Origin of the sequence: Desulfopila aestuarii DSM 18488, assembly GCF_900143695.1 — a bacterium.
GTDB classification, from domain to species: Bacteria; Desulfobacterota; Desulfobulbia; order Desulfobulbales; family Desulfocapsaceae; genus Desulfopila; species Desulfopila aestuarii.
In genome coordinates this window covers 288358-346028 of record NZ_FRFE01000001.1, presented here as the reverse complement: position 1 = coordinate 346028, position 57671 = coordinate 288358, and the positions used below count along the sequence as shown (strand labels likewise).

Sequence of the window (57671 nt, the reverse complement as noted above, 5' to 3'; positions counted from 1 at the left end):
AGACCGGAGATCTGGTGGCAACCCTGTGTGACGCCGGAGCTGATTTCATAAAAGATGATGAAGTGTGCGCCAGCCCCGACCATGCGCCCCTTGCGGCACGGGTTAAGGCGGTTATGGCCAGGGTGAGGGATTTTCGAGAAAAAACCGGTCGCAATATTTTGATCGCTTTTAACATCAGCGATGAAACCGACGCCATGCGGCGCCATGCTGAGCTTGTTCAGGCCGAAGGAGGCAACTGTGTCATGGCCAGCCTCAACTGGTGCGGCCTTGCCGCCCTGCAAAGCCTCCGTGCTTCGACAGACCTGATTATCCACGGTCACCGCAACGGCTTTGGTTCAATGAGCAGGCATCCTCTACTCGGTTTTGGCTACCACGCCTATCAAACCCTCTACAGGCTTTGCGGCCTCGACCACCTGCATGTACATGGAATCGGGGGAAAATTCTGCAACCCGGCAGACGAGGTTGCGGCATCCGGCCTGCAATGCCTGAAGCCATTAACAACGAATGGACCTGAAACAGACAAGGTCATGCCGGTGTTTTCCTCCGGTCAGTGGGCAGGCAACATCGCCACGACTTACGAAGCCCTGCACCAGAGCTCAGACTTCCTCTTTCTCGCCGGAGGCGGCATCCTTGCCCATCCGGACGGACCCGCTGCCGGTGTTGCAAGCCTTCGTCAGGGCTGGGAAGCCTTATGCGCTGGCATGAGTGTGGAAGAGTACGGGGCGACACGCCCGGAGCTCGCCAAAGCCCTCTCGTTTTTTGGAGAGAAGAACTCGCCTTCGCCTGTGGCGCCTGGAGCCGGACCAGCATGAGCCCAAAGACGCCTTATCTTTTTTGTGGAGACGATTTTACCGGCGCGTCAGATACCCTGGCGACGCTAAGCCGTGCCGGTTTGAACTGCCGGCTTTTTCTCTCGCCGGACGCAGTGCTTAATTGTCCTGAACAGCATGAACTTGATGCAATCGGTATTGCCACAGCCACCCGCTCACTCCCGCCAGCTGCCATTACCTTAGAGCTGACAAAGATTGCTAAGGCTTTTGCCTCGCTGAGTCCTGACCTTATCCATTACAAAGTCTGCTCGACCTTTGACAGCAGTCCCGAAATCGGGAGTATCGGCACGGCCATCAACACCTTCAGGCAAATACTGCCGAACGGAAAGGTTATGATCATCGGAGGTCAGCCAAGCCTTCGTCGTTACTGTGTTTTCAGCAATTTGTTTGCTGCCGCAACAAATGGTGAAATACACCGGATCGATCGTCATCCGACCATGGCCAACCATCCCGTGACCCCCATGCATGAAGCCGATCTCAGAGATGTACTTACGGCCCAAGGGGTTACATCGATAAACGCCATCCATTTACCTGCGTACCAGGATGATTTTGCAACAGTGCGTGAAAAAGTCCGATCGCTCCTCGCCGCTCATACAGCACTGCTCTTTGACGTCCATGATCCGTCTGACCTCAAGTTGATTGGACGACTGATGCAGGAACAGTTGCCAAAACCCCTCCTCGTTGTCGGCTCGAGCAGTGTCGCCGAAGCGTATAGCAGCGCAATGACAGACCAGATCATGTTTCCAAGCACCCGTACTCCTTCAACACCCAAAAGACCTGTCTTCATTCTGGCTGGCAGCCGTTCCCAGGCAACTGCCATTCAGGTCGAGAATGCCAAAGACCTTTTTTTCAAGGTATCAATTGATCCTGCCAAAATCGAACAAAACAGGGAACATCTGCTCAGTCAACTTACCAGAACAAGTCTTCAGCAACTGAGTGACGGTAATCATGTTATGGCTGTTGTCGAAAGTTCCATGGAGCACCACCTGACCAGGACGGATGTGGCTTCCTTCACAGCAAAACTGGCAGCAAAAATAGCCTTATCAGGAGAGCTGGATCGACTTTGCATCGCAGGTGGTGATACCTCAAGTCTCGCCCTTCAATGGTTCGGTGTAGATAGCCTTTCCTTTCTGGCTGACATCGAACCAGGGCTATGTCTCTGTCAGCTTCACTGTAAAAATAATCCAGCAATTGACGACTTGCAGATTGTGCTGAAAGGTGGACAGATGGGCTCCCCGGATCTTTTCAGCAAAATTGCTGGAGCTCTCTAAGCCTTAAAATTTCCGCTTCCCATGCAATGGGCCAAACTTCCGTGTTGTCCTCATCCACGACATTACTATTTTGAATAATGAAAACATGAACTGACATTCATGTAAAATTCCTTGCGTAGACTGTAGGAAGACGATAGGTTTGACGCATGAATCATGTTCAGTTAACATATAAACAGATGTACGCATATTACCGTAGAATATTTCGTCTTCAGACGGTGTTCTCGATTATTTTATTGCTGATAGTCCTCCTCCCCGGCAAGGCATTCTCCTCCCCGGCAACCCCTCCCCCGACAATCACCCTTGCATTTAGTACTGAACCTATGCCGCCGTATTACACCATTTCAGGTGAGGCACAGGAAATCGGAGGACCATGGCGTAAGATGCTGGATGAACTCTTTATCGAAAAGCTGGGCTGGCAGGTACGCTACCTTATCAGACCATGGCAAAGGGCCCAGTATGAAGTCAAGATGGGCAATGCGGATGGCTTCATCTCAATTATAACCGAAGAAAGGCTGCAATACGCTTCCCCCATCCCCACCACATTCTGTTGTTTCCCTTTACATCTGTTTACCTGGAAGGGTCAGCCAAAATTGGAACAGATGAAAAGTATTCAGACCGTCGATGAGCTCGCGGTCATGGATCTCGCGCTGGTATCAAACATCGGCAACGGCTGGTATCAGAAAAATATTGAGAGCAAGGGGGTGAAGACCACCTGGCTGCCGACAGATGAACAGGTTCTTCACTTCGTCGCCATGCAGCGAGGTGATGGACTCATTGACCTCCCGAGCTCCATGGCGCACCTGGCAAATAAACTTGGACTGAGTGAGCAAATCATTGATACCGGTGTGTCATTTGGTAATGTGAAAGTACACTTGATGATCGGTAAGGCATCTCCTCTGGCCAATCGCCTTGCAGAGATTGATACCGCCATGAAGACGATACAGGAAAACGACACCTTCGCCGTACTAGCAGCAGGATCGAATGAGGAACATAATGCAGGTAATTCCGGTTACCTTTGCGAATGCAGGAAAGGCCAATAACTGATGACAATAACTACTGACTTCGTGAAAAACCGGAAAGACCAACGGTTATTCTCTCTCACCCATTGGCCGGAACTCCTTGTTCGGCCAGTATTACGCCATTTCCCCAGCATAACCTAAGAAACCAGATGCAATTGCCGTTATTTGCCAGATACAGACAATTCGTGATCATCTCCTTGGTTTTCGCGACGCTTTTCGCTGTATCGGCAGTGGCTTATTATAAATATCAGCAGACGCTCGATCGTAAAACACTTTCCAATCATGCCCGGATTATCGCCGATGATGTTTGGGCAATCAATCCAGCAGGCGTGGAAAACTATCTGCGACTGGCAATGGAGACCCAGCACTACAAAAGCATCAGCGTCTCGATACCCGGAAACGACCATTTTATCACCCTTCAAAGCCCCGAGATGACGGGACTTGCAGGCTTTTTGAGCAGGACTGGTTTGATCTGGACCAAAGAGCTGAGCAAAGATATCACCCACAAAGATCTGCATATAGGCAAAATGCAGGTGATTCAGTATGTGCAACTCATTTTTCCCCTCTTGAACTTGCTGGCCTTCTACCTTCTGCTGTTCCTGCTGACCTTGTTCATCCTCTTTCTTTCAAACAGAAAAAGAACCCTTGAAAGCCTGGTTCGGGAAAGAACCCACAGCCTGCTCGAGAGCCAGCGCAGGTTCCATGATCTGGTCAATCTGTTACCGGAGATGGTACTGGAGACCAATATCGACGGCAGTATCCGCTATGCCAACAGCGAAGCACGAAAGCGATTTGGGATCAGCCATGAAAACAGCGACGGCTGCAACCTGTTCGATTTCTTTCCAGCCGATACCCGCCAGAGCGCACAGGATCAGTTTAGAAGGAATCTTGAACAGGGAACCCTGTACCAGGACATTCTTCACGACAAGGATCATCACGCATTCCCTGTTCTGCTGCGATCTGCGCCAATCGTCGATGCAAGCGGATGCATCGGTGCCCGCTTACTGCTCATCGATATTACCGAGCGCCAACGGATGGAAGAGCAGCTCAACCGTGATCACAAAATGAAAGCCATCGGGCTTATGGCCGGTGGTGTTGCCCACGACCTGAACAACATCCTCTCCGGCATCGTCAGTTATCCTGAGCTGCTCATGCTCGACATGACCGAAGAGAACCCCTTGCGCCGCCCCCTTTCCATCATCCGCAAGGCGGGGCTGGACGCCTCCGAGGTTGTGGCCGATCTGTTGACCGTCGCCCGCGGCAGTCGTGGAGACTTGGAGATTATCGACCTGAACGTACTTATCCAGGATTATCTCGATTCCCCCGATTTTGAAGATATGCGCCGGAGATTTCCCCTCGTGGAACATAGCTTTATACCAGCTTCCGATCTCATGTTTCTTTCCTGCTCACCAATTCACGTCAGAAAATGTCTTATGAACCTGGTTATCAACGGGTTTGAGGCAATCGAAGGCAAGGGCAGCATCAGGATTGTCACGGAAAATGTCAACACCACAGATTTACAGACCACCCATCCCGGCTTACCGAATGATAAACGCTATATCCGGATCACGGTCAGCGACACCGGCAAGGGAATCGAGGAGAAGGAGCTTGAGCATATTTTCGAGCCATTTTACTCAAAAAAGGTGATGGGCCGATCCGGAACAGGATTAGGTCTGACTGTTGTCTATAATACCGTCCGCGATCATGACGGCGCCACCAGGGTCACCAGCTCTGAACTGGGCACCACCTTCGAACTCCTGTTTCCCGGCACCAGCAATGCTGTTCCCTTGAAGGGAAAAAACCACCTCCAGGTCCTTAAAGGAAACGGTGAGACGGTTCTGGTCATCGACGATGAGCCCCGTCAGCGCGAAATTGCCACAACCCTGCTCCGCTCGCTTGGTTACCAGGTAACGACAGCATCCACCGGCAAAGAGGCCTGGCGCTATCTTGAGAAAAACCCTGCCGACCTCGTGGTTCTGGATATGCTCATGGGCCCGAACCAGCCCAATGGCAAGGAAATTTATCAACAAATACTGACAATCAATCCTGGCCAAAAAGCGATAATTGCCAGCGGTTATGCAGAAGACGACGATGTTCGAGAGACATTGACAATGGGAGCGACGGCCTTTGTTCCCAAGCCCTACACCATGAACTCGATCAGCAGGGCAGTGTATGACACCCTCCGCGCCCCGGCGCGACAACATGATATGGCTTCCTAAAGAGAGGTATTCGCGATGAGTGGACAACGTCATTACGGCAATGCATTATTTCTTCTGCTTTTTACCTGCGGCCTACTATTACCATCGCAGGCAACGGCCAAGGAAAAACTCTATTGGCTCGAAGCGGTGGCCCCACCTTTCTTTATCCATGAAGGGCCTCTGGCCGGGCAGGGCTATGAAGATCTCATCACCGACATCCTGGAAGAAAAAATGCCCCAGTTTGAGCATGTACATATGCAGGCAACCATCTCCCGCCATTACCAGCAGTGGAAACAGGGGGAAAACGCCTGCAGCCTGGCCATGTACAAGACCCCTGAGCGGGATGAATTCGTCTATTTCAGTAAGGCATCGGTCTTCACCCTGCCGCCGGTCCTCATTATCCAAAAAGACCGATTCGAGGATTTTGGCGGACAAAAAGTGGTTCGTCTGGCAGATCTGTTGAAAGAGGGCAAAATGGTCATAGGCCGCTCGAAAAACCGTTCCTATGGCCCAGGCTTCGACAAAAGCTTAAACGACTACGGGAATGATAAAAACATCTATGCCTATGAAGGGCCGGAGCTCACCTTGAACCTGTTCAAGATGTTGCTTGCCGGACGCGTGGACGCTCTGCCGGGTCTTCCCGAAGAAGCTATGTACCTCGCTGAGACCATGGGATTTCGCGATAAGATAATGACCATCAGCGTTAGCGAGAATCTGGAAGACCGCGAGTCGATGCTCACCTATGTAGCCTGCTCTAAAACTGACTGGGGCAAAAACACCATCGAAACCATCAATACGATCCTGACCCAGGAACGGCCAACTGAGCGGTACCGGGCGGCATATGAGCGCTGGCTCGACCCGAGCTCAGTCGGCGAATATCGCAAGATGTATAAGGAAATTTTCCTACAGCAGGATTGACCGACACAGCCAGGGGAAGAGGTGTTGAAACATTCGTTCGGTTTACCGGATCACGGTGTATTCTGCACCTCTCCGGCCACCTTGGCCTGAGAGGACCGGACACAGTTTCGTCCTGCCCTCTTGGCCATGTAGACACCTTCGTCGGCTGCCTTGACCAGCTCATCAACAGAAGCAATGTCGGCTGTTTTCGCCGCCACTCCGACGCTGATGGAACCATGCCAGACCCCCTCTCCCGCCTGGACCTGTAACGCGGCAATATTTGCCCTGGTCAACTCGGCAATATGGAGTGCCCCCTCGAGCGGGGTAAAAGGACAAATGATCACAAATTCGTCCCCGCCCAAACGGCAGACGATGTCATCGCTACGTACAGAGTGGCAGAGTTCCCGCGCCAAACGCCACAACACGGCATCACCGGCATCATGACCGTATGTGTCATTAATCGCCTTAAAGCCGTCAGCATCAACCAGCATACAGGCAAGATGTCCGTTCTGCTGCTGCGCCTCTTTCCAGAGTTCCTGGAGCTGACGCAGGGCGTGACGACGGTTGGGTAGCTCGGTGAGGACATCTGTCATCGCCAGCATCTCTAAATTGGCATTGGCCTTGACCAGCTCCCGGGTACGCTCCTCCACGATTCTCTCAAGGTTCTGATTGAGGACCGCCAATTCCCGGTTACGTTGTGATACCTGCTGAAAGAGCCCTTTCAGCGCCGTCAGCAGCGGCTCGGTAGAAGCATCTGCTTCGCGCTCCTCTGCCAGCCAGGCATCGGCTGCCGTCATACCACCGGCAATCAGGCTCATCTGTCTCGCCATATTTTTGTCCATAACGAGAATATGATAGGCAAGCCAGTGGATCAGATATTCCAAAATTGAGCGGGCATCTTCTGCGTCACCTTTGCGACGATGATTTCGAAACAAGAGAACATCATCAAGAAAGGTGTTGTGCTCGACAATATGAAATTCGCAGTGCCTGGAATCGAGACCGCTGTCGGCCATCAATTCCTCCTCGTCCTCAAAATGGAACTGTGCGTAATCTATAAGTTCTTTGAGTAGTGACTCCACATGTTCTTCGGCGATGTCGTTCTCAGCCAAATGGCTGCCGAAGGTGTTAATGATGTCAACCAACCGGCGATGCTGATCGTCAACGTCTTGTAATCCCGTCTCAAAATTACTATTCCAGCAAAACGACTCCATCGCAATCTCCGGATGATGGATAACAAAAAAATCAGACTAGATAAACGCTAAACCAAGACATTAGTGGATATACCGATGGCTGTCAACGGGCCACAGGAACAGCCTCAGTCGTCAATATTTCCCTGCGAAATACCGTGTGATGCAAGATCCTTTGCCGCCATGACTGACTTACTCTCCTCACGAGCAACCTTTCTTGCCGCTTCATCAGCCTTCTCACGTGCCTGCAAAGCTGTTTTGAGCTGTTTCATCACCGACGAGTCAAACAACCCGCCGGAGAGTTCGATTTCCTTCATCTTCTTCTCAGCAACCCGAACAGCTTCCTCCGCCTCTTTACGGGCAAGGGCAGCCCGCCGTTCAGCCCGCTCAAGCGCATCAAGCGCAACAGCCAGCCCCCCTTCACTACCCTCTTCCGGCTCAGCATCCAAATCCACCTTCTGCCCAGCGAGTACCAAAGCGGTAACACCGAGGCGGGCCAATAGCCTGCCGGCGGGATCTCCGAACATATCTACAGGCTCGTCTTTTTTCAAACCAAAGGGCATGAAGGTGAGAGCCGTATCTTCTGCGAACTTCACGACCGTATCTGTATCGGCCGATGGCAACAACACAAATTCTGCGGGAATCCGGCTTTCGTCCAGCAACTCCTGCAGTTGCTGCCTGTTTTCTGCACTGTCTTCGGGATAATTGATAGCCAGCAGACGTATTTTCGCCTCACTCCATCCCTCCTGACGAGTGGTGAGATAGGCGAGCAGCAACATCAGCCGGCTGGCCGCATCACCTCGCCACCACACATCGATTCGTCGTTCCTCACTTATCGTATGTGCCATTTTTTCCCAGCATTCTTCGGCTGAACTGAGAACGACAAGATGGCAGCCCAACCGGTGCGCCCCACGCAGATACTTTCCGTAGAGTATGGCCCTGCGCTCTTCATCCCAGCCATCGCCTATCCAGTTAAGCAGAATAGTATTCGCCCTGAGGGGACCCATGCCAAAAGACTGCAGCAGGGTTTCAAGCGAGGTCCTGATATCGCCGCCGGCCACAACCCTGCAAAAGACATCCTTACGATAGGGCCTGATTTCCCGGCGGAGTTCCTCTTCCGCCTCCTGCCGTGCTTTACGCATAACGGCTCCCTCACCGGTGAGAAACCTGACGACCGTAGTCAGCCCACTTCCTCCCTCAATAAGTGAGGCAAATTCCAGCAGGGTGCGACGCCGTTCGGGATCATCGGAAAAGGCAAGGATATAAGGACGCCAGTCCCTCGGATGATCAGAGTCGGAACCGACTGCCAGCAGATCGGAGCGTATCCGCTGCAACAGGTGGGAACGTCTGCCATCGGCCCAACGGGCTGGAATATCTGTGCTTCGTAAATAGAGATACACAGCTGTCAGAATGGCAATAGCCACGATCCCACTCATACTGTCAATTGCCAGCATCGCTCCAAGGCAAAACAGAAAACCAACAAGGCTCACGTAGCGATGATAGTAACGAAACCGAGGCCGAAACGAAGGACTCGCGGCCTGGGCTTCATAGTACGTGGCGTAATTCAGCAACCCATAAGAAATGAGAAAGAACATGGAAACCAACCGGGCTATCAGGTCAAGCTGGCCGAGGGCAATGGTAATGCCGGCAATGACTGCCGATAGCAACACTCCACGGCGGGGATTGTCCGTCGGGCCGCTACCTTTGGCAAATGGACCGAGAAATGAGAATATTTTATCTTTTGCCAGTGACTGGAGAATACGCGGCGCACCCAGAAATGATGCCATAGCCGAGGAGAGGGTCGCGGCAATTACACCACCGGTAATAAGCCCCCCCCAATGGGAAATGTCTGCCATCACACTATAGTCGCTGGACAGTTTCGACAAGGGCTCACCGGCGGCAAAAAGTACGGCGACAGAGAAGTAGACAATTATGGAAAGCAGCACTGCGGAAAAGGTGCCAAGCGGGAGACTTTTCCCTGGATTTTTCAGATCCCCCGACATGCTCACCCCTTGGGTGAAACCAGTAACCGCCGGAAAGAAAATAGCGAAGAGCGTCCAGAACGGAGGTCCTTCTGCAGGAGGCCTTAGGTTTGCCAGCAATATTTGACTATCCCAGTGTTCGATTCCGCCCAGATAAAAAGAGACCAGAGCGAGAAAAAGAACGCCCATGACCCCAAACTGGAAACGAGTGGCAAGATCCGCCCCCAACCAAGCCAACACGAAAAGCAACCCGACCGCAACAGCCGCAATCAGCTGAGGCAGTATCACCGGAGCCCCACTGAAGAAAGAGGCAACAACCTCGCCGAAACCTATACAATAAAAGGCAATCGACACCGACTGAGCGAGAAAAAGTACCAAGCCAAGTGCACCACCGAACTCAAGGCCAAGAGTCCTGGATATAAGATAATAGTCCCCTCCACCCTTCACTTTCAAATTGGTGGCGATGGCCGCCAACGAAAAACTGGTCAGTACCGAAATGAGATTAGCGATGGCGATAATCAACAGAGCAGTAAGGAGTCCGGCACTGCCAACAACATACCCCAGACGGAGAAAAAGAATGATCCCCAGGATGGTGAGGATAGAGGGCGTAAAAACTCCAGCGAAGGTGCCGAGCGTACCGGCCGGGCGAGCAGATGGGTTCGCCATGATACATTTTTCCTTTGCTGCTGGAAAGCAGCGAATGAGGGGATATAAATAAAGGGTGTTACCACCACATTGCAATGGCTTAGGTGTCAAACACGATGCAGCCTTCGTGATACAATCATTGCACAATCTTCATTGGCCACAAAGAGAAAAGTTGCTCCTGTTCATTGCCGTGCCCGTATGAAGACATGTATCAGACGCAAGCCATAGCATCTTCAGCCTTATTCCCCCAAGCTACCAAATTAAAAGCAACAATAATTTTGATAATTATTTAACTTTTCACATATCCTATTAGTAAGGTTTTTTGACTTTAGTATTTGCTCTTTGCTAGACTCATATGGTCAGGCGTCTGACGCATTCAAAACCAATTACCGCAGCTTACTCATCAACGCAGTTAACAAGGAGAAGGGATTATGTTTTTGAAGCGTTTCTTTATGGCATGTTCAATCGTTTCGCTCTGTATTGTCGGCATCAATTCCCAGGCTGCAGATTCTGTCAAACTCAACACCCTGGACTGGGAACCATACATTGGTGAGAAAATGGACGGTAATGGCTTTGTGGCAACACTTGTCAGAGAAGCTTTTACTGCATCAGGGTATACGGTCGAGTTTGCCTTCCAGCCATGGGTGAGAGCAAAAGCCACAGCCAAGGACGGCAAAGCTGATGGTTGTCTTCCAGAATATTATCTTAAAGAAGATCAGGCTGATTTTCTCATTTCCGAGCCTTTTCCTGGAGGACCGCTAGGCTTTATGAAACGAAAATCGGACAACATTGCCTTTTCGAAACTGGAAGATCTCAAAGCTTTGAAAATAGGTGTCGTCCGTGGATATGTTAACACAGAAGATTTTGACAAAGCGGACTATCTGCAGAAAGAAGAGGCAAATGACGATATCACCAATCTTCGCAAACTCCTCGCTGGACGTCTCGACCTTGTTGTCATCGATAAATTTGTCGGACTCTACCTGATACAGCAGGAGATGCCGGACAAGGCTGGAGAGATCGAATTCGTATCGCCAGCTCTCGAAGAAAAGACTCTGCACGTCCTTATCTCCAAGAAGACGGCCAATGCAGACGCAAAAATGCAAGCATTTAATGATGGGTTAAAAAAGATCAAAGACAGTGGCAGGCTGGATGAGCTGATGAAGAACAGTGGATTCTAACACCTCAAAGAGATAAGCCCATAGCAAGACTGGTCCCGTCAAGCCTCACGGTCCTGACATGACCAGTCTTCTCATCCCTCTAACTACCGCACCGTTCCCACATCTGCACTAACCGTTACCACCCAACTGCTTACTTTCCCCGAAACGGAATCTGGCAATACGATATCCCACGCTCCGGCCTGATCCCGTTCTTGGCGAGATACATGGTAAGCGAATTCATGGAAATCGTCTTATTGGGCGTTGGCCCCAGGAACAGGTGCTGCAGTGCAATGGGGCTCAGGTCAAACATGATATACGGGACCAGCATCGATGTCCCCTCGCGAAACAATACCGGTGCATCGAGATAGTCTGTGATCACCGGCGAAACAATCCGCCATTCTTCCTCCTCTCGAAACGACGGGTGCTTCAACAGGGCGGCGATCCGGAGCAAGTCACTTTCGATCTGTTCAAAGATGACATGATACCCATCGCCGTTCCCCGCACCTGGCTCCGGGACAGCAACGGGGAGATGATCGGCAGCAAGTCTTTCCACCGCATCGACCACCTGACTGATCAGCAGAGCCTGCTGATCACAGCTGTACACACAGCGGCCGATCTCAAACGACTGTTGCTCGGCGCATCGCAGAATATATGCCGGATCAAAACCAAGACTCACCCCTTTCCCCAACCGGCTGTAGCCGCGCCACTGACTGAGCAGGTTGCCGTTGGCCCGGAAGGAGGCAGCAAAGAGCATATGGCCATTGGTGATGCGGTGGGTAACCCAATCGAGGAACTGGTTGAGCAGATTGGGTCTGGTATGGCCCTCGGCAATTCGCCGGCTCACTTCGGTGCGGATAAGATCGGCGGTATGTTTCAGCTCAGCAGAATCGTTCATATAACGGATATCGGATGCCCACAGAGCCCCGCTCTCGACAATCCCCATCAACCCGTTGAAGCTGGTGTAATGATAGAGCCTCTCCTGCGGCACATCGGCATAGAGTGTTGCGGTTATATCCCGTATCATCGTCTTGGTATCATAGTGTTGGAATGATTGACCCTCTAACAAAATGCTGATCTTCGTTCAAAATCAGGTACACGTAAATACGTACGCAGGCAAAATATTGTACCACAGGCTGATCGTTCCCCAAAGTAGTGGATATAAAGTTCAACCACACCTTGTCAGCTTTCCACATAATGTTCGAATTCCATCTGGGTTCGGTAACCTGCCGCAGAGTGACATCTCCTACAATTGTCACACATCTCTCTCATCGAACAATGCTGTACACAAATCTCGGCGATAGGAATTACCGATCGAAGCACTAAACGACATAGGCAATAAGTATTTGTGATACTTTAACAATGCCAGTATATGGTGTTCCATGAACATATGTCAGCCTTTTTTTACTGACAAACAACCTGACAATAGACAAAGAACCACTCACAAGGAGGTCAATTATGATTGGCAAAAAAACAGGATTGTTGATGGCGTTGCTGGCAGTATGTATGCTCAGCAGCACCGTACTGGCAAAAGATACCCTGCAGCAAAGCGGCAAGGGTATCAAAATCTGGTTTGATACAGGAGGCCCCGTAGGCGAAACCTATAACACCATCGTTCAGCATGGTGCCGAACAGGCGGCTGCCGATCTGGGCTGTGACATCGAATTCATGTACTCCGACTGGAGTCCCCAGAAGATGCTGGAAAATTTCCAGAAGGCTCTTGCCGCTGGTCCTGACGGAATCGTCGTCATGGGACATCCAGGCGACGACGCCTACGCCCCCTTTATCAAGGAAGCAGTCGATAAAGGTATCATTGTCAGCTCCTCTGATACTGAGCTGCCAAACCTCATGGAAAAATACCAGGCATCCGGATTTGGTTATGCGGGCGTCTCCAACTATGCCCGCGGCAAAGCTCTTGCCACCGAGGCGGTCAACCGTTTTGGCCTCAAAAAAGGCGACAGGGCCCTCGTCTGGGGGCTGAAAAGCCAGCCTACCCGCGGCCTCAGCTCCAAGGCGCTGATCGAAACCCTTGAAAACAGTGGTCTCACCGTCGATTACATGGAGATTTCTCCTGAAATTGACAAAGACGCCAGCCTTGGCACCCCGGTCATCACCGCCTACCTCTCATCCAATCCGGACTGTGACATTGTCATTATGGACCACGGTGCACTGACCGCCCAGCTCGAAAACTTCTTCCGGGCCGCAGGCATTGGACCAGATGAAATTATCGGTGCCGGCTTCAGCCTCTCACCCGCAACCGCTTCAGCCATCAAGGCGGGATATGTCGACCTGGTCGGTGACGGCCAGCCCTATCTCCAAGGCTATCTGCCGGTTCTGCAAATCGTTCTAACCAAGCGTTTCGGATTCTCGGGACTGGAGATCGAAACCGGCGGCGGTTTCATCCACACTGCCAATATTGATCTCATTGCACCGCTGGCAGAAAAAGCCATTCGCTGATTTTTTTACCGATCAGTACTCCTTACACGGGTGCAAGCGATCATTAATATCGCCTGCACCCATCTTTTTGCTGGACCGATGGATACAATTCTCACCGCCAAGTCCCTCTATAAATCGTTTGGGTCGATACAAGCCCTCACTGATATCAATCTCTCCATACCGAAAGGCCAGGTTGTTGCGCTCATCGGCGACAACGGTGCCGGTAAATCGACCATTATCAAGATCCTCTCCGGAGTCCACCGTCCAGATTCCGGCTCCTTGTGGATAAATGGCAACGAAGTCAACATGCGCAGCTATTCCGTGCGAATGGCCCGGTCACTGGGGGTGGAAACGGTCTACCAGGAGCGTTCTCTGGGAGAGAAACAGCCACTGTGGCGCAATGTGTTTGTTGGCAGGCATCTGCGTAATGCGCTCGGCTTCATTCGGGTCAAGGAGGAAAAAGACCTGACGCTTGCCATGCTGCGCAACTCCATCGGCCTAAAAGGAGTAGGCATCTCGGCTGATGCCCTGGTCTCGACACTTTCTGGTGGAGAACGCCAGGGGCTCGCCATTAGTCGCGCCATGCACTTCAACTCCGCCCTGACCATTCTCGACGAGCCGACAACCGCCCTTTCGGTCAAAGAAGTTGGTCGGGTGCTGGATTTTATCCGTTCGATCCCAGACCGGGGCAACTCAGCTCTCTTCATCTCACACAACCTCCACCATGTCCATGAAGTAGCCGATATGTTTCTCTTTGTCGCCAGAGGAACAATCGCTTATCAATGCCGACGAGAAGAAATGAGCGTTGCCGAACTCTTTGAACAGCTGGAAACCCTCTCCATGGCCCCCTACGATCACGAGCGGACGGTAGCATGAAAACCACACTGTACAACTACCGCCTTCAGCTTGGCCTTTTGCTGCTCCTTGCCGGTCTTCTGAGCCTTTTCATATACCTCAGCCCCCAGACCTTTCTCCACAGGCGCATCTATGTCGCCTTTATGTCGACCATCCCCTTCCCCACCCTGTTAGCTCTGGGACTGACCCTGCTCATTGTTGCCGGGGAAATGGACCTCTCCTTTCCCTCTATCATGGTCATCTCCGGGCTCAGTTTTTCAAACGTTGCTCAGGCCACCGGCAGCCCGCTGCTTGGCTTTTTTGCCGCTCTTGCCACCGGGGCATTCGCCGGATTATGCAACGGCCTGATCGTAGTGTGGATCGGGGTTCCGGCCATCATCGCCACCATCGGCACCCAGTTTTTTTGGCGAGGCGCCTCCACCCTGCTCGCAGATGGCCTGGCCCGGAATCTGACGAATCTGCGGGACACCACCTTTCACGACATCCTGGTGGGAAGGCTTTTTGACTGGATCCCAATGCAGACCATCTGGTGCCTGCTCGTCGCCCTGCTGTTCTGGCTACTGCTTAACCGGCATATCTTTGGCGATGATGTTCGCTTCATCGGTGACGATATCGGTACTGCTAAGATGATGGGTGTAAAAACTGACACTGTCCGTATCGCTCTGTTTGTCATCATGGGCCTCATCAGCGCCCTGGCCTCAGTCATGGTCTGCCTTGAGATGGCCAACTGGTGGCCAACGCAAGGCGAAGGGTATCTTTTGCTGGTGTTTGCCGCAATTTTCCTTGGCGGAACCTCTGTCTTTGGTGGACAGGGCACCATCTTCGGGACAGTTGTCGGTTCGATTATTATCGGCATCCTTGAGGCGGGTATCATCAGTGCAGGCCTCTCCGGATACTGGACCAGATTGGTCCATGGCCTGGTGATTGTCCTCTCCGTCTCCCTCTATGCCATGGCCTTTTCCACACGCCGCAAATAACAGGTTCAGGAACATAAAATGAAAAAAATCGCCATCATCGGTGCCGGAAGCACCATGTTCACCCGTCAGATCCTTTCTTCTCTTTATTGCTACCGTGAACTCGCCGAGCTACAGGTAACACTGGAAGATCTCGATCAAGCAGCACTATCACGAACACTGGCCCTCGCCCACAAAATGCTGACTCAAGAAGGTCTCCCAACCAAGCTGATCACCGCCACAACAAACCAGAAGGAAGCCCTGACTGGTGCTGACTGCGTGATCAACTGCATCCAGGTCGGTGGCCTTGCCCCCTGGAAGCTTGATATCGAAATACCGAGAAAATACAACGTTGATCAGGAAGTTGGCGACACCCTTGGCCCAGGTGGAATTTTCAGGGCCTTGCGCCAGATTCCGCCTATGCTGTCAATTTTGGACGATATGGAACGTCTCTGTCCGGACGCGCTCTTTATCAATTACGCCAATCCTCTCGCCCCACTCACTTGGGCTGCAACCCAATATTCTGATATCACCTCCATCGGTCTCTGCTACGGGGTGACCTACACCGTTGCCCAGCTTGCCGGTTATCTCGGTTTTGGCCCATGGGTCGAGCATCCGCACACCCCGGAAGCCTGGGATCAGTTGATGTATTCACCCATTCCCGACAATATCGATGTGCTCTTCGGCGGCATTAACCACATGACCTGGATTCTGCAGATGCTGGTGGATGGCGTGGACCGGACCGATGAAATCGCAGGCATCCTCGCGAAACCTAAAGTCCTGGCAGCGGACGGCGTCCGCTGTGAGATACTCAGACATTTTGGCTACTGGTCGACGGAAAATCACTGGCATTGTAGCGATTACGTACCGTATTTTCGTAAAAATGCGGCAATGATCGAGCGGTTTGTGCCCCACCGTTGGAATCTCTTACAGCTAGAGGAGCAGATCCACCGGCGGGATACGGAAATCATCGACCGGCAGTTGCGAGGGGAACAGAGTATACGGGTTGAAAAAACGGTACTCAACGCCCCGAAAATCATTCACGCAATGTGTACCGGTCAAACGGCAAAAATCAACGGTAACATCAGAAACAACGGGTTGATATCAAACCTTCCGCCGGAATGTATTGTCGAAGTACCCATCTTTGTGGACCGCTCAGGACTGCACCCCACAAGGGTAGGAACCCTGCCGCCGCAGTGCGCCGCCCTGAACCGGTCAATGATCAGTGTCCAGGAACTGATCGTCGAAGCTGCACTCAATTACAGGAAAGAGGCCGCGTTTCATGCCATCTGTCTTGATCCACTAACGGCGGCTGTCTGTACGCTTGATGAGATTGCAAAAATGTTTGATGAACTCTGGCAGGCTCAGCAGCCGTGGCTGCAGCCATACTGGGGCTAGGAAGGAAGAAAGCAGGAGGTCCCGGCAGCAGCACAACACGTTGCTGCCGGACCTTTACATGTTGAAATCAGCTCTGTTTGCCCTGGCCAACAAAGACTTCGTAAAGAACCCTTACCGTAGCCTCGTAATCATCATCACTCACCCCGATGATGATATTCATCTCGGAAGCCCCCTGATTGATTACCCGCACGTTAATACCGGCCTTTCCAAGAGCGCCGAAGATCTTGCCGGCTATACCGACGGTGCGTACCATACCTTCACCGACCACCGCCACCAGAGCGATATTTTTTTCGACCGCAACATTGTCCGGCTGCAGTTGACGACAGATCTGATCGATCAGCACATCATCAAGCCCGCGCAATTTCTCATCTTCGAAAATAACACTCACCGAATCGATGGAGGAGGGACACTGTTCAAAACTCACTCCTTGCTCGCTCAAAATGCCAAGCAGCCTGTAGACAAAACCCACCTCGCGGTTCATCAGCGATTTTTCAAGACTGATCATGGAAAAGCCCTTCTTGCCCGCAATACCGGCAATCTCGGTGCTGGAGATGGTTTTGTCGCTGAGTGTTGCGGTGATAAGGGTTCCAGGATCTTCCGGACTATTGGTGTTTTTGATTCTGATGGGAATGGAGGCTTCGCGTACCGGCAGAATCGCTTCGTCGTGAAACACCGAAGCGCCCATATAGGCCATCTCCCGGATCTCACGAAAGCTGATCTCGTCAATGGGCCTGGGATTGTCAATGATGCGGGGATCAGCCATGAGGATCCCCGAGGTATCGGTCCAATTCTCGTAGCATGCCGCCCCAGCCGCTCGAGCGGCGATGGCCCCGGAGATATCCGAGCCGCCACGGGAGAACGTTTTAACCTCGCCATTACGATCACGGCCATAGAATCCGGCCATAACATAGCGTGAATCGAGGTTGGCCAGGCGAGCACCGAGCAGATCGTAACTTTCCGGAGCGATGGTGCCGTTGGCGCGAATGACAATATATTCGGCGGGATCGATAAACTCCGCACCCAGGTACTCTGCGATGAGCCTGGCAGAAAAGTATTCACCGCGCGAGGCGGCATAATCAGGGGTACATCCGGCAGTCAACTCTTCTCCGAATCTGTCGATATCTGAAAGAATTGTCTGATCGAGATTCAGGTCAACAGCAATCTCCATATACCGCCCCCGGATAAGACCGAACGGTTCATCGATACTGGTGGCCATCGCCCCCATCTCCTGGCAGAGGTAGAGCAGATCTGTGAGTTTGCTCTCGCCACCATGCCGTTTACCAGGCGCAGAAACAACGACGATCCTGCGCCTAAGGTCATGGTCGACAATACTCCGCAGCTTTTTTATCTGGTTTGCATCTGCAACACTTGAGCCGCCGAACTTGGCAACGATTCTCTCCATTTCAACTCTCCATCCGGAACGTATGGTATTAATTTGTAAAATCCTGACTTCGTTTTTATACCATTATTTCCAGCTGGAAGCCATTGGCCTTTTCTTTATCATATCAGGCACGCCTGGACAAACAAAGAGACACGGTGAGAGGCTACTTCTCGTTGGCTGATTTTAACATACACTGCAGCAATACATTGGTCCCTTTCTCACAATCCTCCCAACTTGACTCCTCAACCTCGACATGGCTTCGTCCCCCTTTGGAGGGAATGAAAATCATGGCCGCCGGTGCGATCTGGTTAATATAGCTGCAGTCATGGCCTGCCCCACTCACCATGTAATGGGAAGAATAGCCGAGACTGTCTGCGGCTTCGAGGACGTTATCAACCAGTCCCGGGTTAAACGGAGCACGCTCGACCCGCCAGGTGGTCTCCATTCTGAGATGTGTACCATGGCGGTCGGCAATAACCTGAAATTCACGGGCCATCATCTCCCAGGCAGACAGTGCATGGGCGTCCTCCCAGGAACGGACATCCACGGTAAAATGGACACCATCGGGAATGATGTTTCGTGAGTTTGGAAAATTATGAATCTCACCCACCGTACCCACCATATCACCCTGAATATGTGCAACCTTGTTGACCGCCTGAATCATCTCGGCGGCCGCCAGAAGGCAATCGTTGCGCCCGGCCATGGGCGTCGGACCGACCTGATTTGCGGTTCCGGTCAAATAGATATCGTACCAGTGAAGACAGAGTACTCCTTTAGGAACCCCGATTGTTTTGCCATAACGTTCAAGCATCGGTCCCTGCTCAATATGCAACTCGTAATTGGCATGAAGGGGAAATGCCTTGGCCGGCACCGTTCCCTTATAGCCAATCCGTTCCAACTCCTCACCCTGTGTTTTCCCATTGATGTCGGTACGTGCATAGGCCCAGTCCCGTTCCAGTTTGCCCACCCAGACTCCAGACGACACCATAGCCGGAGCAAAACGCGAGCCCTCCTCATTTGTCCAGTCGACAATAACGATATCCCGCTCGGTCTGAACCCTATTTTCATGCAGGGTCCGCATCACCTCAAGGGCGCCCATCACACCGAAAATTCCATCAAACCTGCCGCCTTTCGGCTGGGAATCGATATGAGAGCCGCTCATTACCGCCGGAAGCGCCCTGTTACGACCGGGACGATGACCAAAGATATTACCCATTTCGTCAATCGTTACTTCACAGTCTATCTCTTTGAGCCAGCTGCAGAACAGGTCGCGCGCGGCTTTATCTTCATCTGAAAGAGCCAACCGCTGCACCCCGCCACTTGGGGTTGCCCCGATTTTCGCCATTGTCTCAAGAGATTCCTGCAGCCGACGGCCATTGACCCGCAAATTTTTCCAACTCATGCATTCACCTTTTTCTTCTCTTTCAGAGATCATTTACAATTATTCCGTCTGAAACGGCATAACCGCCGCGAGCAACGATATCCTGCCAGCTTTCCACCGTCTCGGTGTGCGACACATCCATCATTGAAATGCAATCGAGCGGACAGACAAGGGAGCAGAGATTACACCCCTTGCATTTCACCGTGTTAATTTCCGGAATCGGCTTTCCCTTGCGGGTCTTCTTGTCCGACCAATCGATGGCCTGATACGCTCCGTCATTACAGGCAGTATAGCATTTTCCACAACCGGAGCAGGTAGCCGCATCAATCGATGCCTCGACTTTATAATTCATGTCGAGTTCTCCCCACTCCTTGTAATTGCCGAGGGCCCGGCCCTGCAGTTCACCAATACTGGTCATACCTTTTTCATCCAGATAACCGGACAGTCCGTCAATCATTTCGGTAATAATACCGAAACCATGGTGCATAACCGCCGTGCAGACCTGGACCGAACCACAGCCAAGGGCAATAAATTCTGCCGCATCCTGCCAGGTGTTAATGCCACCGATTCCGGACATCGGCAGGGTAAACCACGTTTCCCGGCCAAGGGATGCCACCATATGTAAAGCTATGGGCTTAACCGCCGGGCCACAGTAACCCCCATTAGTCGATCCATTACGCAGTTTCGGAAAAGGGATAAAATCATCAAGATCCACCCCAATGATAGACTTGATGGTATTGATCAATGCAACCCCATCGGCAGCACCAGCCATTGCCGCACGACCTTGATCACGAATATCGGCCACATTCGGAGTGAATTTCACCAGCACTGGAATCGATGACGACTCTTTTGCCCAGCGGGTAATTTCTTCGGCAATGGCAGGCTCCTGGCCGATTGCCGAACCGAGACCGCGTTCGCACATACCATGGGGGCAGCTGAAATTTAGTTCCACACCATCGGCACCCGTATCTTCCACCCGCCGGATAAGTTCCTGCCATTCCGCTCTGGTGCCAGCCATAATCGAGGCAAGCAGGGCATGCTTGGGAAAGCGTTTCTTGACTTCCCCCATCTCGCGAAGGTTAATGCTTAACCCCCGATCAGTGATCAGCTCGATATTGTTAAGCCCCACAATCCGGTTACGCCCGTGACTGAGGGCCGCATAGCGGCTGTTGACATTCACCACCGGGTTGCCGAGCGTCTTCCAGACGGCTCCCCCCCAGCCGGTATCAAAAGCCCGCATGATCTGCTCCCCACTGTTGGTCGGGGGAGCAGAAGCCAACCAGAACGGGTTGGGGCTGGATATTCCACAAAAATCAATGGAAAGATCACTCATGGTACATCTCCTGTTGTATCGAGTTCGCTTTGCACCAAAGGCCGCGTCAGATTAAACGGTAAGCTTGCGGGGAATAAAACGGCCCGCCCCCGGCTCGACCATAAGCTTGCCATCTTCACATTGCACCCGACCGTTGGCTATTACCACTGCGGGAGCGCCCACGGTTCTGTATCCCTCAAAAATAGAGGTATCCACCCTATGGTAATGGGTCATGGCCGAGATAGTCCCTTCACCGTCCGGCTGCCAGATAACGAGATCGGCATCCGCTCCCACCGTAATGCTGCCTTTCTGCGGGTACATCCCAAAAATCTTCGCGGGATTGGTTGAAGTGATAGCCACCATTTGATTGATGGTGATACGGCCTTTCATAACGCCATAAGTGTAAAGGAGCTTCAGCCGGTCTTCGATTCCGGCGGCACCATTCGGGATCTTGCGAAAGTCGTCCCGACCAAGTTCTTTCTGCCCCTTGAGGTTGAACGGACAGTGATCGGTTCCAACCACCTGGATCTGCCCGGCCCGGATAGCTCCCCAGAGCGATTCAGCATGTCCTTTCGGCCTGATCGGCGGACTCATGACATAGGCGGCTCCAAGAAAGTCGGGCTTGTCGTATACCGAATCATCGAGCAGCAGGTATTGGGGGCATGTTTCACCGTAAATATCCATCCCCTGAGCCCGAGCTTCCACCAGAACCCTGGTCGATTCGGCACAGCTCATATGGACAAAATAGGCAGGGACCCCAATCGCTCTGGCCAGGCTGGCCAGCCTGAACGCCGATTCACCTTCGGCATAGGAAGGCCTGGACAAGGCGTGGTATTTCGGTTCGACCTTACCTTCGGCAAAGAGTTTCTCCTGCAGCTCGGCCACGATCTCGCCATTTTCACAATGGGCCATAATCAGTGCGTTCAGTTCACGGGAACACTTCAACAGACCGACCAACTCCTCGTCATTTACCATGATCGCATCTTTGTAGGCGAGAAAGGCCTTGAAGCTGGGAATACCCTCCTCGCGGACGCACACCGCCATCTCACGCGCCACCTGATCACTGTACCAGGTCACCGCCATATGGAAGCCATAGTCGGCAACAGCTGTCTTCGCCTTGCTCTTCCAGGTGGCCAGCGCCTCCAAGAGCGACTGCCCCTTGCCCGGCACGATATAGTCGATAATCGAGGTGGTACCGCCCGCCATTGCCGCAGCAGTTCCGGACTCAAAATCATCGGCGGACACTTCACCCATAAACGGCATATCCAGATGGGTATGCACATCAATACCCCCGGGCAGCACATATTGCCCGGCTGCATCGAGAACCCGGTCAGCACTGACATCCAGATCCTTGCCGAGTGCAGCTATTTTACCGTCTTCAATATAGATATCCTGGAAAGTGCAGTCGAGAGGGCTGACAATCTCCCCATTTTTGATAAGTAGTGATCCCATATTTTTCTCCGATCGTATTTACCTAAGAGTCGTTTGCAAGCTACGACATCCAGTTCGGATTCTTCGGCGATACCCACTTGGTGGTTATCTTCTTCTTTTTGGTCCAGAAATTGACACCATCCTGGCCTGTTATATCACCGCTGCCAAATTTTGAATCATTCCAACCGCCAAACGAAAACGGCTCGCGCGGCACGGGCACGCCGATATTGATACCGATCATACCGGCACTGGCATGCTCCAGCAGATAATCGGCCGGTGCACCCGATGAGGTAAAAATTGCCGCAGCATTGCCATAGGCGCTTTTGTTTTCAAGAGCCAGAGCTTCTTCCAGGGTGTTCACCCGAACAATAGACATTACAGGCCCAAATATTTCTTCACAGGCCGCTGGCATATCCGGCCGGACATGATCGAGGATTGTGGGGCCAATCCAGTATCCGTTCTCGCATCCGGCTAGCTCAGCCACTGGCTTCAGGCCGCGACCGTCAACCAGCACCTTTGCACCTCCACTCTCCGCGCCATCGATATAGGACGTAATACGATCAACACTTGGCGCGTTGATAATTGCCCCCATACTACGCCCCAAATCGAATCCTTTGGCGTAGCTGACCATTTTCTCAATCAGGCCATCACAATTACCGACAGCCACAATCGTCGACGCGGCCATGCATCGTTGGCCGGCACAGCCGGTCACCGAATTGACAATCTGCTCCGGTGCAAAATCCGGATCAGCATCATCCATGACAATCAGGTGATTTTTTGCCCCACCAAGTGCCAACACTGGCTTGCCGGCGGCAGCTGCTCTCGCATATACGATACGTGCCACTTTGCTTGAACCGACAAAACTGACCGCAGCAATACCAGGATGATCGCAGATCGCCTCCACCATCTCCACCCCACCGTTCACCACGTTCAAGACCCCCGCCGGAAGGCCCGCCTCATGAAACAACTCCGCCAGCCTAATTGCAGACAGCGGTACCTGCTCTGAAGGTTTCAATATCGCAACATTGCCGCAGACAAGGGCAATTGGCAGGGTCCACATGGGGACCATGTTGGGAAAGTTGAAAGGGGCGATACTGGCTATAACCCCAAGTGGTTCACGACTGAATCGACAGGTGATACCCCGGCTCACCTCCTGGAAATCGCCAGCGATCATATTAGGGACGGAACAGGCATATTCAAGAATTTCAATCCCCTTGAGAATACCGGCTTTCGCCTCATCCAGCAGTTTTCCACACTCCAGTGAAGCAAGGTTCGCCAGTTCGTCAATATCGTTTTCAAGTAGGGTTTTCAGACGAAACATCACCTGAACCCGATCTTTAATATGGGTGTTCTTCCAGCCCGGGAAAGCCGCTTCGGCTGCAGCCACCGCCCGGTCGAGGTCGCTTCGACCTCCCAGCGAAACCTCACCAATACTCTCCCCGGTGTAGGGGGTAAAGATGGGAAGAAATGCATCTGCCTGTGACTGTGAATGTTCACCGCCAATCCAATTACCGATTCTACCTTTTTTGCTAACACGTAATTTGTCGATCATAATAAGAAATGAGAATCACTCCGGTCGTTATAGGTTTATCCCCTGTTCTATGAATCTGGTTTTCATCAGAAAAAAAGAGTTCAAAAGCACAGCCAAAGACTCCCACTTTATCCGGTGATAGTCTGCCGGATAAACGGGATATACCGAGATTAGGAGACTGAGGCGGGCACTGTTGCCTCGGCCCCCTTCGCGGTCATCAGGCCAAAATAGAGCAGACCTCCCAGCGCAGAACCAGTGAACCAGCCATAGCTGTAGAACCAGGGCAAAAAACCGGTAGTTATGGAGAAGACTGTCAGGGCAACGGGCACCAGGAAAGCGATAATGCCAGCACCATTAAACGCCGGATAACACCCTTTAGGCAGATAGAGATCCGGAAGGCTCAGCTCCTGTTTTTTGATAAGGAAATAGTCGACAATCATGATCCCGGCTATCGGACCCAGTAATGATGAATAGCCGAGCAGCCAGTTGGAATACATAGATTCTACACTCACCTCGGAAACAACCCAGCCCATCTTCCGTAACAGTTCCCAGCTCATGAGCACGATACCCACCACACCGGTAAGCAGAGTCCCACGCTTAAAGTTGATCATTTTGGGAAAGATGTTTTGGAAATCATTGGTGGGTGAAACGATATTTGCAGCAGTATTGGTTGAAATGGTTGCGATTATGATCATGATCATTGACAGGACAACCCAGAACGGACTGTCAATTTTGCCGATCAAGGTGATGGGATCAGATATTGACTCCCCAACCAACACGGGAGAAGCTGCCGTCAACACTACACCAAGTGCAGCAAAAAGGAGCATCGTCAACGGCAGGCCAATGATCTGACCGACGATCTGGTCCTTCTGGGAACGCACATAACGGCTGAAATCAGGAATGTTCAGCGAGAGTGTCGCCCAGAAGCCAACCATCGCAGTTAACCCCCCAAAAAAATAGCTCCAGACCGAAGCCTCAGCTGGGCGGCTGGGGGCGACACTCAAAAGAGCTGTAGCATCAATTTTAGGCGAGGCCCACATCAAGAGGCCAACACCAACCAGCAAAAGCAATGGTGCGGCAAATGTTTCAAGTTTTTTTATAGATTCAGAGCCCTTAAGAACAACGTACATATTCATGCACCAGAAGATGAAAAAACCGATAACTGTGCCCTTCTCGCCCAGGGCTGCCCAGCTTGTCGACACTTCAGAAAGCAGCAAGTTGATAGCCATGCCGCCGAACATCGTCTGGATACCAAACCAGCCGCAGGCCACCAAGGCCCTGATAACTGCCGGGATATTCGAACCGTACGTACCAAATGACGAGCGCAGCAGCACAGGGAAGGGAATACCATACTTCGTTCCGGCGAAGGCATTCAGGAGAAGAGGGATAAGGACAATCACATTAGCCAGAAAAATAGTGATTAATGCTTCGGTCACATCAAGGCCAAAATATGCGGTCAGGACACCTCCCAGGGTATAGGTGGGCACACAGACAGCCATACCAACCCAGAGAGCGGCAACGTTCCATTTATGCCATGTCCGCTCGCCGGCTCTCGTCGGGGCAATGTCTTCGTTATACAACGGGCTCTCGCAGATATCTTTGCCCGGTTCCATTTCATACAACCCCCCAACTTTTTTCACCTGGGTTTTGGCTTGGTCAGTTGTGTAGCTCATGGTGTTTCTCCTTTCGCGTTCAGATAATAAATTCCACTTTAACAGAGCAAACTACTGGTTCTACTGCAGTTGTGTGAAGACCTCGTTAAGGATTGCTATGGCGGTATCCAGTTCCGTTTCCGTTGTATTCAAAGGCGGAGTCAGGCGAATGACATTGTTGAACATTCCACCCTTGCCTATCAGCAGACCTTTGGCCTTTGTTGCCTCGAATATTTCTACAACCAGCTCCGGTGCTGGAGTCTTCGATGTCTTGTCTGTAACGATCTCAATGCCTTGCATGAGGCCCATACCGCGAACCTCACCAATAATGGGCGAATTCTCCGCCATCCTTTCCAACGCCTTTCGCAGCAGCTCACCTTTTTCGGCAACAACAGACGGGGGGCATTCTTCGGTCATAACTTCAATGGTCGCTATTGATGCCATGGTCGAAACAGGATTGCCGCCGAAAGTGCAGATAAAATGTCCCTTGCCAACAAGAGAATCAGCAATTTCGGGAGTGGTGATAGTGTTACCCATAGGGAAACCGTTGGCGATCCCTTTGGCCATGGTCATGATCTCCGGCTCAACCTCCCAGTGTTCAATACCGAACCATCTATTACCGGTCCTGCCAAAACCTGTCTGCACCTCATCTGCAATCATCACCCCACCGTAATGACGAACAATTTCAGCAACCATGGAAAAATATCCGGGCGGAGGCGTAACAAAACCGCCGACGCCCTGGATAGGTTCCACCAGCATTCCCGCCACCCTACCGCAAGTAGTGGTCTTAATAACCTCTTCGACATCCTGGGCGCAGGCCAGATCACAGGATGGAAAGGACATTTTGAAAGGACAGCGGTAACAATAGGGGTTTATTGCGTGCTTGATTCCCGGAACAATGTTAGTCGCCAGTCGCCAGGCGGACTGGGCGGTAAGCGTTTTGCCCATCGCGGAGTTGCCACTGTAGCCGTGACGCAGGGCCAGGATATCGAAATTTCCCGTATACCCCCGGGCCGCCATGACTGCCAATTCATCCGCTTCTGTTCCGGAATTGGTAAAATAGGATTTCTCCAGACGTCCCGGTGCAATTTCAGCTATCTTTTCTGCCAATTGCACATGGTTTTCGTGAGGATAAAGGGTGGAACAGTGTATAATTTTCCCTATCTGGGCTGTAACCTTCTCAATTATCCGGGGATGATTGTGGCCCACACTGGTGGTTAAGATTCCGCCGAAGTAGTCAAGGTATTCCGTACCGTCAACAGCCGTTACATATGAACCTTTGCCGTGGTCCAAGGGTAAGGGATCCCGATAATACAGGATGTGACTCGGCCAGAGAAACTGCTCCTGTTTTTTGAGAATAGACATAGTGGACAACCCGTCTTCTCCTGATGAGATGGTTTTACTCATAGTCTTTCCTTTCGAGTCTAATCGTTATATGTTGCACGTATCCGTCCACGACAGACGGCTGAAACCGCCAATGCAACCATCAATACAAGATTAATGCCAAGCTGCGACACGAAATCCGACACCAAACTAAATACCTTATATCAAATACATTTCGATAATTTTCAAATGAGATAAGAGTATAAAATTGTTGCCTAGCAGGTGGAAACAGCACAATATTGTTATGAATCTATAAATGTGTTTTACATTTTTGAAATAAAAAGCCTGTCTGAGCGACGAATGTGGGCTGTTCGTGTTGCGCAGAATTCGATATTCGAATTTTATATGTACATTTTTGGCAGATATCGCACTCAATGTCGGATGAAAATCAGGCGAGGCCAGAATGCCCCTAAGGAAGAATGAAATGAGCAAAAAGAATACCATCGATCCCACTGACCGACATATCATTGAACTCTTGCAGGAAGACGGAAGGCTGTCCAACACGGTCATCGCCAGAAGGCTCGGCATCTCAGAAACTACGGTACGAAATCGTTTAAACAGGCTAATTGCAGAAGGAATTATCCAGATCGTTGCGGTAAGCAATCCGCTCAAGATTGGCTATGAAGCTGTGGGAATTTTGAAGATACGGACCGACATTAAGAAGCTTGATGCGGTTATTGAAGCTCTACATAAAATAAAGGCTGTCTGGTTTGCCGTACAGACAACGGGGGAGGCAGATATCCACGCTGAATTCGTTGCCCCCTCGATCGAGGCTCTAAACACCTTGCTCTACCAGCAGATTTATACAATCGACGGGGTACTCAGTGCCGAAGTTTCTCTTATATTGAATTATTTGAAACGGGAGTATAACTGGGGTGTTGCCGGAGAACCTGAATAGCTGCGAGATACGCGGTTTCAACCTCTGGACCTGCCAGCAAGATGCTTCAGATATTTCTCACCAGGAACTGAACGAGCGAAGCAGCGGTAATCGTCGCCGTCTCAGCTCGCAAAATCCGCCGACCAAGCGACACGGTCTGCCAGCCCTGCGCTTTTGCCATCTCAGCCTCCTCAACCGACAATCCACCTTCCGGACCAAGTAGAATCACCACCTCTTGCACTATCTCTGGTATCACCAGATCATGCAGGGTAAACTCTCGTTCCTCTTCCCAGAACAGCAGCCGCAATCGCCCCTCCTCGATAGGAAATGCCTGGAGCAGATCTGTAAAGGTGCATGGTGGATCAACCACCATCAGATCGGAACGATAGCACTGCTTACAGGCGGATTCGACAATGCGCTTATAGCGTTCCAGTTTTTTTTCCCCCTGTAACTCCTGCAGCTTGCCCTGGCAACGACTGGACCAGAAAGGCATCAACCTACTGACACCCAACTCCGTGCATTTCTGGACAACGGTATCCATTTTCTGCCCTTTCAGCTGCCCCTGCCCGATGAAGAGTGCCACCGCCTCTTTCTTCTTTTCAGAACGGACAGCGGTAATCCTGGCCAACACCTGTCGACCTACCTCCACCAACTCGGCAGAGTAGACCAGGCCGCTGCCGTCAAGCAACTCAACCACCGTACCGATCCCAAGGCGCAGGGCCCGGCTGATATGGCGGGATTCGCTCTCCGGCAACTGGAGAGTCTCACCCACAGCACCGCCGTTATCAACAAAAAAACGTCGCATCGTCCACCCTGTTTTCGTTCATGTCCATTGGCTTACAACCTGATTTGGCGGCTTTTCCGTGCCACCATGTGGTATTTTCTTAAAGAGAGCAGCACGGATTAACCGTTTGACAACATCGGTATATATTTCGTATCTATGTATCAGGTTACCCTTTTTTCCCGTTTTCGCAGTGGATTTTGACCGCGAGACATCCTCAGAGGAGCCCAGATGGCCAACGAAAAGCGCATCCAGCAACGTTTCACTCTGAATCTGCAGGCAAAAATGACCTACAGCTTCGATGATTCCAGCAATGGGGAATACATCTCCACAGTGGCAGCCAATATCAGTTGCGGTGGCGCCTTTCTGGAAACAGACCAGCAGTTGCCGCTCGCCAGCAGGGTCAACCTCGAGTTTTTACTGGCCATCGAGGATTTAAAAAAGCTAAAAGTCGTCGCCTCTGTCGATATCCTCCGTAAGCTGGCCAAAGGAAAGCAGGTCTGGGTTCAGGCTACCGGAGTGGTTATCCGTCAGGAGCCAAACGGTGTAGCGGTCATCTTTGACCAGAACTACCAGCTCAGCCCCATGCAGCCGGGGTCTGAATGATTCTCATACTTCAGGCTCACTTTTTTACCAGGTGCAAAGCCGCCCACTCGTCTTTTTCTTCTCGACCGGCCAAGACAAACCCTGCCTTTTCATACACCTGGATGATGTTGTCAGCTTGAATCTCCTTCAGGATTCCGGAAAGCACCAATGCCCCACCAACCTCCGTCAATCTGGTGAGGGCCGGGACCATCATCAACAACGCGTCATGAATAATATTTGCCACCACCAGTGAATAGGAACCTTCAAGCTCTTCAAGGGGAGTAATCTCCACCGCAACCCGGTCCTGCAAGCCATTATGAGCCACATTATCAAATGCGGCTGTAACTGCTTCCGGATCGTTGTCGATGGCCATAACCGACGGTGCCCCAAAGAGAGCGGCAGCCATGGCAAGGATACCGGTACCCGTGCCGACATCCAAAACTGTACCGGGCCGGGATTCAACAACCGAGCGGATAAAGCCAAGGCAGAGACTGGTGGTGGCATGGTGACCGGTGCCAAAGGCCATGCCCGGGTCCATCTCAATCACCACCTCCCCATTTTTTGGCTGATACTCCTCCCAGGTCGGTTTGATAATCAGTCCGGCCGAAACGGCAAAAGGGGTGAAATGCTTTTTCCAGTTGCTGGACCAGTCTTCATCCTCAAGCACTGACGTGGTCAACTTAGGGCTCTCCACCTGAAAGATATCTGCCAGTTCGGAGAGATAACCGCCAACCTGTCCGACGATTCCGGCAATAAACTCCTCAGTCGGGTTCTCCTGCTCCAGATACGCATGAATGGTGTGTTCCAGCAGATGATCATCGACACCGACCTCAACCCCGGCATCAAACACCCCTATGAGATAATCGGTGATCGCATCGGTGAGTTGTGTCGAACAGGTGATGGTCAGCTCCAGCCATCGTGTTGTCTTGGACATGATTTTTCCTTTCAATCGTGGGTTCCCGAAAACGGGACCAATGTTGTACGTGAAACATCGACAGACTCGAGATGTGCCGAAGGCTTATAAATGAGTGTAGCATTTCCTTCTATTACAAGACATTACAGACCACCAGGCATTCTCTGGTACAATCAGCGTATATCAAGGACAATGCTCCAGCAAAATCATCTATACTATGCGAGATCGTATTTTTTTCCAAGATGGAGAATTGCCGCGTTTGATATCTACCACCAACTTGCAAAACAACTGCAGAGAATTACAGTGTTGAAAACAACAAAACATATAGAAGACAAAAGTCTCCACCCGCAGGAGTACCATGTCGGCACACCCATCCCATCATCTGATTTACGGCGTATTGAACGATTACCTCACCGGCGAAGAGCTCACCGACACCGATGACGAACGGCTCCGCCAGGATATTTCCCGAATGATGGTGCTGGAAAAAGGCTTTGAAAAGGAAGAACTGCTGCCGCGCCTCTATATTGAAACCCTTTTTGCCCGCTGCTATGTCCGTTCCACCATTGAGCTTACCGTCAGGATCGGCGGTAAAGATATCATGATTCTCCGCTATGGCCCCGGCTCCCTGGTTAGCAGGGAACGCGCCGCAATCGCCGCCGCCCGGGTCCTCAATCCCGACTACCAGATTCCTCTTGCCGTCGTCACCAATGGAAAAGATGCGGAACTCCTTGATACTTCGACTGGAAAGATTCTTGGATATGGGTTACATTCCATTCCTGACAGAGTAACTGCGGGAAACATGCTGGACCATCTCGAATTCCTCCCTCCCCGCCAGGGTCAACCCCGGGAACGGGAAATGCGAATTCTTAATGCGTTTGACGTGGAACGGTGTTGCGTCTAGAACACCCCAGCTTGCCCTCCGTACGCATCCCAACACATATAATCCATTGCAACCTTCAAGGAATACGAATGACACAGCTCATCAATGAATGGACGAAGTCCAGCTGGCGAGAGTTCCAGGCACTTCAACAACCCAACTGGCCGGACGAAAAAGAGGTCAAGAAGGTCTTGCATGATCTCTCAAACCTGCCGCCGTTGGTTTTCGCCGGTGAGATTCGCGCCCTCAAACAGCAGCTGGCCAAGGCCGTCAAGGGCGATGCGTTCCTGTTGCAGGGTGGAGACTGCTCAGAAAATTTTTCCAAAGTGACAGCCCCTACAATCCGGGAGACATTGAAGGTTTTACTGCAGATGGCTGTCGTACTTACCTATGCCGGTGGCAAACCGGTGATCAAGGTCGGTCGTATTGCCGGTCAGTTCGCGAAACCCCGCTCGGCAGATACCGAGGTTGTAAATGGCGTCGAGTTGCCCTCCTACCGCGGCGACATGGTCAATCAGCCGGAATTTACCCAGGAGGCCCGAATCCCCGATCCCAATAACATGATGAAGGGCTACAACATGGCGGCCTGCACCCTGAACCTGCTGCGAGCCTTCACACGTGGCGGTTTCGGCTCACTCCAGCGGGTCCAGGCGTGGACCCATGAGTTTGTCGCCGCCTCCCCCATGGGCCGCTCATACGAACGGTTGGCCAAACAGATCACCCAAGCCCTGAATTTCATGGAGACCATCGGTATTTCTGCTGATTCTCCCCAGGTCATCCAAACTCAGCTCTTCACCTCCCACGAGGCACTGCTCCTCGGATACGAAGAGGCACTGACCAGGATGGACTCAACCACTGGCGGCTGGTACGACTGCTCGGCGCATATGCTCTGGATCGGCGAACGGACCCGGCAGCTTGACGGCGCCCATGTAGAGTTTCTGCGTGGTGTGTTGAACCCGATCGGCGTTAAAATCGGGCCCACCTACGATCTTGACAACGTCAAGGCTATGGTGGAAAAACTCAATCCCGAAAATGAGGCTGGCCGCATCACCCTCATCACCAGGCTTGGCCTGAAAAATGTCGAGAAAGTTCTGCCTCCACTGCTCCGCGAGATGAAGCGGGAAGGATTCAATATCGTCTGGAGCTGCGACCCGATGCACGCCAACACCTACACGGCAGAAACCGGTCATAAGACGAGGAATTTCAACGACATCCTCTCAGAAATTACCTGCTTTTTTGAGACCCACTGGTCAGAAGGTACTATACCCGGAGGTGTCCATTTCGAGATGACCGGAGAAAACGTCACCGAATGTACCGGCGGCGCCCGCAACATCATCGACCAGGAGTTGGCCAACAACTACCTCACCACCTGCGATCCCCGCTTGAATGCCGAGCAGAGTCTGGAAGTCGCCTTCCAGATCGCCGACATGATCCGCTCCTGATAAAAGATAGGAACCATTTCCTTCACTTCGGCCGCATACCCTGGGTGTGCGGCCTTTTTTCTCCTTATCCCCCCTGTATTCTTGAAAATTACATTTCAGTAATCTTTCTTGACCCTCACCTGTTCCCGCTTAGAGTTTCAGCATGCCACAGTTGCGGGATGTCACCTTGTCAGTGCGTCCACCATGCAGTAACCCCACATAACAGGAGATGTGCCATGTACAGAACGTTACCCCTTAAACACTCTTTCAGCCTGCTCGGTGTCCTGTTGCTGACGGTCACCCTGCTGACTACAGGTGCCTCAACCAGCAATGCCTTTTCGAGTGATAAAGGTTTTGCCGAGGTAGTGAAAAAAGCCAAACCAGCCGTTGTCCACATCAGAGTGGAAAAATCGGTTGCCGCCAATAGCTATGACCAGCAATATGAAGAGTTTTTCAACAACCCATTTTTCGAGCGATTTTTCGGACCGCAATTCCGGCAACAGCATCCACAACAAAATCCACAGCGAAGTCCCCGGCGCGAATATAAACAGCAGGGACAAGGTTCGGGATTTATTATCAGCAAAGACGGGTATATCTTGACCAACAACCATGTGGTCGAGGAGGCTGATACGATTACTGTTATCCTCTCGGACGAACAAGAGTTCAAGGCAGAGCTCATTGGTCGTGACCCCCAGTCCGATGTCGCTCTGATCAAGATAAAGGATAAAGCCCAACTTCCAGTCTTGGCACTCGGCGACTCCGACGCCCTTGAGGTTGGTGAGTGGGTTATCGCCATCGGCAACCCCTTTGGCCTCAGCCAGACCGTTACCGCCGGCGTGGTCAGCGCCACCGGCCGTTCCAGCGTCGGGATCAACGAATACGAAAACTTTATTCAGACCGATGCAGCCATCAATCCCGGAAACTCGGGTGGACCTCTATTGAATATCAATGGCGAAGTCGTCGGCATCAACTCAGCCCTCTACTCCCGGACAGGCGGCTATATGGGCATTGGTTTCGCTATCCCTATCAACATGGTGAAAAACATCGAGGAGCAGCTGAAAAACGCCGGTAAAGTGACCCGTGGCTGGCTCGGTGTCGTCATCCAGAATGTCGATGAGAATCTGGCACGATCCTTTGGTTTAGATAAAGCGGAAGGTATCCTGGTAAGCGAAGTTCAGCCCGGTTCTCCGGCTGATAAATCAGGCGTGAAACAGGGGGATGTAATAGTCCGGCTGAATGGAACAACGTTGAAAGATGTTGCCGATCTGCGCAACCGGGTAGCACTTATGTCGCCTGACAGCAGTGCCAAGCTTGATGTGATCCGGAACGGGAAAGATGTCTCGGTACAGGTAAATATCGGCGAGCGACCAAACGATATCTCCCAGTCTTCAACTGACACCCCTGAGGGTTCCGGCTCAGCACTCGAGCAGTTCGGTCTCACTTTCCAGAATCTGACCCCAGAGCTGGCCGAAAGGCTGGGTTACGACGATAAGCAGGGCGTGGTGATTTCCCAGGTTGAGCCCGGTAGCCCCGCCTCATCTGCAGGTCTCATGCCTGGCCAGCTGATCGAAGAGGTCAACAAGAAAGCTGTTCACAATGTGAAGGAATTGAAGCAGGCCATGGAAAAATCTGATGACCAGAAACGGCTGCTACTGCGAGTTCGTTCCGGTAACTTCAGTCAATATGTGGTGCTGATCGCGAAATAAGTGTAGAGAAAAAGATAATGCTGGGTATCTGCAAACCCTTGTGGATACTCAGCGGCGCGCCATGGCGATCCGCTCAAATATCTTCATTATAACGGGAAGTTTTTGAAAATCTTCACTTGTGATACGGCGAATGACCACATCGGTTTTGGCAACGACTGTGGCTGTTCGCCGTTTTTCTTCACTGAAATACGCCATCTCACCAAAGATTGTACCGGCGGAGAGAATGGCAATCTCCTCGCCGTCCTCATTCAAGGTAACCACCTCGCCCCGATCGATAAAATATACGCCGTCCGGCAAGTCATGGATGGTAATGATGTGCTCGCCTTTTTTGCGCCACTCCAGCTTGAAATGCTTCTCCCAACCGGTATCCACCACCAAAGCATGGTAGAACTCATGGTTCATGGCCTTCAACAGCTCGCTTGACAGATGAAATAACTTGGAGCCAAGGGTATCCCGCTTTTTCTCTGAAAGGGTCATACCGTTGGTAAAGAACTGTTCATCTGGTAGCGGAGTTTCGCGGATGTATTCGAGAATCCGGTCACTCGATTTATCCTCCCGGCCTGTCATCTCCACAAAAAGCTCTTGGGCCTCTGCCAGCATCTCCCGCACCTTGGGAAAGTTGGGCGTTATACCAAGAGGCGAATTGCCACAGAACAGGAGCATTGCCTCGTTGCGAAGCTGGACATACCTGTTCAGCAACTCTGTATCCACATCATGGGGCAGATTCTGCAGTCCCGGCTCATAGACGCTGTAGACATGGACAGGATGTGAAAAACTTTTCAGCATCACCTTGCCCACACTGACCAGGTAACGATCATCACCGCTCTGGTTTTCTGCCACCTCCCGGTCCATGAGCAGACAGGTGCCGAAATAATCGCATAACTCCTCAAGACGGGTTGCCACCGCAAAGCTCGAGCCAAACTTTACCTTTCGCGCCCCCAGACTGGCCTCGATAATATCTCCAAGATAGAGCCCCATTCGGGTCGCTTGCAGTTTTCCCTCGGCAACAGCATGTGCCACCCGTAATGCCGCTCTCAGGGCTCGGGTGCAGACTTCGGCACGTTCCTCTCCCGGCAGTCGCTCAAAGACCATAAGGGCGCCGTCACCGGCCAGCGGTTCAATCTCCACCGGCTCAGCCTCGGGCTGCCCGACAAGCTGATAAATAACCTGATGGTAATGGATAATGAAATCGCGCACCTCATCTGGGCGCATATGGGCTGTCACCTGGGAATAGCCCACCATGTCGCTCATGAGAATAACGACTTCCCGTTCAGGTCCGTCCTGTTCCTGGTCTCTGACCATCTACGCTCTTTTCTAGTATACTGCCTGTCATAGAACTCTCAGGCTGTTCATGTTATTCGCCAAGTCACCGATATTCAGCGTTTACAATTCAGCTTGTTGGTCAGTTGAAAACCCCGATTATGGCGATAACGGCGATCACCGCCACAAAAACAAGGGCAACCCGGTAACAGACAGTGGGGTCTTCATGATGCTCATGATGATGATTGTCGGACATACTTTTTCCCTCCATGTTGACCAGAAAATAGAATACAGCACCAAAAGGAAACTGCTCTCTTGTTATACCACTATTAAGGCACTATACGCCGCCAGTGCGGGTTTTGCAATACGACCGTGAAATCAGATGCATGGCTGCTTGCTCTATAACGGTCTCTTTTCACCGTTAGCCGAAAACGACCTCCAACAACTCTGACAGGCTTGCTACCCCTATACACTCAATCTCGCCCTGCCGGCTCAAACGCTCGCGGTTTGAACGCGGCATGATAAACCTTGTAAAACCAAGCCGCTCAGCCTCCCGAACCCGGATATCCACCTGCCCAACGGCCCGCACCTCACCCGCCAGCCCCACCTCGCCGCATACCACGGTAGTGGAGGGAATGGAGCGCTCAAGAAGGCTTGAGGCCAGGGCACAGATGACCCCCAGATCAAGGGCTGGTTCATCGATCCGCATTCCACCGGCGATGTTTAAAAAAATGTCATGCCCATAGAGATCCATACCACCTTTCTTTTCCAGCACCGCACAGAGCAGGGAGAGACGCTGCTGATCGGCACCGATGGCTGTTCGACGAGCGGTACCAAGATTGGTCGGGCTCACCAGCGCCTGTACCTCCACCAGGATTGGTCGAGAGCCCTCGACACTGGGCAGCACCACGGAGCCCGGTTCATCAAGGGGCCGTTCGGCCAGGAATATTTCAGAAGGATTGCTGACCTGAACCAGTCCCTCCTGCTTCATTTCAAAAACCCCGATCTCATTGGTCGAGCCGAACCGGTTCTTCACCGTGCGCAGGATGCGAAAAGCGTGGCTCCGGTCACCTTCGAAATAAAGAACAGTGTCCACCATGTGCTCCAGAACTTTCGGGCCGGCAATGGCCCCTTCCTTGGTGACATGGCCCACCATGACCACTGGCACATCATCGCTTTTTGCCATCTCCAGAAGCCGATAGGCCGATTCGCGCACCTGCGTTACAGAACCGGGAGCGGAGGCGATCTCGGCACAGGTAAGGGTCTGGATCGAGTCGACGGCCAGAAGATCCGGCCGCATTTCCCGGGTCATGGCAATAATCTTTTCCACCGCATTTTCTGTGGCAAGAAACTCCCCTGGCTGAATGGCCTCCAACCGTTTGGCCCTGAGTTTTATCTGTCGCGCCGACTCCTCACCCGAAACATAGAGCACAGTTTTGCCCTGCTCAGCAAACTCTGCCAACAAATGGAGCAGCAAGGTCGACTTACCTATACCCGGCTCACCACCAATCAGGGTAACCGAACCAGGCACAATGCCCCCGCCCAGCACTCTATCAAGTTCAGCCATGCCGGTACTGGTGCGCTCCTCGTCCCCGTCCGGCGCCAGATGCAACGGCACCGGCTTATTCACAGATGTGAGCGCCGTTCCAACCTTCATCTCAAGCTCTTCCACCAGGCTGTCCCACTCACCGCAATCGGTACAGCGCCCCAGCCATTTCCTGCTCTTGTAGCCGCATTGCTGGCAGACGTAAATGGTCTTGTTCTTTTGCTTGTTCATAACAGTTTGTTATTTGCGTCTTATGGGTACGTAAGGGGGAAAAATCCCCCGAACCTCTTTACAGAACGTCAAAACGCTCTATTATCAGTTATGTTTTACAGAGCTGTGATAGCTCATGAAATACAATAGACCTTCTTTATTCCTCTTTACCTCGTCTGAGCACGACAACAAATGACACCGAAGACTTCCCCACCGCCTCTTCAACCCGAATGGTTCTCACTTAGCTACTGCCTTGGTTTCATGTTTCGTAAAAAGCGGATTCTTGGCTGGTCTATTCTGCTTTTTCTTGCCACCATTGGTCTCACCACCGCCGGATATCAGCTGAGTATTGAACATGTCGACAAGATCGCCGGGAGTTTCCTGATGGATCCCCCATCAGCAGAAACAATCTGGGGCTGGATCAAATTTCAGGGTTGGAAGGCCGGCAAAATACTCTTTTTCATCATTACCAGAATCATGGCCTTTTATCTCGCCTTTCTGGTGGCCTACTGCCTCACCTCACCCGGTTATGTTTTTTTAAGTACTGCCGCTGAAAAGCTCCATGCGGGAAATGATTTCAACTCCGATGACAGCTTCAGCATCATGGGCATGCTCGTAGACGTTCTTGAAGGCGTCAAAATTGCCCTTTTCGGGGTTCTAGTAACCATTGTCGCCCTGATGGTCAATTTCATCCCTGGTCTTGGTCAGGGAGTCGTTTTTCTGCTTTACGCCTTCTATTCGGCCCTGATGTTCATCGACTATCCATCATCACGTCGACGCTGGTCGTTGGGCAGGAAAATAGGCTGGCTCCGCGAACATGGCGGCACAGCCCTGCGCATCGGACTCTTGCCGGCGTTTATCAGCATGATCCCTTTGTTGAACGTCTTTCTCATGTCGCTGCTCTTTCCGCTGCTCACCATCTACTCAACCTTGAATTTCAGCGCGATTGAACTGTTCAACGAGAGAAGCGTTGCCCGCAGAACCCGTTAATATCGATTGGAGGCACCACCATGGCACTTGAAATCGAACGAAAATTTCTGATGAAAAACGAGAGTTGGCGCGGCCTGGCCAAAGGGAAACATTACCGCCAGGGCTACCTCAATCAGAATAAGGACGCAACCGTGCGGGTACGCACCATCGGCGAAGAAGGATATCTCACAATCAAGGGGCCAAACGAAAACGGTTCACGGCTGGAGTATGAATATACGATACCCATTCGTGACGCCATCGAGATGCTGGAAAAACTTTCCGCCTCACCCATCGTGGAAAAGCTGCGTCACGTCATTCCATACGAGGGTTTTATCTGGGAAGTTGATGAATTTTTAGGAGAAAATGAAGGGTTAATTTTTGCAGAAATAGAACTCGAGCACCCGGGGCAGCAATTCTCCCTGCCCCCCTGGATCGGTCGAGAGGTGACCGATGATCCCCGCTTCTATAACTCCAACCTGGCACGCAACCCCTACAAATTGTGGAAGGAAGGGTTGTAATTCCCTTTTTTACACCAGTTCGGCAAGAATGATATTTGAATAGAGCCGGCCGGCTGGTGTTACTTTCAAATGTGTTGGTGTCAGCTCCACTAATTGCTGTGCCACCAGTTTTTCGAGCACTTCACCATAGTACCGTTCAGGATCCAGGCCGAAACGCGCCACAAGGCACTCTCTTTCAACGCCATCCATCATTCTGAGCCCCATGACAACCGTTTCCCGAAATGACGCCTCAAGGGTCAATTCCTCGCGTTCTGTAATAACAGTATCGCCAGCCTCTACCCTCCGGCAGTATTCTCGTGGGTCATCAAAACGTTTCTCCCGGACTCCGCTTGAAAAACTGACCGCCCCCGCTCCTGCCGCATGATACTCATTGTTTTGCCAGTAATTGATATTATGGCGGCATCGGTAGCCGGGACGAGAGAAATTTGAGATCTCGTACATTTCCAAGCCTGCCTCACCGCAAAGCTCAAGATTGAGCTCATCCATAGCCACGACAGTGTCTTCATCCGGCAGTTCCAACTTCCCGCTGGCCAAGAGATCACCAAAAGGAGTGCCCTCCTCCACCGTCAGCTGGTACATCGACAGATGCTCCGGTTCAAGGGTGAGTGCTGTGATAAGGGTTGTACGCCAGCTCTCAATCGTCTGGCCTGGTAACCCGTACATCAGATCAAGACTGATGTTGGTAAAACCGGCTGATCTCGCCGCCTTGAAAGCTGCGTCAGCTTCCATGGGAGAATGGCATCGCCCCAACATAGCCAGTTCATCGGCGGAAAAAGACTGGACGCCAAGAGACAGTCGATCAAAACCACCCTGCCGCAAAAGCTCTAATGCACGGCCATCCACCGTACCAGGATTCGCCTCAACGGAAATTTCAGCATCAAAAGCGAACCCAAAGAGTTTTTCCGCATGATCAAGCAGGTTGACCAACCGTTCTGGATCGAGAACGGTCGGGGTGCCACCACCTAAAAACACAGTCTGGAGCTCCATCTTTTTGCAGCATCCGGCCGAAATCTGATCCATTTCCTTCTTAACATTCAACAGATAACGGTCGTACAATCCATTCAGACCGGCAAAAGATGAAAAGGAACAATAACGACACTTACTGACGCAAAACGGAATATGGATATAGAGTGCAGAAACCATCAGCGGCGATTTAACGTCTCGCGTAGACTCAGACATTCAGAGGCAACAGCGTCGATCAGACCATCATCGGCAAAACTGTAGACCCCATCGCCGATAATAAAATGATCAAGCAGCTGGATCTGGAGAAAAGAACAGATGAAATAGATATTTTTGGTCAGGCTGATATCCTGCGGTGAGGGTTGAAGTGACCCCGAGGGGTGATTGTGAGCCATGATGATAGCCGCCGCATGGTTGTTGATAGCGCGCTGGACCAGCTCTCGCGGATAAACGGTGTTGACGTTGATCGTGCCCTCAGCCACCACCTCTGAACCGAGAATGGCGTGGGCCGAGTCAAGATAGATAACGGTCAGCACCTCGCGCTTAAGTCCTCGCATAGAGTGCTCGAGATACTCCCGCACATCTTTTGAACTGTGGAGATAGCGGCGACCGGTGAGACGCTGCTGTAAGTACCTGCCTGCCACCGCCTGCACAAAACTGATGGCAAAACTGTTTTTGGGGCCGACGCCTTTCACCTCCTGTAGTCCGGCCGGTGAAGCCTCCAGCACCGCGGCAAGTGTACCATAGCGGTTCAGCAGGTCCCGTGCCGGTTCCTTGGTGTCAGACCGAGGGGTACCAAACGAGAGCAAGAGTTCCAGGACTTCGGCATCGGAAAAACCATCAATACCGCGCTCAAGATAGCGGTCACGCAAGCGTCCCCGATGCCCCTCCCCTTTCTGCTGCCAATGCTCCTTATCCATTGCCAGGGGCCAATCTCAGCCGTTCAAAGCCTTATTGAAGAGATCGTTAGCCAGCTTTGGATTGGCCTTGCCTTTGGTCCGCTGCATCAGCTGACCAACAAAGTACCCCATGAGCTTGGTCTTGCCGTTTCTAAAATCCTCTGCCTGCTCAGGGTTTGCCGCCACAATCTCCTCGACAATAGCCATCAACTCGCCTTCATCGGAAACCTGAACCAGGTTCTTCTCCTTGACGATGACTTCCGGATCCTTGCCGCTTGCCATCATCTCGAAAAAGACGGTCTTGGCGATCTTGCCGCTGATTGTACCTTTGTCAATCATGGCGATCAAACCACCAAGCTGCGTGGGCGCCACCTTGCAGGTCTCGATGGATTCACCCTTCAGCTCTCGCAAAAGCTCGGTCATGATCCAGTTGGACACCTTCTTGGGGGTAGCACCAGGGATAAGCGACGATTCGAAGTAATCGGCCAATTCACGGTCTGAGGTGAGAATAACTGCATCGTAGTCGGGCAATTCATACTGACTGATAAACCTGGCTTTTCGATCATCCGGCAATTCAGGAAGAGTCTTCTTGATCTCTTCCACCCATGCATCGCTGATCTCTATCGGTACCAGATCTGGACAGGGAAAATACCGGTAATCATGGGCATCTTCTTTACCGCGCATCGACTCCGTTCGATTGGTGTCGGGGTTCCACAGCAAGGTTTCCTGCACAACCTTCTCGCCATCCAGGAGCAGATCACGCTGGCGCCGCACCTCATACTCTAGTGCGTTCTGAACATTTCTAAACGAATTCATGTTCTTCAGCTCAGTGCGGGTGCCAAACTCCTTCTGCCCCCACGGTCGGAGCGATATATTGGCGTCGCAACGAAAGCTCCCCTCCTGCATGTTGCCGTCACATATATCGAGATAGCGGAGGATAGCGTGGATTTTCTTCAGATATGCGTAGGCCTCCTCGGGAGAGCGCATATCCGGCTCTGAAACGATCTCAAGGAGCGGTGTACCGGTGCGATTGAGGTCGACATAGGATACCGGGTCCCGTTCGTCATGCATCAGCTTACCTGCATCCTCTTCCATATGCATACGTGTAATACCGATTCGCTTGGTCGTACCATCCACCTCGATCTCCACTTCACCATGCTCCACTATCGGCAAGTCAAACTGCGAGGTCTGATAACCTTTTGGCAAATCGGGATAGAAATAGTTTTTTCGGGCAAACTGGTTGAAGCGGTTAATCGTCGAGTTGGTGGCAAGCCCCATCTTTATCGAATACTCTACAACCTTTTTGTTCAAAACTGGTAGCACACCCGGCAGACCAAGACATACCGGACAGGTATTGGTATTGGGTGGAGAACCGAATTTCGTTGAACATCCACAGAATATCTTCGACTCGGTTTTGAGCTGGGCGTGTATTTCCAGTCCTATAACTATTTCAAATTCCATTCTTCTTTATTTCCTTATTGGTTTACTCTTCACCGATCAGGTGAGACGGTGCATGAATCCAGTCTCGAACTCTGGCCAGTTCATCACGCCATGCCTCGCCGACGCGAATCTCAAGAAACATTCGAAAGAGCTCGTTTACGGTACGCACCAGCTCATCAAAGAGAAAAATGCGTTCGAGAATCATGCCTTCTACCGCCTCAGGGTTATCCCTTTCTTCCTGTTCTGTCCCAGCTGTTTTCGGGAGTTTGACATTTCTGAACTCCATCATCGCGCCGGCAAGCGTGAAATTATATTCGTAATCGCCGAGGACGAGTTGGATACGTGCCTGCTCCAACTTCTTTCCCATCTTAAGGCCGGTTCTAGCCTCTTGCAGCTCAGTTTGCAAGCCGCTGCAGATGCATTTTTCGTTAGATTCGCCTTCACCGTATTCGAGCAACATATGCTTTTCAAAAACAACGATTATATCGCCCTTGCCAGGTAACTCAACACTTCCACCTCGCTCGTCACTTTTAAACCAGAGCCATGTCAGAAACTCCTGACCAACGAACCGCTTTTCCGCTATAAGATCTACTAAATCCATTACCATCCCTCAACGGCCTGACGCCGTTTGCTCATGCTGTTGTTTTAGACCAGGACATCCGGATTGATTCTCGCAAGGCGATCAAGGCCATCTTCATCAAGAAGTTGCTCACCGACCACATAAGGGATCTGCTGACGAAGCAGCAGTCCGAAGCTCTCCTTAAAGAAGTCCTCAAGCACAGCGTGAGCTTTCTTATTTGTAGAAAAAAAATAGAGCGTTGATTCTGAAAGACTCCAGCAAAGGTCATAAATAACTGGAATCGGGATTGCCTTTCGCATGAGTTCAGTGCGGATACGCTCCTTTATCTCAACCTTCTGGGCACGACCGAGCTTTGGTACCTGTTTTTCTAACTTTACCCGCTCCTCCTCCTTCTGGACGAACTTTTTCAAGATGGCAGGAGAAACCTTTCTCTCATCAACCCTGAGTGTGATGGTGATGTAATCGCCGGCAGCATAGGATGCATATTGAAACTGAGAATCAAACATATTGAGAACAGAAACCCAGCCTATTGAATATTCATCATAGGTGTCATCTATATCCCTGAAGGAGAAAGCTATTACCCTGTCAGCTATAAAATCCAGAGGGTTTTCCGGAAGCTCACCTTCGACACTGAAACGGACGAAGCTGGCAGACCCGTTTATAAATCCCATTGTTCACCTTAAAACGATCCATCTGATTCTCTTCTCACGGCAGGACCGGACACCGAGAGAAAAAACGCAACAAAGAGCCTGCCAGACGATGAAATATTAGAAAACACCTACAACAGGCGCAGGCCTTTGATATCAATTCAACATGTTGCAGAGGGCAACTGTAGGCTATCGCGACATTTTGCGAAGCAAACATACTCTAAAATCAACTTTTTTGCTCCACTCTATATCATCAGTATCTCATCATAAGAAAAATATTCTCGTACCTATTAATCTACTTGCCTTAAACCTTTTATAACACCGCGTGAAAGCACTCCTTTTGCCTTGACCCCGAAAAATTGCGATGATAAAAATATAAATAGCATGCTTTTTTCTGTTGACATATACCCCGCTGTTTTGTAAATAACGGGGCCTCAGCGGGTCGTTAACTCAGTCGGTAGAGTATCTGCCTTTTAAGCAGAGAGTCGTTGGTTCGAGTCCAACACGACCCACCAGAAAACGAGGTCCCCATCGTCTAGTCAGGTCCAGGACACCGGCCTTTCACGCCGGCAACACCGGTTCAAATCCGGTTGGGGACGCCACATAAAAAAGGGCACTTAACTCAAACAGTTAAGTGCCCTTTTTCTGTTTACCCATCTTTGTTTTCACTACGACAATCATTTGGTTTTATAACACGACGCTGCGTTGAGCTACTTTTAGTCAACAACAGGGATACTCTCTTCACACGGCATTTCCTTGTAGCCTGAAGAGATTCCCCCTGATACATACAACCGTTAGATCAGCACGCACCCTTGTTCAGTTTATCAAACAATTACAATTACTTGTAGTTAATTTTATAGGTTGAATATAAAAAAAGGGTTGTGTTTCACGTGAAACACAACCCTTACTATGACAAATATTCAATAATGTAATAATAATCAAATAACTAATTTCACCTCATCCATCTCCGCCTCCCAAGGTGTAACACTTTCACCACTCTTTCGATGAAAGATATTCCAGTATGGTTGGTATTTATCGTCAATCTCGGTACAATCAAGTGTATAGTGTAATCCGATCGACTCAGGACGCTGGAGGGCTGCCTTTATTATCAGGTGACCAATGATCGCAATATTTCGAAGCTCTATCATATTTGGCGTCACACGAAAATCAAGATAGTGTTGTTTAATCTCTTGCAACATTCCGGCAACCCGTTCATCCGCTAATTTGAGTCTTCGCTCATTTCGGACAATTCCGACATAGTTCCACATTGTCCGTCTCAGAACGTCCCAGTTGTGATTTATAAGAATTTCCTCCTCAATATCGATAGCCTTGTCACTCTGCCAAGGGTCAACCGGCTGAATGGGAATATGTCGCCAATTTTCGATATTATTTCGGCAAAACTTAAACGCCCGCTCTGCGAAGACGATGGCTTCAAGCAGGGAGTTCGAAGCCAGACGGTTTCCACCATGAAGTCCTGTGCAAGACGTTTCGCCTAAGGCCAACAAGCCTTCTATGCTCGTACAGCCGTTCGAATCGGTAAGTACGCCACCGCAGAGATAATGTGCAGCCGGTACTACGGGTATCGGCATTTTTGTTATATCTATGCCTAGCTCAAGGCAGCGTGCAAAAATGGTTGGAAATCTTTTTTTAAGAAAAGAACCATCTTTATGTGAGATATCGAGATAGACGCAGTCAGAGCCCGATTCCTTCATTTCCTGATCGATAGCGCGTGCGACAGTATCTCGAGTGGCCAACTCCATACGATCAGGATCATACTTCTGCATAAACCGTTGACCGTCACTGTTGAGAAGAAATGCACCTTCTCCTCGAACAGCTTCTGAGATCAGGAAATTTTTCGCCTGGTGATGGTATAGGCAGGTAGGGTGGAATTGAACAAACTCCATATTTGCAATTTTAGCTCCAGCTCGGTAAGCCATTGCAACACCATCGCCAGTAGCTATATCTGGATTCGTTGTGTAAAGGTAAACTTTGCCAATCCCACCTGTGCATAGAATGGTTGATTTTGCAAGGTATGTATGGACTGTATCTTTATCTAAGACGTACGCACCGGCACACCTTTTACTTCCTTGATAATCTCCATTCTGCTGAAGAATCAAATCAATACAATTACGATTCTCAAGAATTTTGATGTTTGGGTGGGCTTTAGCTGTTTCGAGTAGGGCACGTTCAATTTCTCGTCCGGTGAGATCATAGGCGTGCGCAACTCTGCGTCGCGAATGACCACCTTCCTTACCTAAATTTAATTCGTTTTGATCTTCTTCATCTCGGATAAAGCCAACACCTATATCAATGAGTTCCTTAATCCGGTCCGGACCTTCTTCTACAACAATTTTTACGACACTCTTATCGCAAAGTCCTGCTCCAGCTTTGAGTGTATCTTGGACATGAAGGTCAAAACTATCATCTTTTGAAAGGACCGCAGCTATGCCGCCTTGTGCAAGATTTGTCGCGCAATCGACTTCTTTTTTTTTGGTTACGATAACAACTGTACCAATTTCCGCTGCTCGGATTGCAAAGGACAAACCGGCTATGCCGCTGCCAACAACCAGAAAATCGCAATTCATTGCGTACCTCTATAGAGTGTTTCACGTGAAACATGGAATTGAGAAAAAATTAAATTGGTCAAATTTCTTCTTCAAGCTTTACCGCTTTTGAAGATAAATTGCACAATTTTTCTCCTTTTCTCCGTCTTTTAGGCGAAAATGATTGTTCTTCGGTCAACTATCGAGTATTTGTTTGAAGCAGTATCCATTTTTTTCAACTCTGGAGGTTGATATTCTCATGAACACAGGATGCAAAACGGTGGCGATTGCCAACCAGAAAGGCGGGGTAGGGAAGACGACTTCCTCTATCAATCTTGCAGCGGCTCTCTCAAAAAAAAGAAAAAAGGTTTTGCTTATCGATTCGGATCCTCAAGGAAATGCATCGAGTGGTGTAGGGGTGAATTCACGCAATCTGGAGCGTCATCTCTACAATAGCTACATTGGCTCATGCCCTCTTGCGGAGACAGTTATCCAGACAGGAGTCAAAAACCTTGATGTTGTCCCGTCGAATATCAATCTCGTCGCTGCTGAAATAGAGCTCATTAACAAACCTGAGCGAGAAACTACCCTTAAGAACTTGCTTGCTTCGGTTGCGGATGAATATGATTATATTCTTATCGACTGCCCTCCTTCACTTGGGTTGTTAACCATAAATGCTCTTACAGCTGCGGATTCTGTACTCATACCAATGCAGTGTGAATATTTTGCTATGGAAGGTTTGGCCCAACTGGTATCGACGATTCGCTCCGTAAAGAAATCATTTAACAGTAACCTTTTTATTGAGGGGCTGTTGCTGACCATGTTTGATAAGCGAAATAAGCTGACTCATCAGGTCGCAGAAGAATTGTCTAAACATTTTTCGAAACAACTCTTTAAGACGGTCATACCGAGAAACGTACGATTGAGCGAATGTCCAAGTCATGGTCAGACGGTTATAGACTATGATATTCGCTCAACTGGCGCGAAGGCATATATTCAGCTTGCCAATGAATTCCTTAAAAACCAGAGGTAAATCACTGTGGCAAAAACAACAGGACTAGGACAGGGTGTTGGACTTCTTTTCGGTGACGACGCAGAAGAGAAATATTTTCAATGTGACATTGATAAAATCTCGCCGAACAAATTTCAACCACGACTCCATTTCAACGAAGTAGACCTCCAGGAATTGGCTGATTCTATAAAGGAAAATGGGGTAATACAACCACTCATTGTTACCCAGTCAGAGGGTAAGGGGGGCTATGAACTGATTGCTGGTGAACGACGCCTTCGTGCATCAAAAATGGCTGGACTTGACAAGGTCCCAGTCGTTGTGATGGATGTCACCGGTGAGGATACGCTCCTTGAATTGGCGTTGATTGAAAATGTTCAGCGAACCGATCTAAACCCAATAGAAGAGGCTGAAGCCTATCAAAAGCTCATTCAACGTTTTGGATATACACAGGAAGATACAGCAAAAAGGGTGGGGAAAAAACGCTCTACAGTATCTAACATGTTGAGATTATTAAATCTTCCTGACTTTGTAAAGCAAGATGTAATTGATGGAATACTCTCTGAGGGTCACGCTCGGGCACTTCTACGCCTTTCAGATGATATTGTTGCAATGAAGGAGATTCGCGATCTCATCGTTAAGAAAGCCCTATCTGTTCGCCAGACAGAAAAGATTGTCCGTAAAGCGACCGCAGCCTCACCAGGTGCGACGACACCATCAGCAACAAAAGAGGGTGGTGGCTTGCCCTCGACCTATTGCAAAGCTCTGGTTAATCAATTGACCAACCGTCTCTCTGCCAAAGTCTTAATCCATCAGAATGGAAATCGCGGCAAACTCGAGATAGAGTATTACTCAACCGATGATCTTGAACGGCTTATTTCGGTTATTATGAACGAAGCTGAAAAATGATGAGGACGAGACTCAACAATATCTCAAGGGCGCCACGCCAACAGTATATGGAGCCCTCGTACTCGCGTCACAATATTACCTGTAGAGTAAGTACATGATTTTTAGAGTTATTTCTTCTGTCTTGGCTTTGTTTCTGCTCCTTCTATTTTCGTTGCCTGTCATGGCTGAAGTCCTAAGCGTTAAAGGAACTCGCGTGAACTTGCGGACGGAGCCGAATACGAATTCGACTATTAAGTGGCAGTATGGTTCAGGTTTTCCTTTAAAGATAATTGAAAAGAAGGGCGACTGGGTCAAAGTATCGGATTTTGAACAGGATTCCGGTTGGATCAACCGATCGTTGCTTTCGAGTACTCCCCACGCAATAGTTAAGGTCAACAAAAACACAAATAAGAAGATAAATATCCGCAAAGGTCCTTCAACAAAAACTGATATCGTCGGTAAAGCCTTTTACGGCGTTGTCTTTGAAGTGATAGAACGAAAGGAGGACTGGGTTCGGGTTCGTCACGAATCGGGTCTTGAGGGCTGGATAAGCTCGAATTTACTGTGGGGCTTGTAGCTTCCACTCGTAAAGAATGAAAAAGAAAAAGCCTGGTGTCGTATAATAGACACCAGGCTTTTTTATTGGCGGAGAGAGAGGGATTTGAACCCTCGGTGGAGTTTTACCCCCACACTCGCTTAGCAGGCGAGCACCATCGGCCTCTCGGTCATCTCTCCAAATGGATTAGTTGTTGTGGCGGAGGGAGTAGGATTCGAACCCACGGTACTTTCGTACAACGGTTTTCAAGACCGCCGCCTTAAACCACTCGGCCATCCCTCCGTGCAGCATCCTTGTACCATTGAAGAATCCTGTTGTCAACAATCTGAAAAGAATATAGAGAAAAGTGTTTAAATTTTGATCACATTTTTGTAATATTATTTTTGAAATATTTCCAATTTGGAAATTTCTGGCCGGGTTTTTGAGATCTGTTGTACCGTGAGGTTGCCAAGTAGGGGATAATGAGCAATTTACATCGAGTCACACTTCTCTCAACTCGTACGACAACCAGCAACAGGTGAAAAACCCGCTTTTAACTCGCGCATACTATCTAGTTATATATAATGATTACCGAGCACAATAGTAGAATTGAAGAGAGACTTCAAGACTTGTCATGTCTTTATGAGATATCTAAACGCCTTGCTTCTGCCATGGATCTCAGAGACTGCCTCGAGAGAACCATGGGGCTACTCTCTGAGATGAAGCAGATGGAGAATGGCACTGTTACCATTATCAATCCGTTGACAGGAAAACTTGAAATTGAAGTCGCGTATGGTATCACCGCCGAGGGGAGGAAAAGAGGGAAATACAAGATAGGTGAGGGCATTACCGGCAGAGTTGTTGCAACCGGCGAACCTATTATAGTTCCACACATTTCCGAAGAACCGCTCTTTTTAAACAGAACCCGCTCACGGGGCGATATCAAGGAACAAAACCGTTCCTTTCTTTGTGTTCCGATCAAGCATAGTAACAATGTAATCGGCGCTCTTTCCATTGACCGGGTATATGAAGATGGTATCAGCGAACAGGCCAATACCGATCTCCAGTTTTTGACAGTACTGAGTGGCCTCATTGCACAGACGACCATGCGTATCCAGGCGGTCAACCAGGAAAAAGAAGAGTTGCACACCGAAAATCTTAAACTGAAACGTGAGCTCTCGCAAAAAAACAGAATCAACGACATTGTCGGTAATTCCAGCAGAATGCAGGATGTATTCGAAATGGTGCATCGTGTTGTTGATTCTAATGCAACAGTATTATTGCGCGGAGAGTCGGGTACAGGCAAGACTCTGGTCGCAAAAGCTTTACATTATAACGGCAGACGAAAGGATTCACCTTTTGTGGTTGTGAATTGTTCTGCACTCCCAGAGACTCTTCTTGAAAGTGAGCTTTTTGGTCATGAGAAGGGTGCCTTTACAGGCGCCAATGAGAGAAAGATAGGCCGATTCGAACAGGCAGAAGGTGGTACCCTTTTTCTCGACGAGATTGGAGAGATAAGTAACTCTGTCCAGGTAAAACTTTTAAACGTTGTCCAGGAAAGGAGTTTTCAACGACTTGGATCAACAAAATTCATCGAATGCGATGTCCGCCTGGTTGCTGCCACTAATCGCGATCTGGAAAGTGCCGTCAGGGAAGGGGCTTTCAGAGAGGATCTTTACTACCGATTAAATGTGTTTCCGGTTTATATGCCTCCTCTTCGCGAGCGTCGAACAGATATTCTTCTTTTAGCTGAATTTTTCCTTGAGAAGTTTGCCACAGAAAACAAAAAGAAGATTCGCCGTATTTCCACTTCCGCTATCGATATGCTCATCCAGTATCATTGGCCCGGAAATGTTCGCGAACTGCAGAACTGCATCGAACGAGCTGTTTTGATCTGTGATACTGATACAATCAAAGCTATTCATCTTCCGCCGACCCTCCAGATATCCGAGACCAGAACTGAAGATAATCCGCTTTCGCTGACAGCGTCAGTTGAAAATTTCGAAAAGGAACTTATCATTGACGGGTTGAAAAAAAATAACGGAAACCAGACAAAGACAGCCAAATACCTTGACACCAGTCTTCGGATCATCAACTACAAGATTCACCAGTATAACATTGACCCGAAAAAGTATAAGATCTGATAGTGAGAATACTCCTTCATACCTGCTGCGGCCCCTGTTCCATATATCCTTTGGAGCAACTGCGGCAGGACTACGAAATTTCCGCTTTTTTCTTTAATCCCAACATTCACCCCTTTCTGGAATTCAAACGTCGTCAGGAAACGCTTCTGGCCTTTTGTAAGAGTGAAAATATCCCTGTCGTGGATGAGGGAGTCTACGGTCTTGAAGAATATCTTAGAAAAGTGACATTCAACGAGGATAAACGGTGTCAGATCTGTTACCAATGGCGTATGGAAGAAACTGCCAGGCGAGCTGCAGAAGATGGTTTTGACGGTTTTTCAACAACGCTTCTCTACAGCCGCTATCAGGACCATGAAGAATTGAAAAAATGCGGATTCGATCTTGCCGAAAAATATGGTATCACCTATGTCTATCAGGATTTACGGGTCGGATGGCAGTACGGTATCGACAAATCTCGGGAATACGGCATGTATCGCCAGTCCTATTGCGGATGCATCTATAGTGAGCAGGACCGTTACGACCCCGCAAAACGAAAACCAAAATCAAAGAAAATATAAGGAAGGGTAACTCATGGGTTCCATGATTGTGCTTGCGACGCGAAATAAACACAAAGTGAGTGAATTTAGGGAGATGTTAAAAGGCTTTGATGTCGATCTTCGCTCACTCGACGATTTTGGCCCCATCCCGGAGGCTGTGGAAGATGGGGAAACCTTTGACGACAATGCATATAAGAAGGCATTGCATACGGCAAAGATATTAGGTATTCCAGCCATCGCCGATGACTCAGGATTGGCTGTTGATGCGTTAGAAGGAAGGCCTGGCGTCTATTCAGCAAGATATGCCGGACCGGACGCCACTGACGAGAAGAATTGCGAGAAACTGTTACAGGAAATGGAGGGTGTGCAAAACAGAAAAGCAAGCTTTCATTGCGTTATATCTATCGCCGTTCCTTCAGGTCCGGCCCTCACCTATGAGGGAAGTTGTGAAGGTGTTCTTCTTACAGAAAAACGGGGAACAAGCGGTTTTGGTTATGATCCGCTCTTCTTTTTTGAGGAGTATGGCAAAACCTTTGCCGAACTGTCCATGGCAGAGAAAAACGCTGTCAGTCACCGAGGCAAAGCATTGGCCGAATTTCGCGAAGAGTTACCAAAGGTATTGAAATGGCTTGATCAGCGAATTTCTGAAGCAAAGCCACCAAAACCTGATCATGACCATTTTATGGATAACGATTGGTCAAAATAAAACGCTATTGAAGAGCTGAAGGGTCGTTTACTCAACCTTCAGCTCTCTTTTCAACAGATCTCTCACGGCATCAGAACAGTTTTTACCCTGATAGAGAATAGCGTATATCTGTTCAAGAATGGGCATTTCAATACCTATTTTTCTGGAAAGTTCGTAGCCGGAACGGGTGGTTTTCACACCTTCGGCCACCATCTTCATCTCACTCACTATATCATCGAGTTGTAAACCCTGCCCAAGTTTCAACCCCACCGTCCGGTTACGACTGAGACTGCCGGTACAGGTAAGCACCAGATCCCCTAATCCGCTCAAACCGGAAAATGTAGCAGGTTCTGCTCCCATAGCGACCCCAAGCCTGGTTATCTCAGCAAGTCCACGAGTGATAAGCGCCGCCCTCGTGTTCAAACCATAGCCAAGCCCGTCACAGATACCCGCCGCTACCGCAACGATATTCTTTAAGGCTGCACTTATTTCAAGCCCAATGACATCAGTGGATGCATAAACCCGGAAGGTCTCGGTTACAAATAGCTGTTGCAGCATTACTGCAATGTCAAGACGCTTACAGCCCATGGTTATGGCTGTTGGAATCTTTTCCGCAACTTCTTTGGCAAAGGAAGGGCCGGACAGCACTGCCGTATGGATTGTTTTTTCAGGTGTCAGCCGATTTCGCACATCTTCCATGACTTGTGTCATGGTCATGAGCGTATCATTTTCAATACCTTTGACAGCTGAAACGACGCTTGCCCCATCTTTTAATGACAGGATGACCTTTTCATAGACCTTTCGAAAACCGTGGGAGGGGACAACCATACAGATAACGTCATAGCCACGTACAGCCTTATCGATATCTTCGGTTGGAATAATATTTTTCGAAAGAGACAATCCGGGAAGATACCTGGTATTTTCACCTTTCTTCCGGATTGATTCAATATGTGACGTATCATGACCCCAAAGGGGCACTGTGTACCCTTTTGAGGCCAGTACCATGGCAAGGGCCGTCCCCCAGGATCCGGCCCCTATTACCGCTATTCTGGTATTATTCTTCGCCATCTACTTCTTCGTCATCGTCGTCGCTGGATGTATCTTTTGCAACAGAATCCATGCTGACAACCTTTTCCGCATCATCAAGATTGATAAGGCGTACACCCTGAGTAGAGCGACCGATAACACGGACAGTACTCAGATCCATACGGATCATCTTACCTGAATCTGCTATAAGGATAATTTCTTCGTCATCATCCACCTGCTTGGCAGCAATGACATCACCATTTCTTTCACTGGATTTGATGCCGAAAATACCTTTTCCACCGCGTTTCTGTATACGATATTCACTTATCGGACTACGTTTGCCGTAACCATTCTCAGTAATAATCAAGATAGAATTATCGGTGGAAACAACATTAGCGCTCACCACATAATCATCTTCATCAAGCCGCATACCGGTTACACCGGCAGCAGTACGACCCATGGTACGAACGTCGCCCTCGTGAAAGTGAATACTCATACCCTTACGGGTCACCATCAGAATGGTGTCGTCGCCACCCAGGATGTTGGCGGCTATAATTTCGTCTCCTTCATTGATGGTCAGGGCGCGTTTTCCTTTTTTCAACGGCCTGTTGAATTCCTGAAGACTGGTCTTTTTAACCCTTCCCTGTCTGGTAACCATCATGATGGTTTTCTCCATTCCCTCATCTTCAAATGAGGAAACCGGCAGGATAGCGGCAACTTTTTCACCTTCGGCCAGGTGCAGCAGATTAACAATGGCCTTTCCTCGTGCAGTTCTGCCAGCCAGAGGTAACTGATAAACTTTTCGCCAGAAAACTTTGCCATGGTTGGTAAAGAAGAGGAAAGTGTCAAGCGTAGAAGCGACGTAGAGGTCGGAAACAAAATCCTCCTCTATATTCTTCACGCCGGTAACACCTTTACCGCCACGGTTCTGTGAACGATAGAGCGTTACAGGATTGCGTTTTATGTAGCCTGAGTGAGTAACGGTTACGACCATATCCTCAGGCGCTATCAGGTCTTCTGGTAGAATTTCATCGACTGCATCGATAATCTCTGTTCTTCGTTCATCACCATAGGTTTCCTTGATCTCAAGAAATTCTGTTTTGATGATATCCATTACGAGAATTTCGCTAGCAAGAATACCTCGAAGCTTTTCAATTTCCAGCAGAACTTCCTGGTAGTCGCTGGCAATCTTGTCGCGCTCAAGACCTGTCAATCGCTGCAAACGCATATCGAGAATGGTCTGGGCCTGGATATCACTTAAAGCGAAACGGCTTATAAGACCTTCTTTTGCTTCCTGCGGATTTTTTGATCCCCGTATAAGCTTCACAACCTCATCGAGATTGTTGATTGCAATATTGAGACCTTCGAGTATATGGGCTTTTTCTTCGGCCTTACGAAGCTCAAATGCGGTTCTGCGGTAAATAACAACTTTACGATGCAGTATGAAATGCTCAAGAATCTGTTTGATATTCAAAACTTCCGGCCTGTTATTGACGATGGCCAGGAAGATGATACCAAACGATTTCTGCATCGGGGTCATTGTATAGAGCTGATTGATGACTACATCGGCAATTTCATCTTTTTTCAACTCAAGTACGATCCTGAGACCATGTCGATCCGACTCGTCACGAACCTCAGATATAGCCTCGATTCTCTTATCCTTTACCAGTTCGGCAATTTTTTCAACCAGATGAGCCTTATTCTGCTGGTAAGGTATTTCGGTGACTATAATCGATTCCCGTTTTCCACCTTTTGATTTCTCCACATGGGTCAATGCCCGCATGGTGATGACGCCTCGACCTGTTTCATACGCTTCACGAATGCCGGCACGACCGCAGATCTGTGCCCCAGTGGGAAAATCCGGCCCGGTTATGATGGACATCAGTTCATGAACAGTAATATTGGGATCGTCGATCATGGCGATCAAACCATCTATTACCTCAGTCAGGTTGTGGGGCGGAATATTCGTGGCCATACCGACAGCGATACCGGAAGAACCGTTGACCAGCAGGGTCGGTATCTTGCTCGGCATAACCGAAGGTTCACTTAGCGAGTTATCGTAGTTGGGAACAAAATCAACGGTTTCTTTTTCGAGATCGGCAACAATTTCACGATCTATACGGGTCATGCGCGCTTCGGTATAACGCATGGCGGCCGCGGAATCACCGTCAAGGGAACCAAAGTTACCCTGGCCATCCACCAGCGGATACCGCATGGCGAAATTCTGGGCCATACGGACGATGGTGTCATAGGCGGCAGAATCGCCATGTGGATGATACTTACCGATGACGTCACCGACGATTCTCGCGGATTTGACATAAGGCCTATTATAAAAAACACCCAATTCACGCATGGCAAACAGAGCACGCCGATGAACGGGTTTAAGCCCATCCCGGACATCGGGCAGGGCTCGACCCACTATGACGCTCATAGCGTAATCGAGATACGATTTCTGCAGTTCTTTCTCTATAGAAATCGTCGGGAACAGTTCTTGTGGTACATCGTTTTCAATAGTCATAAATAGTCTAAAGCAAGTTAGTATTCAACTTCTGCCGGGCAGCATCCACCCACGAATCAGATATCGAGTTCGGTCACTTCGAGTGCGTGGTTCTGGATAAATTCCCGTCTCGGTTCGACCTTATCGCCCATGAGTGTCGTAAAAATATCGTCTGCCTGTTCGGCATCATTGATATTGACCTGAACCAGGGTTCGGTTCTCGGGGTTCATGGTTGTTTCCCACAACTGCTCGGGATTCATCTCACCAAGACCTTTATAACGCTGGAGGTGACTGCCTTTAAAAGATTCATCCCGCACGCCCTGAACCATTTCATTCCAGTCCTTGGCAGACTTTATTGCATCCTGCCCTGATTTCCCCTCAACCTTGATGGAAAAGCTGCTTTTAAGATACGGCTGAATATCCTTGAACATGGAATAGGCGGTACGGTACTCGTTAATAAGCGGTATCTGCGGCCCAAGTGTCATCATTATCTGGACCTTGCCGCGTACAGCGATATCCGCCTCATAACAATCGGGACGCCAGCGGCAGGAACGAACATGACCTATAATCAGTTTTTCGGCAGGCAGTTTGGCGATGAGATCAGCAACAAAGGACTCGTCGGTGAATTGATCAGCAGATCTAATCTGATTTTCCAGAAGAAAATAGAGCATTTCTTCCCAGATATTCATCCTATTCATGTAGCTGACGATGCGCTGGTAAACGGAGAGCTTCTCCATAATGCTCACCATTTCCTCGCCTTTCAGTTCATACTCATCTTCACCATGAATAATAACGCTCATCTTCTCGCTGGCCTGGGAGAAGAGGAAGCTATTCAAATGGCCTTCTTCGAGGAAATACTTTTCTTTCTTACCTCGTCCCAACCTATAGAGCGGCGGCTTACCAATATAGACGAAGCCACCCTGGATAAGCGGTAGCATCTGCCGGTAAAAGAAGGTAAGCAACAGGGTACGAATATGGGCTCCATCAACGTCGGCATCGGTCATGATGATGATCTTGTGATAACGGAGCTTTTCAATATCGAACTCATCTTTGCCTATACCACAGCCGAGACTCGCTATAAGTTGTTTAATCTCTTCACTGTTCAGAATACGATCAAAACGCGCTTTCTCCACATTCATGATCTTACCACGCAGTGGCAGAATAGCCTGAATGGATCGATCGCGTCCCTGCTTTGCGGAACCACCAGCCGAATCACCCTCGACGATAAATATTTCGCGCTTGGCCGGATCTTTTTCCTGACATTCGGCCAATTTTCCGGCCATAAGCAGACTGGTAGAACCCTTCTTCCTGGAAAGATCACGGGCCCGCTTAGCCGCTTCCCGGGCTCTGGCCGCATCAACAACCTTTGAAAGAATTTTTTTGGCAACGCCCGGATTCTGCTCAAGATAAATAGTCAGTTTTTCTGTACAGACAGATTCAACTATTGATTTTACTTCCGAGTTGCCCAGTTTGGTCTTCGTCTGGCCCTCGAACTGTGGATCCGGCACCCTTACAGATATAACGCAGGTTAACCCCTCACGCACATCCTCGCCGCCCATCTTTTCCCTGAGACTTTTGGGGATGATATCATCACTGGCGTAACGGTTGATACATTTGGTCAAAGCCGCACGAAAACCAGCAACGTGACTACCACCTTCTCGAGTATTGATGTTATTGACAAAGCTGAATAGCCGCTCTGAATAGCCGTCAAAATACTGAAAGGCAATTTCAACCTCAACTTGATCCCTCTCGCCAACAATAAAGATCGGTTCAGAATAGATAGGTGTTCGGTTTCTGTTCAAATATTCGACGTAGGAGATAAGTCCGCCATCTGCATGAAATTTGTCTTCTTCACCGCTTCGCTCATCTTTTAGATGGATGCGAACTTCCTTATTGAGATACGACAGCTCCCTTATTCGGGTTTTGACAGTTTCATAGTTATAAACTGTTGTTTCCTGGAAGATATCCGGATCAGGCAGAAAGTTGATGGTAGAACCAGTTTTTTCGCTGGTACCGATCTCTTCCAGTTCTGAAGTCTTTGCACCATAGCTGTAGGTCTGGCGATATACCTTACCGTTACGCCTGATGGTCGCCGTCGCACGAGACGACAGGGCGTTGACGACCGAAACACCGACACCATGCAGACCACCGGAAACCTTATAGGTCGAATGGTCGAACTTGCCACCGGCATGAAGAGTAGTCATAACCAGTTCAAGAGCGGAGATATTCTCTGTAGGATGCATATCGACAGGAATACCCCGGCCATTATCCTCAACGGTTACCGAATTGTCTTCATGAATGGTAATTCGTATTCTTGAACAGTATCCGGCTAACGCCTCATCAATACTGTTATCAACAACTTCCCAGATAAGGTGATGTAACCCCGTCTCCGAGGTGGAACCAATATACATGGCTGGACGTTTACGAACCGCCTCCAGCCCATCAAGCACCTTTATCTGTTCGGCACCATAACTGTTTTTTTCTTCTGTCACGCTCATTCCTTAAAAATCTAAATAATCAACTGCATCAGACAACAGCAGCCAGTGAGGTTAACTTTCCGTTACACTTCCTAGAGCTGCATCGGCATGATGATACTGATAAATCCCTTGTCGACATCGGATTGAATGAGACAAGGACTATTATTGGAATTTATATATGCTTCGACTGTTTCACACTCCATAACCTGCAGTGTTTCCAGAAAATATCTGCAATTAAAACCAAGT

General features: G+C 50.0%; 47 protein-coding genes and 4 tRNA genes (2 of these 51 only partly in view). 25 read left to right on the top strand and 26 right to left on the bottom strand.

All coding sequences use genetic code 11. The features are described from left to right. The 5 genes from BUF15_RS01430 to BUF15_RS01410 all read left to right on the top strand — a co-directional run. Positions 1-812, top strand: partial view of a RuBisCO large subunit C-terminal-like domain-containing protein gene (locus tag BUF15_RS01430; RefSeq protein ID WP_073611641.1) — the 3' portion only. 505 nt of this gene lie to the left of the window's left edge; the window shows 812 of its 1317 coding nt (coding positions 506-1317); the start codon falls outside the window, past its left edge; it ends in the stop codon at positions 810-812. After that, the gene (locus tag BUF15_RS01425) at positions 809-2101 is read left to right on the top strand and encodes a four-carbon acid sugar kinase family protein (protein WP_073611640.1); all 1293 of its coding nucleotides are present in this window, start codon (positions 809-811) and stop codon (positions 2099-2101) included. Before BUF15_RS01430 ends, BUF15_RS01425 begins: the two co-directional genes overlap by 4 nt. Before the next feature lie 146 nt (positions 2102-2247). Then, entirely contained in the window at positions 2248-3141 is an 894-nt protein-coding gene (locus tag BUF15_RS01420) for a type 2 periplasmic-binding domain-containing protein (RefSeq protein WP_143170595.1), read from the top strand. A 128-nt stretch (positions 3142-3269) separates the two neighbouring features. Next, complete coding sequence (locus BUF15_RS01415) at positions 3270-5339, top strand: hybrid sensor histidine kinase/response regulator (protein ID WP_073611638.1); 2070 nt, start codon at positions 3270-3272, stop codon at positions 5337-5339. Between the two features lie 15 nt (positions 5340-5354). Continuing rightward, complete coding sequence (locus BUF15_RS01410; protein WP_073611637.1) at positions 5355-6236, top strand: TIGR02285 family protein; 882 nt, start codon at positions 5355-5357, stop codon at positions 6234-6236. Between the two features lie 50 nt (positions 6237-6286). Here the strand turns inward: BUF15_RS01410 and BUF15_RS01405 are convergent, their stop codons facing one another. Continuing rightward, positions 6287-7426, bottom strand: a complete 1140-nt coding sequence (locus BUF15_RS01405; RefSeq protein WP_073611636.1) for a GGDEF domain-containing protein — start codon at positions 7424-7426, stop codon at positions 6287-6289. 104 nt (positions 7427-7530) lie between these two features. Further along, positions 7531-10050 carry an amino acid permease gene (locus BUF15_RS01400; protein ID WP_073611635.1) on the bottom strand — a complete coding sequence of 840 codons (2520 nt, stop codon included), beginning with the start codon at positions 10048-10050 and terminating at the stop codon, positions 7531-7533. A 410-nt stretch (positions 10051-10460) separates the two neighbouring features. Between BUF15_RS01400 and BUF15_RS01395 the strand changes: the two genes are divergently transcribed. Next, entirely contained in the window at positions 10461-11207 is a 747-nt protein-coding gene (locus BUF15_RS01395; RefSeq protein WP_073611634.1) for a substrate-binding periplasmic protein, read from the top strand. A gap of 130 nt (positions 11208-11337) precedes the next feature. Here the strand turns inward: BUF15_RS01395 and BUF15_RS01390 are convergent, their stop codons facing one another. Then, the gene (locus tag BUF15_RS01390; RefSeq protein ID WP_073611633.1) at positions 11338-12210 is read right to left on the bottom strand and encodes a DUF2971 domain-containing protein; all 873 of its coding nucleotides are present in this window, start codon (positions 12208-12210) and stop codon (positions 11338-11340) included. A 431-nt stretch (positions 12211-12641) separates the two neighbouring features. On the opposite strand from BUF15_RS01390, the gene BUF15_RS01385 reads away from it, so the two are divergent. The 4 genes from BUF15_RS01385 (at position 12642) to melA (ending at position 16825) form a co-directional block, all read left to right on the top strand. Continuing rightward, on the top strand, positions 12642-13640 hold the full coding sequence (locus BUF15_RS01385; protein WP_073611632.1) for a sugar ABC transporter substrate-binding protein: 999 nt from the start codon (positions 12642-12644) through the stop codon (positions 13638-13640). Positions 13641-13718: 78 nt separating this feature from the next. After that, positions 13719-14495, top strand: coding sequence for an ATP-binding cassette domain-containing protein (locus BUF15_RS01380; RefSeq protein ID WP_073611741.1), 777 nt, complete (start codon positions 13719-13721; stop codon positions 14493-14495). After that, entirely contained in the window at positions 14492-15451 is a 960-nt protein-coding gene (locus BUF15_RS01375) for an ABC transporter permease (protein WP_073611631.1), read from the top strand. Before BUF15_RS01380 ends, BUF15_RS01375 begins: the two co-directional genes overlap by 4 nt. Positions 15452-15469: 18 nt before the next feature. Beyond that, a complete protein-coding gene (gene melA, locus BUF15_RS01370; RefSeq protein ID WP_073611630.1) occupies positions 15470-16825 on the top strand; it encodes an alpha-galactosidase in 1356 nt (451 codons plus the stop codon). A gap of 67 nt (positions 16826-16892) precedes the next feature. Here melA and BUF15_RS01365 read toward each other — a convergent pair whose 3' ends face one another. From BUF15_RS01365 to BUF15_RS01335, 7 genes are all read right to left on the bottom strand, one after another. After that, complete coding sequence (locus BUF15_RS01365; RefSeq protein ID WP_073611629.1) at positions 16893-18227, bottom strand: aspartate kinase; 1335 nt, start codon at positions 18225-18227, stop codon at positions 16893-16895. A 142-nt stretch (positions 18228-18369) separates the two neighbouring features. Continuing rightward, complete coding sequence (locus tag BUF15_RS01360) at positions 18370-19608, bottom strand: Zn-dependent hydrolase (protein WP_200802303.1); 1239 nt, start codon at positions 19606-19608, stop codon at positions 18370-18372. Positions 19609-19630: 22 nt separating this feature from the next. Continuing rightward, positions 19631-20920, bottom strand: a complete 1290-nt coding sequence (preA, locus tag BUF15_RS01355; RefSeq protein ID WP_073611627.1) for an NAD-dependent dihydropyrimidine dehydrogenase subunit PreA — start codon at positions 20918-20920, stop codon at positions 19631-19633. Between the two features lie 51 nt (positions 20921-20971). Continuing rightward, a complete protein-coding gene (hydA, locus tag BUF15_RS01350) occupies positions 20972-22351 on the bottom strand; it encodes a dihydropyrimidinase (RefSeq protein ID WP_073611626.1) in 1380 nt (459 codons plus the stop codon). A gap of 40 nt (positions 22352-22391) precedes the next feature. Further along, positions 22392-23882: a CoA-acylating methylmalonate-semialdehyde dehydrogenase gene (locus BUF15_RS01345; RefSeq protein ID WP_073611625.1), complete on the bottom strand. Its 1491-nt coding sequence runs from the start codon at positions 23880-23882 to the stop codon at positions 22392-22394. A gap of 149 nt (positions 23883-24031) precedes the next feature. Continuing rightward, positions 24032-25534: an NCS1 family nucleobase:cation symporter-1 gene (locus BUF15_RS01340; RefSeq protein ID WP_073611624.1), complete on the bottom strand. Its 1503-nt coding sequence runs from the start codon at positions 25532-25534 to the stop codon at positions 24032-24034. 60 nt (positions 25535-25594) lie between these two features. Continuing rightward, the gene (locus BUF15_RS01335) at positions 25595-26920 is read right to left on the bottom strand and encodes an aspartate aminotransferase family protein (protein ID WP_073611623.1); all 1326 of its coding nucleotides are present in this window, start codon (positions 26918-26920) and stop codon (positions 25595-25597) included. 400 nt (positions 26921-27320) lie between these two features. Between BUF15_RS01335 and BUF15_RS01330 the strand changes: the two genes are divergently transcribed. Then, entirely contained in the window at positions 27321-27794 is a 474-nt protein-coding gene (locus BUF15_RS01330; RefSeq protein ID WP_073611622.1) for an Lrp/AsnC family transcriptional regulator, read from the top strand. A 46-nt stretch (positions 27795-27840) separates the two neighbouring features. Here BUF15_RS01330 and BUF15_RS01325 read toward each other — a convergent pair whose 3' ends face one another. Beyond that, positions 27841-28578 carry a 16S rRNA (uracil(1498)-N(3))-methyltransferase gene (locus tag BUF15_RS01325; RefSeq protein WP_073611621.1) on the bottom strand — a complete coding sequence of 246 codons (738 nt, stop codon included), beginning with the start codon at positions 28576-28578 and terminating at the stop codon, positions 27841-27843. A gap of 207 nt (positions 28579-28785) precedes the next feature. On the opposite strand from BUF15_RS01325, the gene BUF15_RS01320 reads away from it, so the two are divergent. Next, entirely contained in the window at positions 28786-29160 is a 375-nt protein-coding gene (locus BUF15_RS01320) for a PilZ domain-containing protein (protein ID WP_073611620.1), read from the top strand. 16 nt (positions 29161-29176) lie between these two features. On the opposite strand, the gene prmA is transcribed toward BUF15_RS01320, so the two are convergent. Further along, positions 29177-30073 carry a 50S ribosomal protein L11 methyltransferase gene (prmA, locus tag BUF15_RS01315; RefSeq protein WP_073611619.1) on the bottom strand — a complete coding sequence of 299 codons (897 nt, stop codon included), beginning with the start codon at positions 30071-30073 and terminating at the stop codon, positions 29177-29179. Between the two features lie 337 nt (positions 30074-30410). Between prmA and BUF15_RS01310 the strand changes: the two genes are divergently transcribed. From BUF15_RS01310 to BUF15_RS01300, 3 genes are all read left to right on the top strand, one after another. Beyond that, on the top strand, positions 30411-30953 hold the full coding sequence (locus tag BUF15_RS01310) for a type I restriction enzyme HsdR N-terminal domain-containing protein (protein ID WP_073611618.1): 543 nt from the start codon (positions 30411-30413) through the stop codon (positions 30951-30953). A 68-nt stretch (positions 30954-31021) separates the two neighbouring features. Next, complete coding sequence (locus tag BUF15_RS01305) at positions 31022-32371, top strand: class II 3-deoxy-7-phosphoheptulonate synthase (RefSeq protein WP_073611617.1); 1350 nt, start codon at positions 31022-31024, stop codon at positions 32369-32371. Positions 32372-32586: 215 nt separating this feature from the next. Next, complete coding sequence (locus BUF15_RS01300; protein WP_073611616.1) at positions 32587-34056, top strand: DegQ family serine endoprotease; 1470 nt, start codon at positions 32587-32589, stop codon at positions 34054-34056. Between the two features lie 48 nt (positions 34057-34104). Here the strand turns inward: BUF15_RS01300 and BUF15_RS01295 are convergent, their stop codons facing one another. Next, entirely contained in the window at positions 34105-35358 is a 1254-nt protein-coding gene (locus BUF15_RS01295; RefSeq protein WP_073611615.1) for a cyclic nucleotide-binding domain-containing protein, read from the bottom strand. A 379-nt stretch (positions 35359-35737) separates the two neighbouring features. Continuing rightward, complete coding sequence (gene radA, locus BUF15_RS01290) at positions 35738-37093, bottom strand: DNA repair protein RadA (protein WP_073611614.1); 1356 nt, start codon at positions 37091-37093, stop codon at positions 35738-35740. 171 nt (positions 37094-37264) lie between these two features. Between radA and BUF15_RS01285 the strand changes: the two genes are divergently transcribed. Both BUF15_RS01285 and BUF15_RS01280 read left to right on the top strand, forming a co-directional pair. After that, positions 37265-38062 (top strand): EI24 domain-containing protein, encoded by a 798-nt coding sequence (locus BUF15_RS01285; RefSeq protein ID WP_073611613.1) that lies wholly within the window; start codon positions 37265-37267, stop codon positions 38060-38062. 20 nt (positions 38063-38082) lie between these two features. Beyond that, positions 38083-38559 (top strand): CYTH domain-containing protein, encoded by a 477-nt coding sequence (locus BUF15_RS01280; protein WP_073611612.1) that lies wholly within the window; start codon positions 38083-38085, stop codon positions 38557-38559. A 9-nt stretch (positions 38560-38568) separates the two neighbouring features. On the opposite strand, the gene hemW is transcribed toward BUF15_RS01280, so the two are convergent. From hemW to rdgC, 5 genes are read right to left on the bottom strand one after another with little or no spacing between them, the layout of a single operon-like run. Further along, entirely contained in the window at positions 38569-39702 is a 1134-nt protein-coding gene (gene hemW, locus BUF15_RS01275; RefSeq protein WP_073611611.1) for a radical SAM family heme chaperone HemW, read from the bottom strand. Beyond that, positions 39702-40439 (bottom strand): RadC family protein, encoded by a 738-nt coding sequence (gene radC / locus BUF15_RS01270; RefSeq protein ID WP_073611610.1) that lies wholly within the window; start codon positions 40437-40439, stop codon positions 39702-39704. Before radC ends, hemW begins: the two co-directional genes overlap by 1 nt. A gap of 15 nt (positions 40440-40454) precedes the next feature. Beyond that, a complete protein-coding gene (gatB, locus tag BUF15_RS01265; protein WP_073611609.1) occupies positions 40455-41879 on the bottom strand; it encodes an Asp-tRNA(Asn)/Glu-tRNA(Gln) amidotransferase subunit GatB in 1425 nt (474 codons plus the stop codon). 22 nt (positions 41880-41901) lie between these two features. Then, entirely contained in the window at positions 41902-42459 is a 558-nt protein-coding gene (locus BUF15_RS01260) for a hypothetical protein (RefSeq protein WP_073611608.1), read from the bottom strand. A gap of 44 nt (positions 42460-42503) precedes the next feature. Next, the gene (gene rdgC, locus BUF15_RS01255) at positions 42504-43109 is read right to left on the bottom strand and encodes a recombination-associated protein RdgC (RefSeq protein ID WP_073611607.1); all 606 of its coding nucleotides are present in this window, start codon (positions 43107-43109) and stop codon (positions 42504-42506) included. Positions 43110-43524: 415 nt separating this feature from the next. Here rdgC and BUF15_RS01250 point away from each other — a divergent pair. Continuing rightward, a tRNA-Lys gene (locus tag BUF15_RS01250) sits at positions 43525-43600 on the top strand. A gap of 9 nt (positions 43601-43609) precedes the next feature. Further along, positions 43610-43687: transfer RNA gene (locus tag BUF15_RS01245), tRNA-Glu, on the top strand. A 336-nt stretch (positions 43688-44023) separates the two neighbouring features. On the opposite strand, the gene nadB is transcribed toward BUF15_RS01245, so the two are convergent. After that, a complete protein-coding gene (nadB, locus tag BUF15_RS01240) occupies positions 44024-45670 on the bottom strand; it encodes an L-aspartate oxidase (protein WP_073611606.1) in 1647 nt (548 codons plus the stop codon). Positions 45671-45887: 217 nt separating this feature from the next. Between nadB and BUF15_RS01235 the strand changes: the two genes are divergently transcribed. From BUF15_RS01235 to BUF15_RS01225, 3 genes are all read left to right on the top strand, one after another. Beyond that, entirely contained in the window at positions 45888-46661 is a 774-nt protein-coding gene (locus BUF15_RS01235; protein WP_073611740.1) for a ParA family protein, read from the top strand. A 6-nt stretch (positions 46662-46667) separates the two neighbouring features. Continuing rightward, positions 46668-47546 (top strand): ParB/RepB/Spo0J family partition protein, encoded by an 879-nt coding sequence (locus BUF15_RS01230; RefSeq protein WP_073611605.1) that lies wholly within the window; start codon positions 46668-46670, stop codon positions 47544-47546. A gap of 94 nt (positions 47547-47640) precedes the next feature. After that, the gene (locus BUF15_RS01225; RefSeq protein WP_073611604.1) at positions 47641-48102 is read left to right on the top strand and encodes an SH3 domain-containing protein; all 462 of its coding nucleotides are present in this window, start codon (positions 47641-47643) and stop codon (positions 48100-48102) included. A 66-nt stretch (positions 48103-48168) separates the two neighbouring features. Here the strand turns inward: BUF15_RS01225 and BUF15_RS01220 are convergent. Both BUF15_RS01220 and BUF15_RS01215 read right to left on the bottom strand, forming a co-directional pair. Continuing rightward, positions 48169-48260 (bottom strand) — tRNA-Ser (locus tag BUF15_RS01220). Positions 48261-48277: 17 nt separating this feature from the next. After that, positions 48278-48363, bottom strand: a tRNA-Ser gene (locus BUF15_RS01215). 281 nt (positions 48364-48644) lie between these two features. Here BUF15_RS01215 and BUF15_RS01210 point away from each other — a divergent pair. The 3 genes from BUF15_RS01210 to BUF15_RS01200 are packed head-to-tail and all read left to right on the top strand — an operon-like array spanning position 48645 to position 51446. Continuing rightward, complete coding sequence (locus BUF15_RS01210; RefSeq protein WP_073611603.1) at positions 48645-50204, top strand: sigma-54 interaction domain-containing protein; 1560 nt, start codon at positions 48645-48647, stop codon at positions 50202-50204. Between the two features lie 2 nt (positions 50205-50206). Further along, entirely contained in the window at positions 50207-50761 is a 555-nt protein-coding gene (locus tag BUF15_RS01205; RefSeq protein WP_073611602.1) for an epoxyqueuosine reductase QueH, read from the top strand. Positions 50762-50774: 13 nt separating this feature from the next. Continuing rightward, a complete protein-coding gene (locus BUF15_RS01200; RefSeq protein ID WP_073611601.1) occupies positions 50775-51446 on the top strand; it encodes an XTP/dITP diphosphatase in 672 nt (223 codons plus the stop codon). A 27-nt stretch (positions 51447-51473) separates the two neighbouring features. Here BUF15_RS01200 and BUF15_RS01195 read toward each other — a convergent pair whose 3' ends face one another. From BUF15_RS01195 to dnaN, 4 genes are all read right to left on the bottom strand, one after another. Beyond that, complete coding sequence (locus BUF15_RS01195) at positions 51474-52493, bottom strand: NAD(P)H-dependent glycerol-3-phosphate dehydrogenase (protein WP_073611600.1); 1020 nt, start codon at positions 52491-52493, stop codon at positions 51474-51476. After that, complete coding sequence (gyrA, locus tag BUF15_RS01190) at positions 52480-54969, bottom strand: DNA gyrase subunit A (RefSeq protein WP_073611599.1); 2490 nt, start codon at positions 54967-54969, stop codon at positions 52480-52482. Before gyrA ends, BUF15_RS01195 begins: the two co-directional genes overlap by 14 nt. A 56-nt stretch (positions 54970-55025) precedes the next feature. Next, entirely contained in the window at positions 55026-57446 is a 2421-nt protein-coding gene (gyrB, locus tag BUF15_RS01185; protein WP_073611598.1) for a DNA topoisomerase (ATP-hydrolyzing) subunit B, read from the bottom strand. 71 nt (positions 57447-57517) lie between these two features. After that, a protein-coding gene (dnaN, locus tag BUF15_RS01180) for a DNA polymerase III subunit beta (RefSeq protein WP_073611597.1) crosses the window boundary here: on the bottom strand, positions 57518-57671 show its 3' end. 977 nt of this gene lie beyond the right edge of the window; 154 of the gene's 1131 nt are visible here — the last part of the coding sequence; the start codon falls outside the window, past its right edge; its stop codon occupies positions 57518-57520.

Bases quoted from the DNA above. Each gene is read 5' to 3' on its own strand.
- BUF15_RS01405 (WP_073611636.1), bottom strand. From the start codon at position 7,426: ATGGAGTCGTTTTGCTGGAATAGTAATTTTGAGACGGGATTACAAGAC.
- BUF15_RS01195 (WP_073611600.1), bottom strand. From the start codon at position 52,493: ATGGCGAAGAATAATACCAGAATAGCGGTAATAGGGGCCGGATCCTGG.
- gyrB (WP_073611598.1), bottom strand. From the start codon at position 57,446: ATGAGCGTGACAGAAGAAAAAAACAGTTATGGTGCCGAACAGATAAAG.
- BUF15_RS01325 (WP_073611621.1), bottom strand. From the start codon at position 28,578: ATGCGACGTTTTTTTGTTGATAACGGCGGTGCTGTGGGTGAGACTCTC.
- BUF15_RS01340 (WP_073611624.1), bottom strand. From the start codon at position 25,534: ATGAGCTACACAACTGACCAAGCCAAAACCCAGGTGAAAAAAGTTGGG.
- BUF15_RS01410 (WP_073611637.1), top strand. From the start codon at position 5,355: ATGAGTGGACAACGTCATTACGGCAATGCATTATTTCTTCTGCTTTTT.
- BUF15_RS01310 (WP_073611618.1), top strand. From the start codon at position 30,411: ATGTCGGCACACCCATCCCATCATCTGATTTACGGCGTATTGAACGAT.
- BUF15_RS01400 (WP_073611635.1), bottom strand. From the start codon at position 10,050: ATGGCGAACCCATCTGCTCGCCCGGCCGGTACGCTCGGCACCTTCGCT.
- BUF15_RS01235 (WP_073611740.1), top strand. From the start codon at position 45,888: ATGAACACAGGATGCAAAACGGTGGCGATTGCCAACCAGAAAGGCGGG.
- gyrA (WP_073611599.1), bottom strand. From the start codon at position 54,969: ATGACTATTGAAAACGATGTACCACAAGAACTGTTCCCGACGATTTCT.
- BUF15_RS01320 (WP_073611620.1), top strand. From the start codon at position 28,786: ATGGCCAACGAAAAGCGCATCCAGCAACGTTTCACTCTGAATCTGCAG.
- nadB (WP_073611606.1), bottom strand. From the start codon at position 45,670: ATGAATTGCGATTTTCTGGTTGTTGGCAGCGGCATAGCCGGTTTGTCC.
- BUF15_RS01330 (WP_073611622.1), top strand. From the start codon at position 27,321: ATGAGCAAAAAGAATACCATCGATCCCACTGACCGACATATCATTGAA.
- BUF15_RS01335 (WP_073611623.1), bottom strand. From the start codon at position 26,920: ATGAGTAAAACCATCTCATCAGGAGAAGACGGGTTGTCCACTATGTCT.
- BUF15_RS01395 (WP_073611634.1), top strand. From the start codon at position 10,461: ATGTTTTTGAAGCGTTTCTTTATGGCATGTTCAATCGTTTCGCTCTGT.
- BUF15_RS01385 (WP_073611632.1), top strand. From the start codon at position 12,642: ATGATTGGCAAAAAAACAGGATTGTTGATGGCGTTGCTGGCAGTATGT.
- BUF15_RS01420 (WP_143170595.1), top strand. From the start codon at position 2,248: ATGAATCATGTTCAGTTAACATATAAACAGATGTACGCATATTACCGT.
- BUF15_RS01425 (WP_073611640.1), top strand. From the start codon at position 809: ATGAGCCCAAAGACGCCTTATCTTTTTTGTGGAGACGATTTTACCGGC.
- BUF15_RS01285 (WP_073611613.1), top strand. From the start codon at position 37,265: ATGACACCGAAGACTTCCCCACCGCCTCTTCAACCCGAATGGTTCTCA.
- radC (WP_073611610.1), bottom strand. From the start codon at position 40,439: ATGGATAAGGAGCATTGGCAGCAGAAAGGGGAGGGGCATCGGGGACGC.
- BUF15_RS01305 (WP_073611617.1), top strand. From the start codon at position 31,022: ATGACACAGCTCATCAATGAATGGACGAAGTCCAGCTGGCGAGAGTTC.
- BUF15_RS01225 (WP_073611604.1), top strand. From the start codon at position 47,641: ATGATTTTTAGAGTTATTTCTTCTGTCTTGGCTTTGTTTCTGCTCCTT.
- BUF15_RS01375 (WP_073611631.1), top strand. From the start codon at position 14,492: ATGAAAACCACACTGTACAACTACCGCCTTCAGCTTGGCCTTTTGCTG.
- BUF15_RS01390 (WP_073611633.1), bottom strand. From the start codon at position 12,210: ATGATACGGGATATAACCGCAACACTCTATGCCGATGTGCCGCAGGAG.
- gatB (WP_073611609.1), bottom strand. From the start codon at position 41,879: ATGGAATTTGAAATAGTTATAGGACTGGAAATACACGCCCAGCTCAAA.
- rdgC (WP_073611607.1), bottom strand. From the start codon at position 43,109: ATGGGATTTATAAACGGGTCTGCCAGCTTCGTCCGTTTCAGTGTCGAA.
- BUF15_RS01345 (WP_073611625.1), bottom strand. From the start codon at position 23,882: ATGATCGACAAATTACGTGTTAGCAAAAAAGGTAGAATCGGTAATTGG.
- BUF15_RS01300 (WP_073611616.1), top strand. From the start codon at position 32,587: ATGTACAGAACGTTACCCCTTAAACACTCTTTCAGCCTGCTCGGTGTC.
- radA (WP_073611614.1), bottom strand. From the start codon at position 37,093: ATGAACAAGCAAAAGAACAAGACCATTTACGTCTGCCAGCAATGCGGC.
- melA (WP_073611630.1), top strand. From the start codon at position 15,470: ATGAAAAAAATCGCCATCATCGGTGCCGGAAGCACCATGTTCACCCGT.
- BUF15_RS01360 (WP_200802303.1), bottom strand. From the start codon at position 19,608: ATGAGTTGGAAAAATTTGCGGGTCAATGGCCGTCGGCTGCAGGAATCT.
- BUF15_RS01295 (WP_073611615.1), bottom strand. From the start codon at position 35,358: ATGGTCAGAGACCAGGAACAGGACGGACCTGAACGGGAAGTCGTTATT.
- BUF15_RS01365 (WP_073611629.1), bottom strand. From the start codon at position 18,227: ATGGAGAGAATCGTTGCCAAGTTCGGCGGCTCAAGTGTTGCAGATGCA.
- BUF15_RS01200 (WP_073611601.1), top strand. From the start codon at position 50,775: ATGGGTTCCATGATTGTGCTTGCGACGCGAAATAAACACAAAGTGAGT.
- prmA (WP_073611619.1), bottom strand. From the start codon at position 30,073: ATGTCCAAGACAACACGATGGCTGGAGCTGACCATCACCTGTTCGACA.
- BUF15_RS01280 (WP_073611612.1), top strand. From the start codon at position 38,083: ATGGCACTTGAAATCGAACGAAAATTTCTGATGAAAAACGAGAGTTGG.
- hemW (WP_073611611.1), bottom strand. From the start codon at position 39,702: ATGGTTTCTGCACTCTATATCCATATTCCGTTTTGCGTCAGTAAGTGT.
- BUF15_RS01260 (WP_073611608.1), bottom strand. From the start codon at position 42,459: ATGGATTTAGTAGATCTTATAGCGGAAAAGCGGTTCGTTGGTCAGGAG.
- BUF15_RS01380 (WP_073611741.1), top strand. From the start codon at position 13,719: ATGGATACAATTCTCACCGCCAAGTCCCTCTATAAATCGTTTGGGTCG.
- preA (WP_073611627.1), bottom strand. From the start codon at position 20,920: ATGAGTGATCTTTCCATTGATTTTTGTGGAATATCCAGCCCCAACCCG.
- hydA (WP_073611626.1), bottom strand. From the start codon at position 22,351: ATGGGATCACTACTTATCAAAAATGGGGAGATTGTCAGCCCTCTCGAC.
- BUF15_RS01415 (WP_073611638.1), top strand. From the start codon at position 3,270: ATGCAATTGCCGTTATTTGCCAGATACAGACAATTCGTGATCATCTCC.
- BUF15_RS01210 (WP_073611603.1), top strand. From the start codon at position 48,645: ATGATTACCGAGCACAATAGTAGAATTGAAGAGAGACTTCAAGACTTG.